This is a genomic window from Ramlibacter sp. 2FC (genome assembly GCF_005503345.1).
Classification (GTDB): Bacteria; Pseudomonadota; Gammaproteobacteria; order Burkholderiales; family Burkholderiaceae_C; genus SCMQ01.
Genome location: NZ_SCMM01000008.1, coordinates 55692 through 112259, shown reverse-complemented (window position 1 = coordinate 112259; position 56568 = coordinate 55692). Strand labels below are relative to the sequence as shown.

The following is a 56568-nucleotide window of genomic DNA, read 5'->3' as shown; positions in this document are numbered from 1 at the left end:
ACGCTGACGCAGTCGGCCGAGCTGGACCATGTGGGCGCGGGTAACGACCTGCAGATCGCGCTGGCGGCGGGCAAGGTGAGCCTGAGCGCGACGGCCACGACCACGGACGGCGACGGCGACACGGCGACGGCGACGGTGAGCGCGGACCTGGGCGGCAACATCCGCTTCGACGACGACGTGCCCAGCGTGACGGCAGGCGCGGTGGCCGACGGCGGCATCATTCTGAGCACGGAGGATCCGGCGACGGACGGCGTGCCCACGGATACAGACACGGCCAGCGCGAGCTTCGCGGCGGCCTTCCTGGCGGCGGCGGTACCGGTGTACGGCGCCGACGGCGCGGGCAGCACCGTGATCAGCGGCTACACGCTGTCGATCACGGGAGGCAACGGCACGGCCTCTGGGCTCACCAGCAACGGCCTGGCGATCACGCTGGCCAAGGTGGGCAACGACGTGGTGGGCAGCACCGCGGCGGGCGAAGTGTTCCGCATCAGCGTAGCCAGCAACGGCACCATGACGTTGTCGCAGTCGGCGGAAGTGGACCATTTGGGCGCGGGCAACGACCTGCAGATCGCGCTGGCGGCTGGGCTGGTGACGCTGAGCGCGACGGCGACCACCACGGACGGCGATGGCGACACTGCCACGGCGCAGGTGAGCGCAGACCTGGGCGGCAACATCAGCTTCGCAGACGATGTACCGGTGTTCTCCATCGTCAACGACGGCGCAGATGCGGGTACGGCGGTCAGTATTTCGGCGCCCAACCCGGCCACCAATACGACATATGCCGGACAGTTTGCGGACTGGACTTATGGTGCAGACGGCCCTCAATCGACGCCCACGCTGTCGGGTGTGACAGGCAATGTGAGTCTCAACTCCGGCACGAGTTCCAGCCTGGTCATCGACCTGAAGGATGCAAGCAACAATCTCGTCGGCCAGCTGACCTTGAATGCGGATGGAACCGATTCGCTTCAGGTTTTCCATCGTGCTCCCACGATGGTCACGGACACGCTGCTGACGAGCGACGTGACCGCATCCGGGCCGGGGCTGGTGAAGACGATCAATAGCAGCATTTCAGGCTTGGTGATCACCATCACTGGCAGCGATGGCAACGCCACGCCGAATCAATCATCCGACGAGGTGAATCCGAGCGCCCAGGGTTGGGCCATCAAGGACAACCAGGTTGATGTGGGAGAGTCAATCACCTTCTCCTTCAATCAGAGCGTGGATCGCTTCAGTTTCGTTGCGGACGGTTTTAGCGGAAACCCGAATGATTCCGCTCTTGACGCCGATGCTCTAGGTGATGTTGGCCTGACCATCCGCGTCTACTACGATGCCGCGAAGACCATCTATGAGGACTTCACGAACATCACTGTCAACTCTGGCGGTACGGTTCAGATCGCCGACTTGTCTGGTTTTGGCACCACCGTAGGCGGCGTCACCTACACCTCGTTCTACGGTGTCAACATACTGAGCGACAACTCCCAGGACAGCAACGACGGCTTCAGGCTGAACAGTGTCACGGTGTCGAAAGTCTCGTCCGAGCTTCCGCCCGACCTCGACTACAGCTTCACGCTGAATATTGTGGACGGGGATGGCGACGCTGTCGCGCAAAGCTTCAGCGTCCATCTCGACGGCGACTCGTCCGGTAGCTTGGCGGTCGAGGCAATTGCCGGCACGTCGGGCGCGAACACGCTTGTCGGCACGGGGGCTGCAGACGTTCTCATTGGCGGCGCCGGCAACGATACGCTGGAAGGCGGTGGGGGCGCTGACGTCTTCAAGTGGAGCCTGAGCGACGAGGGGACCGTGGCGTCGCCCGCCGCCGATGTCGTCAAGGACTTCAACCTGGCGCCCGTGGCCTCCGGCGGCGACGCGCTGGACCTGAAGGATCTGCTGACGGGCGAGCATGCGAATTCGGCAAGCCTGGATGCCTATTTGGACTTTGGCCAGAATGGCAGCGGCCAGACCGTGATTTCTGTCCATACCGGTGGCGCCGACAGCCCCGTGACGCAAACCATCACGCTGGAGAACGTGCAATACACTGCGCTGCAGACCTATGCGGGTGGAACCTCTGATGCCGCCATCATTACCAAGCTGCTGACCGATGGCAATCTGAAGACCGACGTCTGATCTGCGTGCAGAGTGGCCTGCTTCAGCAGGCCGGATCGGTGCCTTCGAGGCAGATCGCTCAAGCGGTCTGCCTCTTCTCTTTTGGGCGTGAGGTGCGTCGAGAGGCGCCTTACCGGCCCCGGACATTCAGCCAGGAGGAGGCCTCAGTGAGACTCTCATCGAAGCCGTGATGCAACTGGCCGTAAAGCCCGATCACCCGCCGCACATAAGCCCGCGTCTCGGGAAACGGCGGCACGCCCTTGTAGTGGTCCACCCGCCCCTCGCCCGCGTTGTAGGCCGCCAGGGCGTAGGCGATGTTGCCGCGGTAGTAGGACAGCAGCCAGCGCAGGTAGGCCATGCCGCCGCGCAGGTTCTGGGTGGCGTTGTAGGCGTTGCGCACGTTGAAGCGCTCGGCGGTGTCGGGGATCAGCTGCATCAGGCCCATGGCGGCCTTGGGCGACTGGGCGCCGGTCTCGAAATTCGACTCGACCGCGATCACCGACAAGACCAGGCGCGGGTCTAGCGCGTACCAGGCGCTCAGCGTGCGGGTCAGGGGGACGACCCAGCGCTTGTGCGCGGGCAGGGACTCGATGAAGCGGTCGATAGCCGGCTGGCCGTCCGATGCGAGCTCGAAGGACAGGCCATTGACGGCGGGCGGCGCAGCCTTCTCGGGCAGCTGCGCCAGGGTCACGCAAGCCGGCAGTTCAGCTGAACTCAGCTGGATGCTGTCGAGCATCTTGCCGGCCTCGGCATGGCCCTGGGCCGCGGCCTGCGAGAACAGGGCGGCGGCCAGCGGCCGGCTTTCAGGCACGCCGCGGCCAAAGGCATACAGCATGCCCAAGCGGTACTGGCCTTCTATGCTGCCCAGACGCGAGGCTTCGCAGTAGAGCGCGGCGGCCTGCCAGGCCTTGTCCTGCGTGTCGGTGCCGGCTTCCAGCTTGCTGGCTCTATGCATCAGGCCGCGCAGTGCCGGCGGTTCGTCCTCCAGCAGGGCGGCCGGCGCGGGTGCGGCCGCAGCGGTCTGTGCCAACGCGCCGCCGCCGTGGATGCAGGCTGCCCAGACCAGGCAACTGGCCCATGCGGCGGGCGCGCGCGCGATGCGGTACACGAAAGACTCCGATCTGCATGGGCCACTCGACCGAAGTCATGCGCCCGGCTTGCTTACTTCTTTATAGCCGGCCCTGTCGCGCCGTCAAACCCGAGTGCGGCCAGCAGCGGCAGGTCGCTGTCGGATTCGACGCCGAGCGCGATGACAGTGATGCCGAAATTGCGCGCCATGCTGCACAGGCCCTTGAGGAATTCCTGGTTGCCAGGGTTGTGCGCGATGTCGCGCACGTAGCTGGGGTGGACCTTGATGTAGTCCAGGCCCAGGTCGGCGAGCTTGTCGCCCTCGGCGAAGCGCTGGCCGAAGTACTCGATGCCGACGCGGCAGCCCAGCGGCTTGACGGCATGGACCAGGTCCCTGAAGGCGTCGAACTGCTTGAACACGCCGTGCTCGGGGACCTCGAACAGCAGGCGCTTGCACAGCTCGGGGTGGGCCTGCAGCAGCTGCATCAGCTCGCGGCGGAAGCCGAAATCGGCAATGGTCTCGGCCGACAGGTTGACCGCGATGTCGCCGGGCATGCTGCGCAGCTGGGCCAGGGCCAGGCGCACGACCTGCAGATCGATCGGCGCGCTGAGGTTCAGGCGCGCGGCCATGGGCATGAAGTCGCCGGCGGTCAGCAGCGTGCCGGTTTCATCGACCTGCAGGCGGATCACGCCCTCCTGGTGCATGGAAGCCTGGCCGCCGCGGTCGACCACGGGGTACAGGGCCAGCCGCAGCTTGCCGCCGCTCACGGCCTGGCTCAGCAGGCTGCGCCACTGTTCGGCGGGGCGGGCGGCGCGGCCGCTGTAGTCGGCGCTGGCGTGCCAGCGGTTGGGGCCCTGGGCCTCGGCGCGCGCCAGGGACTCGTCGACGCGGCTCAGCAGCTCGCCGAGGTTCTGGCCGCGCTGGTAGGGCACGGCGGCGAGCTGGAACAGGTCAGGTGCCTCGGCGGCCCAGTTCGGCAGCCAGTCGCGCAGCAGGCGCGCGTGCAGCTCGCCCGCGGCCTGCTCGGGCGCCGTCTGGCCCGGCCAGACCAGGGCGAACTCGCCGCCCTTGAGCCGGCCGACGGCCTGGCTGGCATGCTCGCGCGCCGCCTGCTTGAGCAGCTCGGCCAGCTGCAGCAGCAGCGCGTCCGTGCGCTGGTGGCCCAGCCGGGTGTTCAGCTGGTCCAGGTCCGTGAGGCGCAGCGCGATCAGCGTGCCCTCGGCGCTGGAAGTCTCGCCGACCAGCAGCTCGCGCAGCTGCGACAGGAAATGTTCGCGTCCGGCCAGCCCGGTCAGGCCGTCCAGGTTGACCTTCTGGCGCAGGGCTTCGAGCCGCGCGGCCTCCTCGCTGAACAGGGCCTTGAGGCGCTCGACCATGCTGTTCATCGCGTGCGCCACGCTGCGCAGCTCGGGCGTGCGGGGCTCGGCGATGCGCAGGAAGCGGCGCTCGGCGATGGCCTCGGCCTGTTCGACCACGTCGCCCAGCGGCCGGGTGATGTAGCGCAGGGCCAGCGTGCCCGCGACGCCGGTCAGCAAGCCGCCGACCACGAACCACAGCAGCAGCTCCAGCGTGCCCTCCCACAGGCTCTTGTAGGCGTACTGCTCGTGGCTGGACAGGATCACCGTGCCGTACTGCTTCCAGCCGTCCTGCACCTGCGCCTGCCCGGGCTTGGCCTGGATGGGGATCAGCCGGGCGAACCAGGCCGGCGCGCCCTGCAGCTGGCCGCTGAAGACGCGCTCCACCAGCGTCTGGCCGGTCGGCGCGACGATGCGGATGAAGCGGTAGTGGCCGGCGTCGAACTGGGCCGCGACCTGCAGTTCCACCGTGACCGGGTCCTTGGGCAATTGCGACAGCGACAAGGCCAGGGCCGTGGCGTTGTCGATGTTCTTCACCTGCAGCTGCTGCTCCAGGTAATGGCGCGCGGACAGCACGCTGACCACCATGCTGCCGCCGAAGGCGATGGTCATGGCCACGATGATGGCGAGCCAGAGCTGTTTGATAAGGGACATGGTGCAACTCGCTGGTTGAATCTCAGGGGGTAAGGCCTTCCTGGCGCATGCGCTCGAGCACATCGCGCCATCGCGACAGCCGGGTGGTCGGGTCGGCCAGGGAGGTGGTGGCGCCGCCGACCCACAGGCCGGCGCCGTTGAAGCTGTAGACCGGCATCAGGTCGCCGCGCATCGAGGCAGGGCGCACGCTGCTGATCAGGTTGTCGAGGATCAGCGGCTCATCGGTGGGCTGGGGGAAGAAGCCCAGCACCATGTGGGCGACGCTGGTGGTCGAGCCGGTCTTGGCGCGCACGTAGATCAGGCGCAGGCGCTCGTCGGCAATGCCCAGCAGCTGCAGCGTGAGGTACTTGGCGATCGAATAGTCCTCGCAGTCACCGGTGCCGCGGCCCATGAACTCGAGCGGCGAGGCCCAGTAGTCCTGTTGTTGCCACACAACGATGTCGTCCTCGAACAGCATGCGCCGGTTAAAAAAAGCGTTCACCTTGTCGAGCTTTTCCGTGTCGGGCAGGGCGCGCGACTCCTCGATCAGCCTGCGCCAGGCCTGCACGGTGTCGGCCGCGCGCGCGCCGTAGCGCTGCAGCGCCAGGGCCTGGGTCTTGTCGAGGTCGGGCGCCGCGAACGAGGCGCCCAGCGTCAGCAGCAAGGCGAGCAGCGCGGGCCGCCAGCCAGGGCCCGATCGCCGCCGCGCCAGGCGGCGGCTGCCGTGGCTCGCAGCGGTCATGCGGGCTTCCCCATGGGGGAAAGCCTAAGGCAAAGGCGTGAGAAGGACAAAACCGGCCCGTTGTTCTTGTGCGGCTCATACCCAGAAGTGGGGGTTTCAAAAATAACATATCGAAGCTATAAAGACCATTCGAAACAATCAACCAGGTTGAGGGACCTATGAAGAAGACACAAAAACTGTCCATGGTTGCGGCTGCCGTCCTGTTCGGCGTGGCAGCGCAGGCGCAGAACATTCCCGAGCCGCTGGCTCAGGCCGCACGCAAGGCCGTGGTGACCAACCCCGAGGTGCAGGCCCGCTGGCACGGTTTCCTGGCCGCCGGCAACGAGCGCGACGTGGCGCGCGGCGGCTATTTCCCCCAGCTCGACCTGCGCGCCGGGGTGGGCCGCGAAAGCCGCATCACGCCGCTGACCAACTACGGCACCTACAACTTCGACGGCGTGCAGCTGACGCTGAACCAGATGCTGTTCGACGGCCTGTTCACGCCCAATGAGGTCAAGCGCCTGGGCTATGCCAAGCTGACGCGCTACTACGAGCTGGCCGAGGCTTCCGAGACCGCGGCGCTGGAGGCCACGCGCGCCTATGCCGACGTGGTGCGCTACCGCGAGCTGGTGGAGGTCGCCAAGCAGAACTACGTGGAGCACAAGCAGACCACCTCCCAGGTGGAGGAGCGCGCGACCGCAGGCGTGGGGCGCCGCGTCGACGTCGAGCAGGCGACCGGCCGCCTGGCCCTGGCCGAGTCCAATCTGCTGACCGAGTTGACCAACCTGCACGACGTCAGCGCACGCTACCTGCGCATCGTGGGCGAGAAGCCGCCGGCCGCTCTGCCTGCGCTGCCGGAGAAGTTCCAGGTGGGCACGCTCCCGCCCTCGGTCGACGTGCTGATGCGCGACGGCCTGTCGAACAGCCCCACCCTGAACGCGGCGGTGGAGAACGTGCGGGCCAACCGCACCGCGATCGACACGCGCAAGTCGGCCTATTTCCCGCGCCTGGACCTGCGCGGCTACATGACGCGCGACCACAACTCGCTCGGCGTGCCCGGCAACACCCGCGTCAACGGTGTCGAGCTGGTGCTGAACTACAACCTGTTCCGCGGCGGTGCCGACATGGCGCGCGAGCGCCAGGCGGTGGATCTGCACGAGCAGGCGCGCGACCTGCAGGAGAAGGCCTGCCGCGACGTGCGCCAGGCCTTGTCGATCGCCTACAGCGACGTGAGGACCCTGAACGAGCAGCTGCGCTACCTGGACCAGCACCGCCTGTCGACCGAGAAGTCGCGCGAGGCCTATCGCCAGCAGTTCGAGCTGGGCCAGCGCACCCTGCTGGACCTGCTGGACAGCCAGAACGAGTACTTCGAGGCCACGCGCGCCTACGTCAACGCCCGCTACAACCAGATCGTGGCCCAGGCGCGCACGCTCTCGGGCATGGGCCAGCTCGTGCCCACGCTGAACGTCAAGCGCGAGGACATGCCCAGCGCCCAGGATGCGGGGCAGACGCGCCAGGGCATGGACCCGTCGGACCTCTGCCCGCTCGAGGAGTCGGTGTCCGACTCGCTGGACAAGATCCGGGCCGAGACCGTGATTCCGCCGCGCGTGCGCACGGCGCAGCCCGCGGCGGCGGCGGTGCCGGCCAAGATCAGCCTGTCGGCCGACCAGCTGTTCGACTTCGACAAGGCCACCATCAAGGCCGGTGGCACGGGCAAGCTCGACGCCCTGGTGGACCGCCTCAAGGGTGTCAACATCGAGGTCGTGATCGCCGTCGGCCACACCGACTCGGTGGGCACGGACGCCTACAACCAGCGCCTGTCGCTCGCGCGCGCCGAGTCGGTCAAGGCCTACCTGGTCGGCAAGGGCGTGGATGCCAAGCGCATCCGCACCGAAGGCCGCGGCGAGAGCCAGCCGGTGGCCAGCAACGCCACGGCGGAAGGCCGGGCCAAGAACCGCCGCGTGGACATCGAGGTGGTGGAGGCGCGCAAGTAAGAAGACTTCGGACTTGCACGTAAAAAAACCGCGTCGGTCGACGCGGTTTTTTGTTGGGCGGCTGCGCGCTGCGCGGTCGCGGCTCAGACCCCGGCGGCGTGCGCCTGCTGGTCGGCGTGGTAGCTGGAGCGCACCATGGCGCCGACGGCGGCGTGGCTGAAGCCCATCTCGTAGGCCTTCTGCTCGAACATCTTGAAGGTGTCGGGGTGCACGTAGCGGCGCACCGGCAGGTGGCTGGTCGAGGGCGCGAGGTACTGGCCTATGGTCAGCATCTCGATGTCGTGCGCGCGCATGTCGCGCATCACTTCCAGGATCTCCTCGTCGGTCTCGCCCAGGCCGACCATCAGTCCGCTCTTGGTCGGCACCTGCGGGAACAGGGCCTTGAACTTCTTCAGCAGGTTCAGGCTGAACTGGTAGTCCGAGCCCGGGCGCGCCTCCTTGTACAGGCGCGGCACGGTCTCCAGGTTGTGGTTCATCACGTCGGGCGGCGCGGCCTTCAGGATCTCCAGCGCACGGTCGTCGCGGCCGCGGAAGTCGGGCACCAGCACCTCGATCTGGGTCTCGGGCGAGAGTTCGCGCGTCTTGCGTATGCACTCCACGAAATGGCCGGCGCCGCCATCGCGCAAGTCGTCCCGGTCCACGCTGGTGATCACCACGTACTTGAGCTTGAGCGCGGCGATGGTGTTGGCCAGGTTCTGCGGCTCGTTCACGTCCAGCGGGTCGGGCCGGCCGTGGCCCACATCGCAGAACGGGCAGCGGCGCGTGCACTTGTCGCCCATGATCATGAAGGTGGCCGTGCCCTTGCCGAAGCATTCGCCGATGTTGGGGCAGGAAGCCTCCTCGCACACCGTCACCAGCTTGTTCTTGCGCAGGATGTCCTTGATCTCGTAGAAGCGCGTGGTCGGCGAGCCGGCCTTGACGCGGATCCACTCGGGCTTCTTGAGCACCTCGCCGGGCTCCACCTTGACCGGGATGCGCGAGAGCTTGGCCGCTGCCTTCTGCTTGGCCGAAGGGTCGTAGGTTTCGAGGGACTGGACTTCCCGGACGACCGGGCGCTGGCTTTCGGATTGGCTCATGTTGGGGCTTGGGTGGGATGTGAACAGGCCCTAAGGCGCGAGGGCGGCCTCGAGCTTGGCGCCCAGCAGCTGGGCGGCCTCGTCCCAGGTGACGGATACGCCGATTGTACGAAGGTCCACGGTTTTCAAGCCCGCATAACCACATGGGTTGATGCGGGAAAAGGGTTCCAGGTCCATGGCCACGTTCAGCGCCACGCCGTGGTAGCTGCAGTGGCGGCTGACCTTGATGCCCAGCGCGCTGATCTTGCCCAGGCCGCGGAACGGGTCGCCGGGATGGGCGGGACCGGTGAGCGCCGCATGCGAGAACGGGTCATCCAGCCGCACGTAGATGCCGGGGGCGCCGGCCACCCGGTGGCCGGTCACGCCGAGCTGGGCCAGGGTGCGCAGCACGGCCTCCTCGATGCGGTAGACGTACTCCTTCACGTAGTAGCCGGCGCGCTGCAGGTCGATCAGCGGGTAGGCCACCACCTGGCCCGGGCCGTGGTAGGTGACCTGGCCGCCGCGGTTGGTGGACACCACCGGGATCTCTCCGGGGTTCAGCACATGGTCGCTCTGCCCGGCCAGGCCCTGGGTGTAGGTGGGCGGATGCTCGCAGAGCCAGAGCTCGTCGGCGGTGTCGGGCTTGCGCGCCGCCGTGAAGGCCTGCATGGCCTCGTAGGTGGGAAGGTAGGCCACCTGCCCGAGCGCGCGCATGGCGATGCCCATCCCGGCTCAGAGCACGACCTTGACCATCGGGTGGCTGGACAGCGCACGGTACAGGTCGTCGAGCTGCTCGCGGCTGGTCGCGGTGATGGTGATGGTGATGCCGAGGTAGTTGCCGCCCTTGCTGTCGCGCAGCTCGATTGTGGTCTCGTCGAAACCCGGGTCGAACTGCCGGGCCACATGGGCGATCGCGGCCACGAAGCCCTCGGCCTTGGCGCCCATGACCTTGATCGGGAAGGCGCTGGGATATTCGATCAGCGAGTCCTTGCGCGGATCGGTGCCGGGCGGCGGTGCGGGAGGTTGGGCGGAAGCGCTCATGGCTTGAAGTCCGGGGCGTGAGGGTGAAAGGGGTGCTGCGTCAGCGCCACAGCAGGACGGCGGCCACGGCCAGCCAGCCCAGCGCGAAGTTGAGCACGACCAGCGGATGGATCTGGGCTACGCGGCGGCCCGCCTCGGGCCAGTTGGCGGCGGCCACCGCGGCCTTGAGACGCCGGAACGGCGCGAAATAGATGTGGCCGAAGATGCCGAACATCAGCAGGCCGATGCCCAGCATCGCGTGCCAGCCGCGCGGCGCGACCTTCATGTCGACGCCGGCCAGCATGAAGGCGCCGCTCAGCAGCAGCACGGCGATGCTGAGCCACACCAGGGCGAAGAAGCGCGCGAGAACGGCCGACAGCAGGGGCAGGCGCTGCGGCGGCTGCAGCTGCGCGATGGCGACCGGGCGCAGCGCGCACAGCACGAAGGCCATGCCGCCGAGCCAGACGATGCCTGCGGCCAGATGGAGGAGCTTTACAAATTCGTACATGTCAGACCCTGGGCAGGCCCCGATTGTGACGCGTAGCGCAAAACGCCGGGCCGCAGGGGCTTATCCGAGGCCTGCGACAGGGCATGGTCGGGCGTTGCGGGTTTCTACGTATAATGAAAGGCTTTGCGGAAGTTGCAGGACGTAACCTGGGTGTAATTCGCGATGACCACAATCACACCCCGGCCCGACGCTCCGGCTTGCGCAGGAATGACAGATGAGGCGCCTGAGCCCGATTTCAAGCCGCTGAGTGCCGAGGAGGCGCAGCAGTGGCGCGAGAAGAACCCGCCGCAGTCCCCGTGGCGGGTCTGGCGGATTCAGGCGGGGGTGGGTGTGCTTGTGGCGCTGCTGGCCTGGGCGTTCACCGGTCAGGCCCGGATGGGCTGGTCGGCTGCTTACGGTGTTCTGGCGGTGCTGCTTCCCTCTGCGCTGTTTGCTCGCGCACTGTCGCGCCAGAAGGCCGTTGCCAACGCGGGTGCCGCGCTGGTCGGTTTTTTTGTGTGGGAAATGGTCAAGATTGCCTTGACGGTGGCGATGCTGTTCGCCGCGCCAAGGCTGGTTTCGCAGTTGAGCTGGCTCGCCTTGTTGGCTGGCTTCGTGGCGACGATGAAGGTGTACTGGGTGGCACTGTGGCTGCATCCGGTGCGCAAGAAGAATTTGAATTGACGAACTGGTGATCTATGTCTGCTGCTGAAAACACGGGGGCGCACGCCCCGACGGCTGGGGAATACATCCAGCACCACCTGCATCACCTGCAGAAAAACTTTTCCTTCGAGAGCGTCGAGCAGAACAGCATCGTCGACTTCAGCCTGTTCAACTTCGACTCCGTGTTTTTCTCGGTGGTGTTGGGCGCGCTGGGTTGCTTCCTGCTGTGGCGCGCGGCGCGCCAGGCCACCTCGGGCGTGCCGGGCCGCTTCCAGGCGGCGGTCGAGCTGCTGTCCGAATATGTGGAGAACCAGGCCAAGGGCGTGATCCACAACGCCAAGAGCCGCAAAGTGATCTCGCCGCTGGCACTCACCGTGTTCGTCTGGATCTTCCTGATGAACGCCATGGACATGCTGCCCGTGGACCTGATCCCCGCCATCTGGCACAACACGGGCCCGGCCCTGGGCTTCAAGGACTACATACGCGTCGTGCCGACGGCCGACCTGTCCACCACCCTGGGCCTGTCGTGCTCGGTGCTGCTGGTCTGCGTGGTCTACAACATCAAGATCAAGGGCCTGGGCGGCTGGGCCCACGAGCTGATCGCCGCGCCCTTCGGCGATCACTGGGCCCTGTATCCGGTCAACTTCCTGATGCAGATGATCGAGTATGTCGCCAAGACCGTGTCGCACGGCATGCGGTTGTTCGGCAACATGTTTGCCGGTGAACTGGTGTTCATGCTGATCGCACTGATGGGCGGCGGCTGGGCGCTCTCGGCCACCGGCATCGGCCTGGCCATCGGTCACGTCGTCGCCGGCACGGTGTGGACGCTGTTCCACATCCTGGTGATCACCCTGCAGGCCTTCATCTTCATGATGCTGACGCTGATCTACACCGGTCAGTCGCACGAAGCGCACTGAAGCACGCATACCTTTCCCTTTTCTTTTTCCCTTCACTTTTCCACTAACCTTTAGGAGCATCTCATGGAAAACATTCTTGGCCTCGTCGCACTGGCTTGTGGTCTGATCGTTGGTCTGGGCGCCATCGGCGCTTCCATCGGCATCGCGCTGATGGGCGGCAAGTTCCTCGAGTCCTCGGCCCGTCAGCCCGAGCTGATGAACGAGCTGCAGACCAAGATGTTCATTCTGGCCGGTCTGATCGACGCCGCCTTCCTGATCGGCGTGGCCATTGCTCTGCTGTTTGCCTTCGCCAACCCCTTCGTTCTGAAGTAATCGACGGACCCCTTTCACGACCGAAAGGACTAAGCCGTGAACATTAACGCAACCCTGTTCCTGCAGGCGGTCGTTTTTGCGATCCTGGTGTGGTTCACGATGAAGTTCGTGTGGCCCCCGATCACGAAGGCGCTCGACGAGCGGGCCCAGAAGATCGCCGACGGCCTCGCCGCCGCCGACAAGGCCAAGTCCGAGCTCGCCGCAGCCAACAAGCGTGTCGAGGCCGAGCTGGCCACGTCGCGCAACGAGACCGCTACGCGCCTGGCGGATGCCGAGCGCCGGGCGCAGAACATCATCGAAGAAGCCAAGGCCCGCGCGGCCGAGGAAGGCAACAAGATCATCGCTGCTGCCAAGGCCGAGGCCGAGCAGCAGGCCGTCAAGGCCCGCGAGGCCCTGCGCGAGCAGGTCGCGGCCCTGGCGGTCAAGGGTGCCGAGCAGATTCTCCGCAAGGAAGTCAACGCCGGTGTCCACGCTGATCTGCTGAGCCGCCTCCAGACCGAGCTGTAAGCGCTCAAGGCAGAGAAGACCATGGCTGAACTTGCAACCATTGCCCGCCCTTACGCCGAAGCGCTGTTCAAGTCGCAGGCGTCCGACCTCGCCGGCGCGGCCGCCTGGCTCGACGAGCTGGCGGCCGTCGCGGCCGACCCGCAGCTGCTCCAGCTTGCCGACAGCCCCAAGGTGGCCGACGCGCAGGTGTTCGATGTGATCGCCGGGGTGGTGCGCGGCGCGCTGCCGGAAGCAGCGAAGAACTTCCTGCGCCTGGTGATCGAGAACCGCCGCCTGGCCGCGCTGCCCGAGATCGCCAGCCAGTTCCGCGCCCTCAAGAACGCCGCCGGCGGTTCGGCCGACGCCACCGTGTACAGCGCTTTCCCGATCGACGGGGCGGCGCTGGCCGACGTGTCGGCCACGCTGGAGAAGCGTTTCGGCCGCAAGCTCAACGTCAAGGTCGAACTCGATGCGTCGCTGATCGGCGGCATCCGCGTGGTGGTGGGCGACGAGGTGCTCGACACCTCGGTCAAGGCCCGACTTGAACAAATGAAAGCGGCCCTCACCGCCTGACGCGGCCTGAGACCGGACCTATTTAAAGAAAGAAGGAAAGAGTCATGCAACTCAATCCCGCAGAAATTTCTGAACTGATCAAGAGCCGCATTGAAGGGCTTGCCGCCAGCGCCGACATCCGCAACCAGGGCACCGTGGTGTCCGTGACCGACGGCATCGTCCGCGTCCACGGCCTGTCCGACGTGATGCAGGGCGAAATGCTGGAGTTCCCCGCCTCCAAGGACGGCCAGCCGAGCTTCGGCCTGGCGCTGAACCTCGAGCGCGACTCGGTGGGCGCGGTGATTCTGGGCGAATACGAACATATCTCCGAAGGCGACACCGTCAAGTGCACGGGCCGCATTCTGGAAGTGCCGGTCGGCCCCGAGCTGATCGGCCGCGTGGTCAACGCGCTGGGCCAGCCGATCGACGGCAAGGGCCCGATCAACGCCAAGCTGACCGACGTGATCGAGAAGGTCGCTCCGGGCGTGATCGCGCGCAAGTCGGTGGACCAGCCGGTGCAGACCGGCCTGAAGTCGATCGACTCCATGGTGCCCGTCGGCCGTGGCCAGCGCGAGCTGATCATCGGCGACCGCCAGACCGGCAAGACGGCGGTGGCGATCGACGCGATCATCAACCAGAAGGGTCAGAACATGACCTGCGTGTACGTGGCCATTGGTCAGAAGGCCTCGTCCATCAAGAACGTCGTGCGCTCGCTGGAGCAGGCCGGTGCGATGGAGTACACCATCGTGGTCGCTGCCTCGGCCTCCGAGTCCGCCGCCATGCAGTACGTGTCGGCCTACTCCGGCTGCACCATGGGCGAGTACTTCCGCGACCGTGGCCAGGACGCCCTGATCGTCTACGACGACCTGTCCAAGCAGGCCGTGGCCTACCGCCAGGTCTCGCTGCTGCTGCGCCGTCCCCCGGGCCGTGAAGCCTACCCCGGCGACGTGTTCTACCTGCACAGCCGTCTGCTCGAGCGCGCCGCGCGCGTGAACGCCGACTATGTCGAGGCCTTCACCAAGGGTGAAGTCAAGGGCAAGACCGGCTCGCTGACCGCGCTGCCCATCATCGAGACCCAGGCCGGCGACGTGTCCGCCTTCGTTCCGACCAACGTGATCTCGATCACCGACGGCCAGATCTTCCTGGAGACCAGCCTGTTCAACGCCGGCATCCGCCCCGCCATCAACGCGGGTATCTCGGTGTCCCGCGTCGGTGGCGCGGCCCAGACCAAGCTGATCAAGAGCCTGTCCGGCGGCATCCGTACCGACCTGGCCCAGTACCGCGAACTGGCGGCCTTCGCGCAGTTCGCCTCCGACCTGGACGAAGCCACCCGCAAGCAGCTGGACCGCGGCGCCCGCGTGACCGAGCTGCTCAAGCAGCCCCAGTACAGCCCGCTGTCCATCAGCCTGATGGCCGCCTCGCTGTTCGCGGTGAACAAGGGCTTCCTGGACGAAGTGGACGTCAAGAAGGTGCTGGCCTTCGAATCGGGCCTGCACGCCTGGCTCAAGGACAAGCACGCCGCCCTGCTGGCCAAGCTGGAAGCCGATAGGGCCATGGACAAGGATGCCGAAGCCGAACTGACCGCCGCCATCGGCGCGTTCAAGAAGTCGTTCGCCTGATTCCGACCCTGAACAGCTAAGGAGCCATTCATGGCAGCAGGCAAGGAAATACGCGGCAAGATCAAATCGGTGGAGAACACCAAGAAGATCACCAAGGCCATGGAGATGGTGGCCGCCTCCAAGATGCGCAAGGCGCAGGACAGGATGCGTGCCGCTCGTCCCTACAGCGACAAGATCCGCAACATCGCCGCCAACCTCGGCCAGGCCCATCCGGACTACGTGCACCCGTTCATGCTGGTCAACGAGTCCAAGACCGCGGGCTTCATCGTCGTCACGACCGACAAGGGCCTGTGCGGCGGCATGAACACCAACGTGCTGCGCTCGGTGACCAACAAGCTGCGCGACCTGCAGGCCGAGGGCGTGTCCTCGCAGGCCGTGGCCATAGGCAACAAGGGCCTGGGCTTCCTGAACCGCATCGGCGCCAAGGTGGTGGCGCATGTCACCCAGCTGGGCGACACGCCGCACCTGGAGAAGCTGATCGGGCCGGTCAAGGTGCTGCTGGACGCCTACGTCAAGGGCGAGATCAACGCGGTGTATCTCTGCTACACCAAGTTCATCAACACCATGAAGCAGGAAGCCGTGGTCGAGCAGCTGTTGCCGCTGTCGGCCAATAAGATCCAGGCTGAGGCGGCTGCAAGCGGCAAACAGCATGCCTGGGACTACATCTACGAACCTGACGCACAGTCTGTAATTGACGACCTGCTGGTGCGTTACGCCGAGGCCCTGGTGTACCAGGCCGTGGCGGAGAACATGGCGTCCGAGCAATCGGCCCGCATGGTGGCCATGAAGGCCGCGACCGACAACGCCGGCAACGTGATTGCCGAACTCAAGCTGGTCTACAACAAGACGCGGCAGGCCGCGATCACGAAGGAACTCTCCGAGATCGTCGCCGGCGCCGCCGCGGTGTGACCCCGGCCTTCACAAGATTCAAATCATTGGAGCAAAACATGGCTCAAATTCAAGGCAAGATTGTTCAATGCATCGGCGCCGTGGTGGACGTCGAGTTCCCGCGCGACCGGATGCCCAAGGTCTACGACGCGCTGAAGATGGAAGGCTCGCCGCTGACGCTGGAAGTGCAGCAGCAGCTGGGTGACGGCATCGTGCGTACCATCGCGCTGGGTTCCTCCGACGGCCTGCGCCGCGGCACCATGGTGTACAACACCGCCGCCCCGATCACGGTGCCGGTGGGCAAGGCCACGCTGGGCCGCATCATGGACGTGCTGGGCAACCCGATCGACGAACGCGGCCCCGTGGACCAGGCCCTGACGGCCTCGATCCACCGCAAGGCCCCGGCCTACGACGAGCTGTCCCCTTCGCAGGAGCTGCTGGAAACCGGCATCAAGGTGATCGACCTGGTCTGCCCGTTCGCCAAGGGCGGCAAGGTGGGCCTGTTCGGCGGCGCCGGCGTGGGCAAGACCGTGAACATGATGGAGCTCATCAACAACATCGCCAAGGCGCACTCGGGCCTGTCCGTGTTCGCCGGCGTGGGTGAGCGCACCCGCGAAGGCAACGACTTCTACCACGAGATGGCCGACTCCGGCGTGGTGAACCTGGAGAACCTGGCCGAATCGAAGGTGGCCATGGTCTACGGCCAGATGAACGAGCCCCCGGGCAACCGTCTGCGCGTGGCCCTGACCGGCCTGACCATCGCCGAGTCCTTCCGCGACGAAGGCCGCGACGTGCTGTTCTTCGTGGACAACATCTACCGCTACACCCTGGCAGGTACCGAAGTGTCGGCCCTGCTGGGCCGCATGCCCTCCGCCGTGGGCTACCAGCCGACGCTGGCCGAGGAAATGGGCCGCCTGCAGGAGCGCATCACCTCGACCAAGGTCGGCTCGATCACCTCGATCCAGGCCGTGTACGTGCCGGCCGACGACCTGACCGACCCGTCCCCCGCGACGACCTTCGCCCACCTGGACTCCACCGTGGTGCTGTCGCGCGACATCGCGGCCCTGGGCATCTACCCCGCCGTGGACCCGCTGGACTCCACCAGCCGCCAGCTCGACCCGCTGGTCGTCGGCGAGGAGCACTACGGCGTGGCCCGTGCCGTGCAGGGCACGCTGCAGCGCTACAAGGAGCTGCGCGACATCATCGCGATTCTGGGCATGGACGAACTGGCTCCGGAAGACAAGCTGGCCGTGGCCCGCGCGCGCAAGATCCAGCGCTTCCTGTCCCAGCCCTTCCACGTGGCCGAGGTGTTCACCGGCTCGCCCGGCAAGTACGTGCCGCTGTCCGAGACCATCCGTGGCTTCAAGATGATCGTCAACGGCGAGTGCGACCACCTGCCCGAGCAGGCCTTCTACATGGTCGGCACGATCGACGAAGCCTTCGAAAAGGCCAAGAAGGTGGCGTAAGGCCGGCACAGGGCGCGTCGTCAGCGGCGCACCCGCCTGGCTTTTCACTCACCTTTTAAGGAGCAACTATGAACACCATCCACGTCGATGTGGTCAGCGCCGAAGAGTCCATCTTCTCGGGCGAGGCCCGGTTCGTGGCCCTGCCGGGCGAGGCGGGCGAGCTCGGTGTCTACCCGCAGCACACCCCGCTGATCACGCGCATCAAGCCGGGCTCGGTGCGCATCGAGAAGGCCGACGGCGGCGAGGAGTTCGTCTTCGTGGCCAGCGGCATCCTGGAGATCCAGCCCGACTGCGTCACCGTGCTGTCCGACACCGCCATCCGCGGCAAGGACCTGGACGACGAGAAGGCCAATGCCGCCCGTCTGGCCGCGCAAGAGGCGCTCAAGAACGCCAACAGCGAGATCGACCTGGCGCGTGCCCAGTCCGAGCTGGCCGTGCTGGCGGCCCAGATCGCCGCGCTGCGCAAGTACCGCCAGAAGCGCTGATCGCGAGGCTCCGGTCTCTACACAAAGCCCCTGCCGTCCGGCCGGGGCTTTTTTACGTCCGGACCGGCCGGGTCGCCGGCATGCCCGCACAGGCATTCAGCGCAGCACCGGTTCGTCGGGCAGCTCGTTGCGGTCGCCGGACGGCGCCGCCGCGTCATCGGGGAAATGCCGCACCAGCACGGCCGACACCTCTTCCAGCGCCTGGGTCAGGCCGTCCTCGAAGCGCCCGGCGCGGAAGGCCTCGCCCATCTGGCCCACCATGGCCTGCCAGTGCTGGGTGCTCACATGCGGGTTCAGGCCGCGGTCGGCCACGATCTCGATCGCGTGCTCGCCTAGCAGCAGGTAAATCAGCACGCCGTTGTTGTGCTCGGTGTCCCAGACGCGCAGCTGGGCAAACAGGTCCAGGGCGCGCGCGCGGACCAGCGCGCGCAGCGCCTGCGGATCGCGCCCCTGGCGCCACAGCGCGGCCAGCGGCAGGCTGGCCTCGACGCAGATGCGGATCTCGCCGCCATGGCGCCGCTCGCTGGCCGCCACGCGCCGCATCAGCCGATCCAGCAGCTCGGGCGGGATGGCGCGCCGCGTATCGTCCTCGTCGAGCCAGGCGTGGCGCAGCAGGCGCCACAGGGGTTGGAACATGTTCTTCATCTTGTTCACCAGTCGCCGCTGGCCCCGCCGCCGCCGAAGTCGCCACCGCCGCCCGAGCTGAATCCGCCGCCGCCACGGCTGGGGCGGGCAGCACGGCTGACAGCAGTGACAACAGCAGGGCCAGCAGGGCCGCGGCCCCCGCGATCAGCAGGCTGGCCGTGATCCCCCAGGCCAGCAGGCCCACGCCGCCGCCGGTCAGCAGCGCGCCGAGCTTGCGGCCGAGCAGGCGGCGCGCCACGCCCGCCATCACCGGCACGGCGACGAACAGGAAGATGGCCAGGTCCGTGAGCTCGAAGCCCGCCGTGCTGCCGCGCGGCGCGGGCGCCTCCATGGGCGGCAGCGGTTCGCCCTGGATGCGCGCGGCCAGCTGGTCCACGCCCGCGTTCAGGCCGCCCGCGTAGTCGCCCTGGCGCAAGCGCGGCGTGATCGCGCGCTCGATGATCTGCTTGGCCGCCAGGTCGGGGATCGCGCCCTCCAGCGTCTTGGCCACCTCGATGCGCAGCTTGCGGTCGTTCCGCGCGACGATCAGCAGCACCCCGTCGCCCACCTCCCTGCGGCCTATCTTCCAAGTGTTGCCCACGCGGTTGGCGTAGCTCGCGATGTCCTCGGGCGCCGTGGTCGGCACCATCAGGATCACCAGCTGCGAGCCCTTGGCCTGCTCGAGCGCGGCCAGGCGCTGCTCCAGGGCCTGCTTCTGCGCGGCGTCCAGCGTGCCGGTGGTGTCGAGCACGCGCGCCGTCAGCGCCGGCACCGGCAGCAGGTCCTGGGCCCAAGGCCGGCCGGCGGCGCCGAGCAGGGCCAGCAGGAGCAGCGCCGCCTGGACCCAGCGCAGCAGGGCAGGGCGCATTAGGGCCTGCTCACACTGTTTTAACCACGTTCCCTTCGGGTTGCGGCCAAAAAGGCCATGCGCCGCGTTGCGAAGCCTTGCCGGGGGCCGCCCGCAGCCGTCGGTCTGCGCAGCGAACCAGGCGAAGGGCGGCATTGGCGTTGCTGCGCTGTACAGCTGCGCGCACGGACGCTCCGCAACGCCACCCCGGCTGCGTTTCGCGCCTTGCGCATGACCTTTTTGATCCGCAACGCATCTGGCAAAAACAGTGTGAACAGGCCCTACTTCTTGCCGAAGTCCACGGTCGGCGGCTTGCTGATCTCGGCTTCGTTGGGAACGCCGAAGCTCTCCTTGGCCTTGTAGCCAAAGACCATGGCCGTCAGGTTGCTCGGGAAGCTGCGCGCCAGCACGTTGTACTGCTGCACCGCCTGGATGTAGCGGTTGCGCGCCACGGTGATGCGGTTCTCCGTGCCCTCGAGCTGCACGCGCAGGTCGCTGAAGCCCTGGTTGGCCTTCAGGGTGGGGTACCGCTCGGCGACCACCATGAGCCGGCTCAGGGCGCTGCCGAGCTCGCCCTGCGCGGCCTGGAATTTCTTGAACGCCTCGGGGTTGTTCAGCGTCTCGGGCGTGACCTGGATGGCCGTGGCCTTGGCGCGCGCCTCGATCACCCGGGTCAGCGTCTCCTGCTCGAACGCGGCCTCGCCCTTGACGGTGGCGACGATGTTGGGCACCAGGTCGGCGCGCCGCTGGTACTGGTTCAGCACCTCGCTCCAGGCGGCCTTGGTCTGCTCGTCCAGGCGCTGGAAGTCGTTGTAGCCGCAGCCGCTGAGCGCCAGGGCGGTCGCGATGATGAGAAGCCAGCGTTTCATGAAACCTCCTTGTGGGCCCTTACTATAGGGCGAGCGATGCCGATGCTTAAAAGCGTTCCACGCGCCGCATGATCCGCGGCAAAATGAAGTTGGAATTTTGACTACGGCGGTGAGGGACCGCATCTCCAAAAATGCCCAAAGCCAAGCTTCAGGCCGCCACCCTGGGAGGCACGGCCGACGAGATCGAGGCGGCCTTCTACGAAGCGCTGCAGAACGCCGACATCGCCCAGCTGATGGGCTGCTGGGCCGACGAGGACGAAATCGTCTGCGTGCATCCCGGCGGCCCCTGTCTGGTCGGGGGCGCGGCGATCCGCGCTGCCTTCGAGACCCTGTTCGCCAATGGCCGCATCCAGGTGCGCGCCGAGCGGGTGCGCCGCGTCGTCGCCCTGGCCAGCGCCGTGCACAGCGTGCTCGAGCGCGTGGAGCTGCTCACCACCGAGGGGCCGCGTCACGCCTGGGTGGTCGCCACCAATGTCTACCACAAGACCCCGCAGGGCTGGCGCCTGGTGGCCCACCATGCCAGCCCAGGGACCGCCAGCGACGTGGCCGAGCTGGGCGCCGCGCCGCAGGTGCTGCACTGAAGGCCCGCCGCGCGAGACCCCCCATGAACTCCGCCCTGCACTACACCGCGCCGCGCTGGCTGCCCGGCGGTCACCTGCAGACCATCTGGCCGGCGCTGTGCTCGCGCCGCGTCCACGGCCCGCGCCCGGTCTACCGGCGCGAACGCTGGACCGCGCCGGACGGGGATTTTGTCGACGTGGACTTCCTGGCTGACGGCCCGGCCAGCGCGGGCGCGCCTCCTCTGCTCATCCTGTTCCACGGCTTGGAAGGCTCGTCGCGCAGCCATTACGCCGAGGCCTTTGCCGACTGGGCGCGCGAGCATGGCTTCGCCTATGCGGTGCCGCATTTCCGCGGCTGCAGCGGCGAGCTCAACCAGGCGCCGCGCGCCTACCACTCGGGTGACTTCGAGGAGATCGACTGGGTCCTGCGCCGCTTCCAGGCGCTGCAGGCGCAGCGCGGCGGCGGGCCGCTGGTCGCGGTCGGCATCTCGCTGGGCGGCAATGCCTTGCTGCGCTGGGCCGGCGAGATGGGCGAGGCGGCGGCCCAGGTGGTCGAGGCCGTGGCCGCCGTGTGCTCGCCGCTGGACCTGGTGGCCGGCGGCCACGCGATCGGGCGCGGCTTCAACCGCCAGGTCTACACGCGCATGTTCCTGCACAGCATGAAGCCCAAGGCCCTGGCCAAGTGGGACCAGCACCCCGGCCTGTTCGACCGCAACCGGCTGCGCGCGGCCCGCGACCTGCATGCCTTCGACGACGCCTTCACCGCGCCGGTGCATGGCTTTCGCAATGCCGAGGACTACTGGACGCGCGCCTCGGCCAAGCCCCACCTGGCGCGCATCCGCGTCCCGGCCCTGGCGCTCAACGCGCGCAACGACCCCTTCGTGCCGGCCTGGAGCCTGCCCACGGCGGCCGAGGTCGGGCCGCAGGTCAGGCTGTGGCAGCCCGCGCATGGCGGCCATGTGGGCTTCACGGGCGGCCCGCTGCCGGGCCATGTGCGCAGCCTGCCCGATGCGGTGGGGGCCTGGCTGCTGGCGGCACTGGGCGGGCGCGCCAGTTTCGAGGCAGGCCCTTCCGAGCTGCCGCCGCCGAGGGCTGGTTTGCGCTGGGACGTCGCCCGTCCATAATCCCGCCATGGACGAGATCGTCAAGCAGGCCCTGGCCAAGTGGCCCAACGTGCCCCATTGCCACGGTTGGCTGGGCCTGGACGCGCGCGGCAACTGGTACCTGCGCGACGTCGGCGCCCAGTCGCTGGGCGGCTTCGCCAGCGGCCGGCCCGGCGCGCGCGGCGCCTTGCTCAGGCACGACAAGCTGATCGAGTTCATCCACCGCAACTACGCGGCCGACGAGGCCGGCCAATGGTTCTTCCAGAACGGGCCGCAGCGCGTCTATGTTGAGCTCGAGCTCACGCCCTGGGTCTGGCGCCTGGCGGCGGACGGCAGCGTGCGCGCGCACAGTGGCGCCGCGGCCCGGGTGCAGCGCTGCGTGCTCGACGAACAAGGCCGCGTCTACCTGGAGACCGATCTGGGCTTCGGCCTGGTCCACACGCAGGACGTGGGCCTGGCCGCCGAGGCGGTGGAGCAGGGGCTGTGGGTGCCGCAGGAGATGCCCGCCGCCAGCCTGCCCGAGCGCTTCGGCTATGTCTGCAGCCCGCAGGCGCGGCGCGCAGAGGCCGTCGCCACCTCCTGAACTGCGCCGCCGGCTGGTGCGCGCATGAAAAAAGCCACCTCGCGGTGGCTTTTCCTTGAGCGGCTGACGCTTACTTGGCTGCGGCGGTCTCGGCGCCCGCGGCGGCCGGGGCCTTGGGTTCCTCGAACTTGGCGCCGCCGGCGTTGGCCATGAAGGCCACGGCACGGCCGATCTCCACGTCGCTGAAGTCGCCGCCGCCCTGGGCACCCATGGCGCCCTTGCCCTTGAGGGCCGAGTTCACCAGGGCCTCGAAACCGGTCTTGATGCGCGCGCCCCAGGCGCCGGCGTCGCCGACCTTGGGTGCGCCGGCCGCGCCCGTGGCGTGGCAGGCGGCGCACTGGGCCTTGTAGACCTCTTCGCCGGCCTTGAGCGGACGGTTGGCGTCGCGGATCTCGACCATGCCGACCTTCTGGATGCGCTCGGCGATGGCTCGCTCGGGGTCGGCCGCACCGGCGGCCGGCTTGTTGGCCGAGGTCACGTAGTAGACCAGGCCGATGATGATGAAGATCGGCAGCACGAAGGCAAAGAAGCTCGCCACCAGCAGCTGCCTGGGGTTCTTGATCGGGCCGGTATGGGCTTCGGCGTGCGCTGATTCTTGGCGGTTGTCGCTCATGGCGTCCTCAAAAAGTCGGGAATGCGGAGGGTCCGGCCTACCGGACTCAACCTTTGATTATAGGGCGGGCCCGGCGCCGGCCCGTCAGGGCTGCGCCGCCGCCTCGCTCCAGCCGCCGCCCAGCGCCTTGTACAGCGCCACCTGGCTTTGCCGCTGCGCCAGCCGGGTCTGCGCCAGCGCCTGCCGCGCCGCAAACAGCGAGCGCTGGGCGTCCAGCAGTTCCAGCGAGCTCGCCACCCCGTTGCGCCAGCGCAGCTCGGCCAGCCTGAGGCGCTCGGCCTCGGCCTGGGCCTGGGCCTGCTGGGCGGCCAGCTGCTCGCCCAGCGTGGCGCGGCCGGCCAGCGCATCCGCCACCTCGCGGAAAGCGGTCTGCACGGCCTTCTCGTACTGCGCCACGGCAATCTCGCGCCCGGCCTGCGCCGAGTCCAGGCCGGCCTGGTTGCGGCCCGCGTCGAAGATGGGCAGCAAGGCCTGAGGCGCCAGCGTGAGGCCCCAGGAGCCGCCGGCGAACAGCCCCGACAGCTGGCTGCTGGCCGTGCCCAGGCCCGCGGTCAGCGTGATGCGCGGGAAGAAGGCCGCGCGCGCCGCGCCGATGTTGGCGTTGGCGGCGATCAATTGCTGCTCGGCCTGGCGGATGTCGGGCCGGCGCGTCAGCAGCTCGGAGGGCAGGCCGGCCGGCACGTCGCGCAGCGCGGTTTGCGTGCCTGCGCCCGACGCGGGCAGCGGCTGCGCCGGCAGGGGCTGGCCGACCAGCAGCGCGAGCGCGTTGAGGTCCAGCGCGCGCAGGCGCTGCTGCTGGGCCAGGGCCGCGCGCGTCGCCTCGGTGACCGACTCGGCCTGGCGCAGGTCCAGGGCCGAGGCCGTGCCGTGCTCCAGGCGCAGCCGCGTCAGGCGCAGCGTGTCCTCGCGCGTGGCCAGGGTCTGCCGGGCCAGCGCCAGCAATTCGTCGTTGGCCTGCAGGCTCAGCCAGGCATTGCAGACGGCGGCCACCAGGCTGATCTGCGCGGCCTTGCGCGCCTCCTCGGTGGCCAGGTACTGCGCCAGGGCGGCCTCCTTGAGGCTGGCCAGCCGGCCGAAGAAGTCCAGCTCCCAGGCATTGACCAGCAGGCCGGCGGTGTAGCTGCTCTTGCTGTCGCCGCTGCCGTCGCCGGACGGCTGGCGGTTGCCGGTGGCACCCAGGTTCAGCGTGGGGAACTGGTCGGCGCGGCGTATGCCGTACTGCGCGCGGGCCTGCGCCATGTTGAGCACGGCGACGCGCAGGTCGCGGTTGTTGGCCAGCGCGAGCGCGATCAGCTCGCGCAGCGCGGCGTCGCCGACGAAATCCTGCCAGGCCAGCTCGGCCGCGGGCGGGCCGGGCGGCTCGGGCGCCGCGAACGGCCATTGCGCGGCCACGGGCGCCGCCGGCCGTTCGTAGGTCGGGATCATGGAGCAGCCCGCCGCCAGCGCGGCCGACAGCAGGATGGGGAACAGGGGTTTAGTCATCGCTGTGCACTCCCAGCTGGGCCGCGGCCTGGGCGTGCAGGCGCCGCTGGCGCTCGCTGCCCTTGAAGATGCCGCGCACCACGACGAAGAAGACGGGGACGAAGAACACGGCCAGCACCGTGCCGGTGAGCATGCCGCCGATCACGCCGGTGCCGATGGCGCGCTGGCTGGCCGAGCCGGCGCCCGAGGCGATCGCCAGCGGCAGCACGCCCAGCATGAAGGCCAGCGAGGTCATCAGGATGGGGCGAAAGCGCAGGTGGGCCGCCGCCAGCGCCGCCTCGACCACGCTCTTGCCCTGGGCCTGCAGGTCCTTGGCAAACTCGATGATCAGGATGGCGTTCTTGGCCGACAGGCCGATGATGGTGACCAGGCCGACCTGGAAGTAGACGTCGTTGGCGTAGCTGCGCAGCCAGGTGGCCATCAGCACGCCCAGCACGCCCAGCGGCACGACCAGCACCACGGCCAGCGGAATGCTCCAGCTCTCGTACAGCGCGGCCAGGCACAGGAACACCGCCAGGATGGCGAAGCCATACAGCAGCGTGGCCTGGGCGCCGGCCAGCTGCTCCTCGCGCGACAGGCCGGTCCATTCGAAGCCGAAGCCGGCCGGCAGCTGGGCGGCCAGGCGCTCCATCTCGGCCATGGCCTCGCCGGTGCTGTGGCCGGGCGCGGCCATGCCGCCTATGCGCATGGCCGGGTAGCCGTTGTAGCGCACGGTCTGCATGGCGCCCTGGATCCAGCGAGTGCTGGCGAAGGCCGACATCGGCACCAGCCGGCCCTGGCTGTTGGGTACCTGCAGCCGGAGCAGGTCCTCGGGCTGCATGCGCGCCGGCGCGTCGGCCTGCACCACCACGCGCTGCAGGCGGCCCTGGTTCGGGAAGTCGTTGATGTAGCTCGAGCCCAGCGCGGTCGAGATCGTGGCGTTGATCGCGTCGAAGGGCACGCCCAGGGCCAGGGCCTTGTCGCGGTCGATGTCGATCTGCAGCTGCGGCGCGTCCTCCAGGCCGTCGGGGCGCACCTGGGTGATCAGCTTGCTTTGCGAGGCCATGCCCATCAGCTGGTTGCGCGCGGCGACCAGGGCCTCGTGGCCCAGGCCGGCGCGGTCCTGCAGCCGGAAGCTGAAGCCGGTGGCCGTGCCCAGCTCGGGAATCGGCGGCGGGCTCAGCGGGAACACGAAGGCGTCGCGTATGCCCATGAAAGCGCCGAAGGCGCGCCCGGCCAGGGCCTCGGCCGACTGGCCGGCACCGGCGCGCTCGGTCCAGTCCTTGAGGGTCACGAAGGCCAGGCCCGCGTTCTGGCCCTGGCCCGAGAAGCTGAAGCCCAGCACGCCGACGATGCTCTGCACCTCGGGCTGCTGCAGCATGAAGTCCTCCACCTGCTTCATCGCGGACTGGGTGCGCTCCAGCGTCGCGCCGGGCGGCAGCTGCACGTTGACGATCACGTAGCCCTGGTCCTCGCCCGGCAGGAAGGAGCTGGGCAGGCGCTGGTAGATCAGCGCCACCGCGCCGCCTATGGCGAGGTAGATCACCAGGTAGCGCGCCGCGCGCGGCAGCATGCGCGCGACCCAGCTTTCGTAGCCCTTGGCGGTGCGCGCGAAGCCGCGGTTGAACCAGCCGAAGAAACCGGTCTTGGCATGGTGGTGGCCGGCCGCTACCGGCTTGAGCAGGGTGGCGCACAGGGCCGGCGTGAGCGAGAGCGCGAAGAAGGCCGAAAAGCCAATCGACGAGACCATCACGGCCGAGAACTGGCGGTAGATGTTGCCCACCGAGCCGCCGAAGAAGGCCAGCGGCACGAACACCGAGACCAGCACCACCGTGATGCCGACGATGGCACCCGAGATCTGGCCCATGGCCTTGCGCGTGGCCTCGCGCGGCGGCAGGCCCTCCTCGCTCATGATGCGCTCGACGTTCTCCACCACCACGATGGCGTCGTCGACCACGATGCCGATCACCAGCACCATGCCGAACATGGTCAGCACGTTGATCGAGAAGCCCAGGGCCAGCAGGGTGGCGAAGCTGCCCAGCAGCGCCACCGGCACCACGATGGTCGGGATCAGCGTGTAGCGTATGTTCTGCAGGAACAGGAACATCACCAGGAACACCAGGGCCACGGCCTCGAGCAGGGTCTGGGCCACCTGGCGGATCGAGATGCTCACGAAGCGCGAGCTGTCGTAGGGGATGTCCCATTTCATCCCCTGCGGGAAGTAGCGCGCCAGCTCGCCCATCTTCTGGTGCACGGCCTTGGCCGAGGCCAGGGCGTTGCCGCTGGGCGAGAGCTGCACGCCGATGCCGGTGGCCGGCTTGCCGTTCAGGCGTGCCGAGCTGCCGTAGTTCTGGCCGCCGAGCTCGATGCGCGCCACGTCCTTCAGGCGCACCGTGGAACCGTCGGCGCTGGCGCGCAGCACGATGCGGCCGAACTGCTCGACGCTGGCCAACTGGCCCTGCACCACCACGGTGGCGGCGATGCCCTGGCCCGCCACGTTGGGCAGGTCGCCTATGCTGCCCGAGGCGACCTGGGCGTTCTGGGCGCGGATCGCCGCGTTGACCTCGGCGGTCGAGAGGTTGTAGCCGGTGAGCCTGGCCGGGTCCAGCCAGACGCGCATGGCGCGCTCGGTGCCGAACAGCTGCACCTGGCCGATGCCGGGCAGGCGCTGGATCTCGGGCACCACGTTGCGCGCCGCGTAGTCGCCCAGGGCCACCGGGCCGTAGGCCGGGTTGTCCGAGGACAGCATGATGAACAGCAGGAAGTTGCTGCGCGACTTGTCCACGCGCACGCCCTGTTGGGTGACCACCGAGGGCAGGCGCGGCGTGGCGCGCGACAGGCGGTTCTGCACGTCGACCTGGGCCAGCTCGGGGTCGGTGCCGGGCTCGAAGCTCAGCGTGATCGAGCCCGTGCCGTCGGCCTGGCTCACGGACTCCATGTACATCAGGCCGGGCGAGCCGTTCATCTCGCGCTCGATCACGCTGATCACGCTGTCCTCCAGCGTCTGGGCCGAGGCACCGGGATAGGCGGTGTTGATCACGATGGCGGGCGGCGCCACCGGCGGGTATTGCGAGATCGGCAGCTGCGTGATCGCCACGCTGCCCAGCACCAGCACGAACAGCGCGATCACCCAGGCGAAGATGGGCCGGTCGATGAAGAATTTGGCCATGGGCGGGCTCCTTAGCGGGCCTGGGCCGAGGAGGCCGCAGACGCGGGCGCCGATGCCGCCGGTGCCGCGGGTGCCGACGCCGCGGGGGCGGGCGCGCCGGGCGCCTGCCAGGGCACGGGCTTGACCGGCGTGCCGGGCGGCAGCATCTGCAGCTTCTGAAAGCCGTCGACCATGACCTGCTCGCCCGCTTTCAGGCCCTCCAGGATCACCCACTGGTTGCCCTTGCCGGTCGCCACCTTGACCGGGCGCGGGCTGACCTTGCCGTCGGCGCCGACCACCATCACCTGGTCGCCCTGCGCCGAACGCGTCACCGCCTGCTGCGGCAGCGTGACGGCGTTGCCGGCCTGGGCCTGCTCCAGGCGCACGCGCACGTACAGGCCCGGCAGCAGCTGGCCGCCGGGGTTGGGCAATTCGGCGCGCAGCGTGACCTGGCCGGTGCCGGCGTCTACCGTGAGGTCGGAGAACAGCAGCCGGCCGGCGCGCGGGTACTCGCTGCCATCGTCCAGCAGCACACGCACGCTGGCCGCCGCGCTGCCGCTGGCGCGCTTGAGCCGGCCGTCCTCCAGCGCGCGCTTGAGCCGCATCACCTCGGTGGCCGACTGGGTGAAGTTCACGTACAAGGGGTCGATCTGCTGCACCACCGCCAGCGGCGTGGCCTCGCCCTGGCCGACCAGGGCGCCCTCGGTCACCAGGGCGCGGCCTATGCGACCGGCGATCGGCGCCGTCACGCTGGCGTAGTTGAGGTTGATGCGCGCGGTCTGCACCGCGGCCTGGCCGGCCGCGACCTCGGCTTCGGCCTGCTGCTGCGCGGCCACGGCATTGGCGTAGTCCTGCTGGCTCACCGCCTTCTCGGCCACCAGGGGCTGGTAGCGCTCGGCCAGGGCGCGGGCCTGGGACAGGTTGGCGCGGGCCTTGGCCAGCGCGGCCTCCGCGCTCTGCAGCGCGGCGGCATAGGGCGCGGGGTCGATGCGGAACAGGGGCTGGCCGGCCCGCACCTCGCTGCCCTCGCGGAACAGCTGCTGCTGCAGGATGCCGGCCGCGCGGGCGCGCACCTGGGCCACGCGCGAGGCTTCCAGCCGCCCAGGCAGCTCGGTCACCAGGCCGACGTCGCCGGGCGCCACGCTGACCACGCCGACCTCGATGGGCGGCATGCCGCCGCCGGCCGGGCCGCCCGGTGCGGCGCCGTCCTTGCCGCATGCGCCCAGCAGCAGGGCCAGGGTCAGGGCGGCTGGCGCCAGGTCCCGGCGTCGCAGGTGGGGAATGGTCGAGGCGGGCGGGAGCTGGCGCGGGACAGGCATGGCGGAGGTCCTTGTTCTTCGGGGTTTGAGCATCGACTGGCCCAGCCGAGCAGCATGACAGCGCTGGCGGAGCAGGTGCGAAACAGGATGTAGGCGCAGTATACATACATCCTTGAATGTATGTATGATGTGAACTTTCGTAGAAGCCACAACCGGAGACACGCCCACCATGGTGCGCCGTACCAAGGCCGACGCGCAGGCCACGCGCCACCGCCTGCTCGATGCCGCCGAACAGCTGTTCCAGGCGCGCGGCGTGTCGCGCACCTCGCTCAATGACATCGCTGTCGCCGCCGGCACCACGCGCGGCGCGATCTACTGGCATTTCAAGGACAAGGCCGACCTGTTCAACGCCATGATGGAGCGCGTGACCCTGCCGATGGAGGAGTCGCTCCAATGCGTGGCGGCGCAGCAGAGCCTGGACCCGATCGAGGGCCTGCGTGCGGCCCTGCTCGAGGCCCTGCGCAAGACCGCCGGCGACGCCCAGACGCGCCGCGTGTTCGAGGTGGCGACGCACAAGGTGGAATACGTGGATGAGCTGATGGCGGTGCAGCAGCGCCACCTGCAGGTGCGCAACGCCTGCCTGGCGCGCACCGAGCAGGCCATGGAGCGCGCCGTGGCCCAGCGCGGGCGGCCGCTGACCATTCCGGTCGCCACGGCCGCGCTCGGCCTGCATGTGATGGTCGACGGCCTGATCCAGAACTGGCTGCTCGACCCCGCCGCCTTCGACCTCGTGGACAGCGGCCGGTGCCTGGCCGACCTGTACTTGGCGGGGCTGGGCCTGGGCGGCGGCTTCGGCGCATCTGATCCGGTCTTCTGCGGTGCCTCTGAGCCTGTGACGCCGGACGCATAAGCACTATAGTCATCCCGTCCCGCCGCGGTGGCCGGGATCGTCGCCCGGCCGCCTGCCGGGGTGAGGATGCCGACCGTGGGGGATCTCGATGCCTTGCTGCTGGCCCGGATCCAGTTCGCTTTCACGGTGTCCTTCCACATCGTGTTTCCTGCCATCACCATTGGCCTGGCCAGCTACCTGGCCGTGCTCGAGGCCTGCTGGCTGCGAACGGACCAGGCCGTCTACCGCGACCTCTACCATTTCTGGTCGCGCATCTTCGCGGTCAACTTCGGCATGGGCGTGGTCTCGGGCCTGGTCATGGCCTACCAGTTCGGCACCAACTGGAGCCATTTCTCGGACTTCGCCGGCAGCGTGACCGGGCCGCTGCTGACCTACGAGGTGCTGACGGCCTTCTTCCTCGAGGCCGGCTTCCTCGGCGTCATGCTGTTCGGCTGGAGCCGCGTGGGGCCGGCCCTGCATTTCGTCTCCACGCTGATGGTCGCGGTCGGCACGCTGATCTCGGCGACCTGGATCCTGGCCTCCAACAGCTGGATGCACACCCCGGCCGGCTACGCGATCGTCGATGGCCGTGTGGTGCCGACCGACTGGCTGGCCGTGATCTTCAACCCCTCGTTTCCCTACCGCCTGGCCCACATGGGCGTCGCGGCCTTCCTGTCCACCGCGCTGATGGTCGGCGCCTCGGCGGCCTGGCACCTGCTGCGCGGGCGCGACCAGCCCGCGGTGCGCAAGATGCTGTCCATGGCGATGTGGATGCTGCTGATCGTGGCGCCGCTGCAGGCCGTGATCGGCGACCTGCACGGCCTGAACACGCTGCGCCACCAGCCGGCCAAGATCGCCGCGATCGAGGGGCATTGGGAAAACAAGCCCGGCGAAGGCGTTCCGCTGACCCTGTTCGGCTGGCCCGACATGGCGCGTGAGCAGACGCGCTGGGCGGTCGAAGTGCCGCGCCTGGGCAGCCTGATCCTGACCCACTCCTGGGACGGCCAGTTCCCCGGCCTCAAGGAATACCCGCGCGCGGACCGGCCCAACGCGACCGTGGTGTTCTGGTCCTTCCGCATCATGGTCGGCCTGGGCTTTTTGATGATAGCCCTCGGCCTCTGGGCCCTGTGGGCGCGCTGGCGCGGCCGGCTCTACGAGGCGCGTGCGCTGCTGCGCTTCGCGCTGTGGATGGGGCCGGCCGGCCTGGTCGCGCTGCTGGCCGGCTGGTTCACCACCGAAGTCGGACGCCAGCCCTGGGTGGTCTACGGCCTGCTGCGCACGGCCGACGCCGTGTCACCGCACGGCGCGGCCCAGCTGGGCCTGAGCCTGGCGCTGTTCGTGGCGGTCTACCTCGTCGTGTTCGGTGCCGGCCTGGTCTACCTGCTGCACCTGATCGCCCAGGGCCCGCAGCCGCACGAGGGTGAGCATCCCCTGCCCGGCGGCCCCGGCCAGCCGCGCACGCCGGCGCGCCCGTTGTCGGCTGCATCGGCCGAGAACCCGCAGGAGAGCTGACATGAAACGCCCCCACGCTCATCACTTCGTGTATTCGCTGCCCCCCGAGGGGGCCCAGGCCTCCTTTGGGGCGGCCCGGCAGGAGGCCTGACATGGGCATAGACCTTTCTCTGATCTGGGCCGTGATCATCCTGTTCGGCATCATGATGTACGTGGTGATGGACGGCTTCGACCTGGGCATAGGCCTGCTCTATCCCTTCCTGCCCGGCAAGAGCGACCGCGACGTGATGATGAACACTGTGGCGCCGGTCTGGGACGGCAACGAGACCTGGTTGGTGCTCGGCGGCGCCGGTCTGATGGCGGCCTTTCCGCTCGCCTACTCGGTGGTGCTGAGCGCCTTCTACCTGCCGCTGGTGTTCATGCTGCTGGGCCTGATCTTCCGCGGCGTGGCCTTCGAGTTCCGCTTCAAGGCCAGCGAGGCGCGCCGCCATTGGTGGGACAAGGCCTTCATCGGCGGCTCGCTGGCCGCGACCTACTTCCAGGGCGTGATCCTGGGTGCCTACCTGCAGGGCGTGCGCGTGGAGGGCCGCGCCTACGCGGGCGGCGCCTTAGACTGGCTCACGCCGTTCTCGCTGTTCACCGGCGCCGGCCTGGTGGCGGCCTATGCGCTGCTCGGCTGCACCTGGCTGATCCTCAAGACCCAGGGCGCGCTGCAGGCGCGCATGATCGCGCTGGCGCGCCCGCTGACCTGGACTCTGCTGGCCGTGATCGCCGTCATCAGCCTGTGGACGCCGCTGGCCAGCGCGGACATCGCGCGGCGCTGGTTCAGCTGGCCCAACCTGCTGTGGTTCGCCCCCGTGCCGCTGCTGGTGCTGGCCACCGTCTGGCTGCTGCTGCGCAGGCTGCGCGCCCAGCCCGACGCCTCGCCCTTCGTGCTGACCCTGTGCCTGGTCTTCCTCGGCTACAGCGGCCTGGGCATCAGCCTGTGGCCCCACATCGTGCCGCCCGGCATCACGATCTGGCAGGCCGCCGCGCCGCCGCAGAGCCAGGGCTTCGCCCTGGTCGGCGCGCTGCTGATCATTCCCTTCATCCTGATGTACACGGCCTGGGGCTACTACGTGTTCCGCGGCAAGGTCGACGCGGGCCAGGGCTACCACTGATGGGCGACTCTCCCGCGCCGCCAAGGCCGGGCACGGGCCTGTGGCGCAGGCGCCTGGCCTGGCTGCTCGGCCTCTGGCTGGCAGGCGTGCTGGCGCTGGGGGCGGTGGCCTATGGCCTGCGCTGGCTGATGCGCTTGCTCGGCCTGACGCCCTAGCGGCCGCTGCCGGCCTGTCATCGCGGCGGTGTAGGCAGGACTGTTCGTCGGGCGCCAACGAGCGCGCAGCCAAGCGGTACAGACTGGCTTGACTTATCTCGGCGCCTTGTTATGATTTTCCAGGAATGCGAAGTTTATTTCGAATATTGGAAATTTTAGTGACAAGTGGAAGACCTGCCCAGGAGCAAGGGCGGCACGCAAGAACAGGGTTCGAGGTCAGTTAGCCATCGGGACGGCGCCTCGCGGGCCGTCTGAACAGAAAGAGTCTTCATGATGAAACTTTGCAAGTCACTGCTGGTCTTCGCAGTGTTCATGGTCCTGGCGGTTTCGGCCCAGGCCTTTCCCGACCGTCCGGTCCGCTTGATTGTGGGCTTCGCGCCTGGCGGCTCGGACATCTCCGCCCGCCTGGTCGGACAGAAGCTCTCCGAGTTGTGGGGGCAACCGGTAGTGGTCGACAACCGCCCCGGGGCGGCAGGCAACATCGGCGCCGACGCGGTCGCCAAGGCGCCGCCGGACGGCTATACCCTGCTGTTGCTGGTGAACTCCTACACCATCAACACCACGGTCTACCGCAACCTCAGCTGGGACCTGCTGCGCGATTTCGCGCCCATCGGCCGGTACGCGGCCTCGCCCATGGTGGTGGTGGTCAACGACAAGATGCCGGTCAAGAACTTCGCCGAGTTCGTCGCCTATGCGAAGGCGAATCGCGGCAAGATCAACTATGGATCGGCCGGCACCGGAACGGCGCCGCACCTGGCCGGCGAACTGTTTGCCATGCGCTCGGGCATAGAGATGACCCACGTGCCCTACAAGGGTTCGGCGCCCTCGGTCACGGCCCTGGTAGCGGACGAGGTCCAGGTGTCGTTCGGCGCCATGTCGGCCTTCGATGGCCTGGTCAAGCAGGGGCGTCTGCGCCCGCTGGCCGTCACCACGGCGACGCGTTTCCCCCGGCTGCCCGATGTGCCCACGGTGTCCGAGGCCGGTGTGCCCGGCTTCGACGTCGACATCTGGTACGGCCTGGTCGCGCCGGCCAAGACCCCTGCCGCGATCGTGAAGAAGCTCAGCGAGGACCTGGCGCAGGTGATGGCCGATCCCGACCTGCAGGCCAAGCTGCGCGAGCGCGGCCTGGAGCCAGCCTACCTGGACAGCCAGAAAACCGGCGAGCTGATGCGCCGGGACGTGGCGCGCTGGCGCGAGATCGCCAACAACCTCAAGCTGTCGCTGGAATGAGCATGCAGCAAGCCGATTCGCGGGACCTGTGGGACCGCCTGGCCGACGAGCTGCGCGAAGACGCGCCGGGCGGCCCTGCGCAGGGGCTGCGCCCCTTCTCGTCGGGGCTGCAGCGTCCGGAATGCGTGCTGACCCATGCTTCGGGCAGCCTGTTCGTGTCGGACCGGCGCGGTGGCGTGCTGAAGATCGATCCCGACGGACGCCAGCGACTGATCGGCAACGCCCCCGGCCTGCTGCCCAACGGTATCGCCATGCAGCCCGATGGCGGCTTTCTGGTCGCCAATCTGGGCGAGCAGGGCGGTGTCTGGCGCATCGCACCCGACGGGGCCCCGTCGCCCTGGCTGACCGAGGTCGAGGGGCGGCCGGTGCAGCGGGTCAATTTCGTCGCCAACGACGCGGCCGGCCGCGTCTGGGCCTGCATCAGCGCCACCGATGGCAGCGACCGCTATCCGTTGGACAGCGCCACCGGCTACATCGTGCTGCGCGATGCCTCGGGCACGCGCATCGTCGCCGACGGCCTGCACTACACCAACGAGTGCCGCGTCAGCGCCGACGGCCAGTTCATGTACGTCAATGAGACCTTCGGGCGTCGCCTCTCGCGCTTTCGCATCGACGCGGGGGGCGAACTCCGCGGCCGGGAGACCGTGGCCCGCTTCGGCGACGGCGACTTCCCCGACGGCCTGGCCCTGGATTCGGAAGGCGGCGCCTGGGTGGTGTGTGTCGGCAGCAACCGGGTCTACCGCGTTGCCGCCGACGGGCATTGCCAGACCCTCATCGACGACGCGGTCGCGGCGACCGCACAGCGCCTGGAGGCCGCCTTCGTTGCCGGAACGCTGGATCGGCCGCTGCTGTCTGCGGCGCGCGGGCGTCGGCTGGGCAACGTGACCAGCCTGGCCTTCGGCGGCGCGGACCTGCGCACGGTCTACATGGGATGCCTCGCCGGCGACGCGCTGGCCACCTTCCGCTCGCCAGTCGCCGGCATGCAGCCCGCGCACTGGCGCTGGGGCTGATGGACTTGCGGGTCGACGCGCCGCTGCGCGGCCATGGCACAGCGAGTAACAAGTTGGAGACAAAGCTAATGAAAGAGCCGATGTGGGCGCCGGTCCGCCCTGGACGGGGCCAGGGAGTGCCTGGCCTATGAGCAGCGGAATGATCCTGCTGGAGAACGTGCTGCAGGCCCTGGTGACCAGCCTGCTGGTCGGTGGGGTCTACGGCCTGTTGTGCGTGGGCCTGGGCCTGATCTTCAGCGTGATGCGCGTGATCAATTTCGCGCAGGGCGAGTTCATGATGATTGGCATGTACGCCTCGCTGCTGGGCTTCCAGACCCTGGGCCTGGGTCCCCTGCTGGGCGACTGGGGCGGGCTGGTGGTGAGCGCCCTGGTGGCGGGCGGCGTGCTCTACCTGCTGGCCTCGCTGCTGCACCCGGCCCTGCTGGCACGGGTGTCGGGCTCGCGCGTCACCGGCACCGAGGGCGATGGCCACTACCCGCAGCTGACGCTCACGCTGGGCCTGTCCCTGGTGCTGGCCAACGGCGGCCTGATCCTGTTCGGCTCTTCGCCGCACACCATCCGGACGGCCTTGTCGTCCTCGGCCTGGGTCGTCGGGCCACTGGTGGGCGAGGACGTGATGATCTTCCTCAACAAGGCCCGCACCCTGGCCTTCCTCGTCACCCTGGTGGTGGTCGCAGCGGTGGCGCTGTTCATCACCCGGACCCGCGCCGGCAAACGCCTGCGCGCCGCCGCGGACAACGCGGAAGCGGCCACCTATATGGGCATCGACGTCACGCGGGCGCATCGCTTCGCGTTTGCGCTCGGTGCGGCCGTGACCGGCATTGCCGGCGGTCTGGTCGCGGCCTATTACCCGTTCCAGCCCTACGCGGGCGTGGAATTCGTCGTGATCATGTATGCCGGTGTCGTGCTGGGTGGCATGGGCAGCATCAAGGGGGCGTTCTGGGGCGGCCTGGTCATCGGCCTGGTGCAGCAGATGTCGACCCTGGTGCTGCCGGTGCAGCTGCAGAACACGGCCATCTTCGTGGTGTTCCTGCTGGTGATGCTGTTGCGTCCGCAAGGTCTGTTTGGAAGGAACACCGATCGTGCATAAGGCAAGTTCCACGCGAAACCAGATCGGCCGCCCTCTGCTGGTGACCTTCGGCCTGGCGACGCTGTACCTGTTCGCTGCCGCGCTGACCGCCAATCCCTATGTGCTGCTGATCATGACCCTGGTGCCGATCTGGGCCACGGTGGGCGTGTCCTGGAACGTGTTCAGCGGGTACTCGGGCCTGCTGTCGTTCGGCCATGCGGCCTTCTTCGGCCTGGGCGCCTACACGCTGGCCGTGGGCTTTGCCCATTTCGGGCTCTCGCCCTGGATCGGCCTGCTGGCCGCGGCAGCGGTCGGTGCGCTGGCGGGGGCGGTGGTGGGTGTTCCCACCTTCCGGCTGCGCGGCGTCTATTTCAGCCTGGCCATGCTCGCCTATCCCCTGGCCCTGCTGTACGTGTTCGAATGGCTGGGCCTGCAGGAGGTGGCGCTGCCGCTCAAGCGCGAGGGGGCGGTGGCCTACATGCAGTTCTCCGATCCGCGTGCCTACGTGCTGCTGGCCGTGGCCATGCTGGTTGGCGCGCTGCTGATCAACCTGTGGATCGGGCGTTCGCGCTTCGGCCTGTCGCTGCTCGCGGTCAAGCAGAACGAGCTGGCCGCCGAGGCCTCTGGCATCAACCCCTTCCGCTGGAAGCTGCTGGCCCTGGTGCTGTCGGGCGCCATCGCGGGCGTGGCCGGCGGCCTGTACGCGGTGGTGCTGGTGATCGTGACGCCGCACTCGGTGTTCGGCATGCTGGTGTCGGCGCAGGCCCTGATCTTCACCATGTTCGGTGGCGTCGGCAGGATCGCCGGCCCGGTGCTGGGTGCCCTGATCCTGTTGCCCCTGGGCGAGTTGCTGAACGCCACGCTGGGCGCGCGCCTGCCGGGCATACAGGGCGTGATCTACGGGGCCGCCATCATCCTGATCGTGCTGATGGCGCCCGAAGGGGTCCTGCCGCGCCTGACCGATGCGTGGCAGGCCCGCCGTGGCCGGCGCGGCGCGGGCGCCACCGCGGCGCCGGCGGCCGCGGCGTCCCTCGCCACGAACGGCCCGGTGGCCCCGGCGGTGCCCGCCGCCGCGCCCCCCGCCCCCGGCGGCGAGCTCATCCTGCGCGTGCAGGGCCTGTCCAAGCGCTTCGGCGGCCTGCAGGCCGTGCAGGACGTGGCTTTCGACGTCCGGCGGGGCGAGATCCTCGGCATCATCGGCCCCAACGGGGCCGGCAAGACCACCATGTTCAACCTGCTCAACGGCATGGTTGCGCCCACCAGCGGCAGCATCGTGTTCGAAGGGCAGGAGCTGCGCGGTCTGCGCTCCTACCAGGTGTGCCGCCTCGGCGTCGGGCGCACCTTCCAGGTGGTGCGCCCCTTTGCGCGCCTGAGCGTGCTCGAGAACGTGGTCATCGGCGCGTTCGCCGCGGAGCCGGACGACGCGCTGGCCTACGGCCGCGCCATGGAGGCGCTGCGGCAGGTCGGCCTGGAGCCCTACGCCCAGGTGCTGGCCGGCGGCCTGCCCGCGGTCCAGCTGCGCCTGATGGAGATCGCCAGGGCCCTGGCCTCGCGGCCCAAGCTGCTGCTGCTCGACGAAGTACTGGCGGGGCTGGGCGGCGGCGAGGTCGAACAGGTGATGCGGGCGCTGACGGCGATCCGCGACGCCGGCGTCACCATCGTGATCATCGAGCACACCATGCATGCCATGGTGAGGCTTGCCAACCGGCTCCTGGTGCTGGACCACGGCAAGGTGCTGTACGTCGGGGAACCGGCCGCTGTCACCAGCGAGCCGGCGGTGATCGAAGCCTACCTGGGCAAGAAATGGGTCGGCCATGCTGCGCATTGAGCAACTCTGTGTCTCCTACGGCGACCTGCGCGCGCTCGAGAATGTCAGCCTCGAGGTCAAGGCGGGTGCCTTCGTGGCCATCGTCGGCGCCAATGGCGCGGGCAAGTCCACCCTGTTCAAGGCGATCTCGGGGACGGTGCCCACGCTGTCGGGGCGACTCGAGTTCGACGGCCACGACTTGTCCACCATCGCCGCGCCGCAGCGCGCCCTGCTGGGCATCGCCCATGTGCCCGAGGGCCGGCAGGTCTTTCGCAGCCTGACGGTGCTCGAGAACCTGGAGATGGGGGCCCAGACGCCCGCCGCGCGCCAGTCCTTCGACGCGACGCTGGCGCAGATCTACACCCTGTTTCCGAGGCTGGCCGAGCGCTCGGGCCAGCTGGCGGGAACCCTGTCGGGCGGCGAGCAGCAGATGGTCGCCATCGGTCGCGGACTGGCTTCGCGTCCCAAGTTGCTGATGCTCGACGAGCCCTCCATGGGGCTGGCGCCGGCGGTGGCCGACGCCATCTTCGAGCGCATCGAGCAGGTGCACCGCGAAAGCGGCATGGCCGTGCTGCTGGTCGAACAGCGGGTCGCCGAGGCCCTGCATGCCTGCAGCTACGGCTACGTGCTGGAGTCCGGCCGCATGGCCCTGGAGGGCACGCACGACGTCCTGATCAGCAACCCGCGCATCAAGCAGGCCTATCTGGGCATGTGAACAGGGATTCCACCATCCGGCCTTTGCAGGCCGTTCCGTCGCACGCGGGCCATGCGCCCGTGTTTTGAGCACTTGAAAAGGAGACAGCCATGAAAGTATGTCCGAGAATCCCTCAGCTGGCGCGCCGCGGCATTGCCGGCGCAGCCCTGGCCACCCTGGCGGCGAGCCTGCTGCCGGGTGCCGTCTGGGCGCAGGCCCCCAAGGAGGTCAAGCTGGCCGTGGTCGTGCCGCTGTCCGGCCCCTGGGCGCGCAACGGCGAGCTGCACGTCAAGGGCGCGCAGATGGCGGTGGACGACATCAACGCCGCGGGCGGCATCAAGGCCCTGGGCGGCGCCAGGATCAAGCTGATCACGGCCGACGCCGGTGACAGCGTGGAGAAGGCGAAGAACGCGGCCCAGCGCCTGCTGGCTTCCGAGCCCGATCTGGTGGGCGCGACCGGCAGCTTCGTGAGCTCCTTCACCCTGGCCATCACGGAAGTGACCGAGCGCGCCGAGCTGCCGTTCCTGACGCTGTCGTATTCCGACCAGATCAACGAGCGGGGCTTCAAGTATGTGTTCCAGACTTCGCCGACCGCCAACACCCAGGCCGGCGCCGCCCTGCCCATCCTGATGAACCTGGCCACGCAGGCGACCGGCAAAGCGCCCCAGACGGTGGGCATCGTGATGGACAACACGGCCTCTCCCGTGAGCTTCTCCAAGGCCATGCGCGAAGGCGGCTTCGAGAAGGCCAGGGTCAAGCTGATGATGGACGAGGTGTTCACGCCGCCGCTGTCCGACGCCACCTCGAGCGTGCAGAAGCTGCGCAACATCCGGCCCGACTTCGCCTTCCTGCTGTCGACCAACGTGCCCGACACCAAGCTGCTGCTGGAGAAGATGAGCGAGATGCGCATCGGCAATGGCGCGATTCCCGTGGTGACCAACGGTGGCCACATGGGCGCGCCCGAACTTTTGAAGGTGATGAACAAGGAAACCCTGGAAGGCGTGATGGTGGTGATCGCCAACTGGGGTGGCAAGGGTCATGAGGCCCTTACCAGCGCGTTCAGCAAGCGCATGAACGAGCCTTGGATGACGCAGGACAGCATCTCGACCTATGGCGACATGTGGATATTCAAGCAGGCCATGGAAGCCGCGGGCTCGGCCGACCGGCGCAAGGTGGCCGAGGCCATCCGCAAGATGGACACGAACGAAGGTGCCGCCAAGTACTACCCGGGTGGGCACCTGCGGTTCGACGAGAAGGGCCGCCGGGTCGGTGCGGAGACCGTGATCCTGCAATGGCGCAACGGCGTGCCGGTTCCGGTCTACCCGCCCTCCCTGGCGGTGATGGCGCCGCTGTGGCCCAAGCGCTGATCGGCCGCAGCGGGAGGATCTGACCAGGCAGGCGTCGCCGGCGCTGGGCGCCGGCCTTCGCGGTGTGGCAACGCCGCTCAGGCGCCCTGCTTCGAGGCAAGCTCGCCCAGCACCTCGGCGGTGTGCTCGCCCAGTGCGGGCGTCGGCCGCGTGAGCGAACCGGTCGTGCCGTCGAACATCAGCGGCTGGCGGATGTAGCGCAAAGTCCCGCCCGGCCCCGCAAGGGGGACCACCATGCCGCGCGCGGCGACCTGCGGGTCTTGCGCGACCTCGCCCAGCTTGCGCACCGGACCGAAGGCGATGCGCTCGGCTTCCAGGCGCTCGCACAGCCAGTCGTGAGGATGTTGCGCCAAGGCCGCACGCAGGCGCGGCACGATGTCCTCGGCCCGCGCGCTGCGCTGCCGCTCATTCAGCGCAGCGAACTCGTCCAATCCCAGCAAACCGCACAGGGCCGACCACATGTGGTCCTCGCCGGCGATGCTCAGCGTGATCTGACGGCCGTCGGCGGTGGCGAACAGGCCGTAGCCCGGGTCTTCGGGCGGCAGGCGCCGGGCGGGCAGGCCGTTCATCGCCGGCACCAGGAACGGGGTCATCCAGCTGAGCAGCGAGTCGAGCATCGACACGTCGATCTGCGAGCCCTGGCCGGAGCGCGTGCGCGCGAGCAGGGCGCTGACCACGCCCAGTGCAGCGAACATCGCCGACGCGATATCGGCCAGGGGCAGCACCGGCATCGCGGCGCCGGCCTCCTGGCCGGCCGGCACATCGAGCATGCCGGCAACTCCCTGGATGCTCAGGTCGTGGCCGGCCACGCTGGCCAGCGGCCCGTTCTGGCCGAACGACGAGATCGACACGAACACCAGCCCGGGCTTGTGGGTGCGCAGCACCTCGGCGTCGAGCTTCAGGCGCGCCATCACGCCGGGACGAAAGCCTTCCAGGACCGCGTCGGCGGTGTCGACCAGGGCCAGGAAGGCGGCGCGGCCCTGCTCGCTCTTGAGGTCCAGCGCCACCGAGCGCTTGTTGCGGTTGAAAGCGGTGAACAGCCCGGGAAAACGCCGCGAGGGGTCGCCGCCATCGGGGCGCTCGACCAGGATCACGTCCGCGCCCAGGTCGGCGAGCAACAGGGTGGCGTAGGGGCCTGGGAACTGCTCGGCCAGGCTGAGGATGCGCACGCCGGTCAGGGGGAGCGATGTCATGCGAAGTTTCCTTACAGATGAGGAGGACGCGGGGTCGGCCAAAGGCACGCTCGGGCGGCGTTCCGGGCGGACGGCGCATTCCATGCATTTTGCGTCGCCGCAAGGGTTTTGATCGAGTTTCGAATACAAGAAAACTAATTCCTTATCAGGAAAATTTAACACTTCGAAGTCCTGGGGGCAAGGGGTGGAAGGTCTGCCTCGGCGTGATCCGCGAAGACGGCGAGCCTGTTGCCGGCCGGTCACAAAAAAAGCCCCCCTTTTTTCGGCTGCGTGATATGATTTTCGAAAACAGAGATTTGTATTCGAGATTTAGAAATATACCAAGGCGGGTCCGCCAACCGGCGCAGGCCCTTCCATCTACTCAGTGAAAGGTGATCCATGGGAAAACAGATTCAGGTCGGGGTGGTTGGCAGCGCGGTATTCGCGCCGCGCAACCCCGAACGCACCTCGTTCGAGGAGGCGCTGCACGCGGTCACGCATGCGGCCCTGCGCGACGCGGGCATCAAGATCGAGGACATCGACGGCATCGTCGTGGCCGGCAATGACCAGCTCGATGGTCGCGCCATCACCATCATGATGGCCTCTGGCTCGGTGGGCGGCGTCAGCCGCGACATCCTGGCCACGCCGTCGGGCTCCGAGCATGCGTTCGTGCTGGGCGCGCTGCGCGTGCGCTCGGGTCTGTACCGCACGCAGCTGGTCGTCTCGTGGAGCCCCCTCGAGACCGACGGCATCGAAGACGTCCAGCGCCTGTCCGCGGACCCCTACTACCACCGCAGCCTCCCGCTGGACGACCTTTCCACGCATGCGCTGCACGCCGTGGCGCTGGAAGCCAAGGTGCCCGGCTTGCGCGAGGCCGCCGTCACCGTGACCGAGACCAACCGCCGCCACGGCTCGCAGGCGCACGCCGAGTACGCCCCGGCGCCGCGCGAAAAGGTCAACATCGAGCAAGGCAAGATGCTGCGCTACCCGATCACCGAAGGCATGGTGTCGGCGCCGGCGTTCGCCGCCGTCGCGATGGTGCTCGCCAGCGACGACTGGATCGCCGAGCGACAGGGCCTGGCCACCGCCTGGATCCAGGGCATGGGCTGGGCCACCGAGCTGCCCTGGCTGGGCGACCGCGACCTGTCCACCCTGCCTTCGCTGGCCGCCGCCGTGGAGCAGGCCTACCGCGAATCCGGCACCGACCTGAACAAGCCTGATTTCGACCTGGCCGAAGTGGCCGACGCCACGCCCTACCAGCAGTTGGTGGCCATCGAAGGCCTGGGCCTGTGCCAGCGCGAGCAGCTCACGCAGGCCGTGGCCAGCGGCACCTTCGCCAAGGAAGGCGCCATGCCGGTCAACCTGTCGGGTGGCGCGATCTGCTTCAACCCGCTGTTCTGCACCGGCCTCATGAGCATCAACGAGGTCGCCAACCAGATCCGTGGCAAGGCCGGCGCCCACCAGCGGGCCGGTGTGAAGAAGGCCGTGGCTCACGGGGCCAGCGGCGGCGCCATGCAATACAACACCGTGGTCGTGCTCGGCCGCGAAGCCAGGGAGAACGTGAAATGAGAAAGATTCCCCGCGTCGGAATCATCGGCATCGGGCAGTCGGCGCACCAGGCGCGCCGCGACGATGCCAACTACACCGAGCTGGTGCGTGAAGCCGTCTCGCTTGCCATGGCCGATGCCAAGCGCGAGTTCGACGAGATCGAGGCCGTGGTCTACTCGCTGGCACCCGACGCTCTGCTGGGCATCGTGAACGCAGAGCGCCAGGGCGTCGCCGCCGTGGGCGCGCGCAACAAGCGCTTCATGCGCATCAACACCGGCGGCTCCACCGGCGTGTCGGCCCTGGCGGCCGCGCACTCGCACATCCTGGCGGGCGCCTGCGAGACCGTTCTCGTGGCCGGCGCCGACAAGGTGGGCGAGTGCGGCGACTCGCAGACCATACTGAACAAGATCTGGGACCCGACCTACGAGCGCTCGCTGCCCCTGGGCACGATCACCATGCTGGCCATGTCGGCCGTGCGCTACATGCACAAGTACGGCATGACCGAGGAAGACATGGCCCGCATCGTGGTGAAGAACCGCGAGCATGCCTCGCTCAATCCCAACGCGCACCTGCGCCAGCGCACCACCATCGAGGAGGTGATGGCCTCGCGCATGATCTCCTGGCCGATCAAGCTGTTCGACGCCTGCCCCCAATCGAGCGGGGGTTGCGCCATGGTGCTGGCCTCCGAGGACTACATCAAGCGCAACCAGCTCGACGCCGTGTGGATCACCGGCGTGGGCCACAGCTCCGAGAGCTACTTCATCGGCGACCGCATGGGCAACCACTACGCGGCCGACCATGGTGACGCCCAGGCCCTGGGCGAAGCCTGCCACCGCGCCTACCAGATGGCCGGCATCACCGACCCGGTCAAGCAGATCGATGCAGCCGAGCTGTACGCGCCCTTCAGCAACACCGAGTACCACGCCATCGAGGCGGCCGGCCTCGCCCCGCTGGGCAAGTCTCCGGCCATGCTGCGCGAAGGCTTCTTCAAGATCGGCGGGCAGAACCCGGTCAATCCCTCGGGCGGCACGCTGTGCGCCAACCCGATCGCTGCCACCGCCATGATCCGCGTCGCCGAAGCAGCCCTGCAGGTATGGGGCCGCGCCGGTGGCCACCAGGTCCAGGGCGCCAAGCGTGCGATCGGCACCGGCAACGGCGGCGATCACCAGTTCTTCGGCGCGATGGTCGTCGAAGCCTGATCTACAGAATCTCACTCGAAAGGAAAACGAACATGGAACTGATGACCCGTACCGAGCAGTGGAACATCACCTACAAGCATGCGCTGGGCGAGACCGCCAGCTACTTCTTCCAGCAGCTGCGTGACCACCAGAAGATCCACGGCCGCCGCGACGCCAAGTCCGGCCGCGTGCTGGTGCCCCCCCGCGCCTTCTCCGACGAGACGCTCGAACCCACCAAGGACTGGGTGGAAGTCGGCCCCGAGGGCCAGATCGAGTGTTTCACCATCGTCTACGCCGCCTTCAAAAACCTGCCGGACCCGCCCTACGCCTTCGGCTACGTGCTGCTCAAGGGCGCCGATACCGCGATCGGCGGCTTCTTCAAGGGCTTGGACTTGAGCGACAGCGCCGCCGCCGCCAAGAAGCTCGCCGTGGGCACCAAGGTGATCACCAGGTTCGCCGAAAAGCGCACCGGTGACGTGCTCGACTTCTGGTTCGAGCTCGCCGAGTAATTACCCCTGCGCCGGTGTCGGAGTATCCGATGCCGGCCGTCGGTTCTATATTTCATCCACAACATCCGAGGTAGACGAGACATGGCAGACGGCACAACGATCTCGGCGCTCAACCGCCGGCACATCCTCCAAGGCGCCGCCGCGGCGCTGTCGAGCGTCGCGCTGGGCATCGGTCCGGCGGCCGCCCAGTCCTCCGATACCCCGATCAAGATCGCGGTCGGCTTCCCGCCCGGCGGCTCGGGCGACCTGTTCGCGCGCATCCTGGCCGATGCCTTGCGCGAGGAATTGGCGCGCCCGGTGCTGATCGAGAACAAACCCGGGGCCGGCGGCCTCACCGTGGCCATGGGCTTTCTGCGTGCGCCCAAGGATGGCAGCCAGCTCATGCTGGCCACCGGTTCTACGGCCGTGTCGGCGCCGATCTCGCGCGCCAAGCCGCCGTACAACCCGGTCGAAGACTTCCAGTGGATCGCCCTGCTGTCCAACGCGCCCTTCGTCATCGCGGTAAACCCGGCCTTGCCGGTGACCGACCTCAAGGGCCTGGTCGCCTACGCCAAGGCCCGGCCGAACAAGCTCTCCTACGGCCATGCCGGGCTCGGCACCACGGTGCACCTGGCCGCCGAGCTGTTCAAGGAGCGCGCCGGCGTCGACATCGTCGACATCGCCTATGCGGGCAGCGCGGGTGCGATCACCGACACCATCGCCGGCAACGTGCAATTCATCGTCGAGACCACGGGCGCGCTGCTGCAGCACCACAAGGCCGGCAAGCTGCGCATCATCGCCACCATGGCCGAGGCGCGCGAAAAGATCGCGCCGGACATCCCGACCGCACGCGAGGCCGGCTATGACCTGCTGGCCGGCACCTGCAACCTGCTGGCCGCGCCCCTGGGCACGCCGCGCGAGGTGGTCGAGCCGATCGCCAAGGCGGTGGCCCGCGTGATGGAGCGTCCCGCCATCCAGCAGCGGCTGGCGCAGCTGGGCATCCAGCCGATCACCCAGTCCAGCCCCGCGCAGGCGCGCGACTACGTGGCCGCCGAGGTCGCGCGCTGGACCCCGATCGTGAAGAAACTCGGCATCGCGCTCTGATGCGGCCGGCAGGCAAAGCCATGAGCGCGAACCTGCAGGAACGGGACACTGGCACGGAGGCCGCCCGGGCGCTGCTGGATCCCGCCTCGGTGGCCATCATCGGCGCCTCGGACAAGTCCCGCTGGTCGGCGACGGCCTTCGAGAATCTGACCCAGGGCGGCTTCCGCGGGGCCGTCCACTTGGTCAACCCGAGAGGCGCCATGGCACATGGCCGGTCAGTCGCCAGGACCTGCGCCGAGCTCGGGGATCGCGTCGACCTGGGCCTGGTGATGGCGCCTGCGGCGGCCGTGGCCGACGCGGTGGCTGACCTGGCCGCGGCCGGCGCGCGCTCGGCCGTGGTCCTGTCGGCCGGGTTTTCCGAGACCGGCGCGGCGGGCGATCGCCTGCAGCAGCGCCTGCGCGACGTGGCGTCGGCGACGGGCATCCGCCTGCTCGGACCGAATTGCCTGGGCTTCATCAATTTCAGCAACCGGGCCTATGTCTGGACCACGCCGGTCATGGCGCCGTCCAGCAACCACGGCGTGGCCATCGTTTCCCAAAGCGGTGCCACGGCCTATTTCCTGTCCACCCTGGCCTACCAGCAGGACGTGGGCCTGAGTCATGTGGTCTCCACCGGCAACGAGGCCGACCTGGACGGCGCTTGCTTCGTCGACTACCTGATCGACGACCCGAATGCGCGGGCCATCGCGGTGTTCGCCGAAACCTTCCGCAATCCGGCGCGTTTTCGGCGCGCCGCCGAGCGCGCCCTGAGCATGGGCAAGCCGCTGGTGGTGCTGAAGATGGGTGCCAGCGAGGTGACGGCCAAATCGGCGATGGCGCACACCGGCGCGCTGGTCGGCGACGACCGGGTGTTCGACGGCATCTGCCAGCAGCTGGGCATCATCCGCGTGCGCTCGATGGAAGAGCTGCTGGCCACGGCCGATGTGGTCGGCCGCACCGGCCTGCTGCGCCCCGGCGGGCTGTGCGTCGTGACCAACTCGGGCGGCGTGGGCGAGATCGCCGCCGACACCGCCCAGCTGCGTGGCCTCGCGCTGCCGGCGCTGAGCGAAGCGACGGCCGCGGCCCTGCGCGAGACCATTCCCGACATGGCCGCGACGCACAATCCGCTCGACCTGACCGGCGCGGTCACGCCCGAGCAATGCGAGGGGGCCCTGCGGGTCCTGGGCGGCCAGGCCGACTACGCGGCCATCCTCTGCCCCTGGTACGAGATTCCCACGACGCCGCAGCAGGTCAACGAGCGTCTGACCCAGTTGCACCAGCACCTCACGCGTGGCCTGGCCGCGGCCCCGGTGCCGGGCCTGCTGGTGAGCTACACCAACACCACCGTCAACGCCATGGCGCGCGAGATCATCGCGCAGACCGGGGCGAACTACCTGGCCTGCGGCCTGGACCGCGCCATCAGCGGCCTGGCCAGCGCCTTCTGGTGGTCTCAGCGCCAGCGCGAGCATGCGGGCCGGCAACGGGCCCAGGCCGTGGCGCGCACGCTCACGCCCGAGCGCCCGCGCTCCGAGCGCGAGGCCCTGGACTTCCTGGCCCGGCAGGGTGTTCCCGTGGTGCCCGCCACGCTCGCGGCCGACGTGGACCAGGCCGTGCGCGCGGCGCGCGAGCTCGGCACGGCGGTGGTGGTCAAGGTCGCTTCGCCCGACATCGCCCACAAGAGCGACATCGGCGGCGTGGCGCTGAACCTGCGGGGCGACGAGGCGGTGCGCACCGCCTTCAACCAGGTGCTCGCGGCCGCGCGCCAGCATTGTCCCGAAGCCCGGATCGAAGGCGCCCTCGTTGCGCCGATGCGCGCGCGCGGCGTCGAGCTGTTCGTCGGCTTCTCGCGCGACCCCCAATGGGGGCCCATCCTGGCCGTCGGGCTCGGCGGTGTGTGGGTGGAAGTGCTGCAGGACGTGGCCTTGCGGCCCCTGCCGGTCGACGCCGACGAGGTCCAGCGCATGCTGGCCGGTCTGCGCGGCGCCAAGCTGCTGGCGGGCCAGCGCGGCATCCCGGCGGCGGACCTCGACGCCGTGGCCGCGGCCATCGCAGCGATCGGCGAAGCCATCCTGCGCCTGGGGCCGGAGCTCGAGGCGCTCGACGTCAACCCGCTGTGGGTGCGCGGCGACCAGGTCGAGGCGCTCGACGCGCTGTTCGTCTGGCGTGCTCCCGAAACTGCTGCCACGCCGACCTGAATTCGCACCCAGCAAGGACCCTGCCATGCGTACCCCCATCTGCGAGAAGCTCGGCTGCGAACTGCCGATCTTCGCCTTTTCCCACTGCCGCGACGTGGTCGTCGAAGTCACCAAGGCGGGCGGCTTCGGCGTGCTCGGCGCCTCGACCTTCTCGCCCGAACAACTGGAGGCCGAGCTGCGCTGGATCGACCAGCATGTGGACGGCCGTCCCTATGGCGTCGATGTCATCATCCCCACCAAGTACGACAAGGAAGCCGAAACCACCACGGAGGATCTGGAGAAGCTGATCCCGGACGAGCACCGGGCCTTCATGGACCGGCTGCTGGCCGAGGAGGGCGTGCCCGAGCTGCCGCCAGACGAGCGGGAGCGCATCCACAAGGAGATCGTCGAAGGGCGCGGCAACATGACGCCCGACGGCGCGCGCCGCCTGCTGCGCGTGGCGCTCGCTCATCCCCAGGTCAAGCTGGTGGTGAGCGCCCTGGGCTCGCCACCGCCCGACGTGGTGGAGGAGTTGCGCGAGCGCAAGGTGATGATAGGCGCCATGTGCGGCAAGGGCGAGCATGCGGCCCGCCACAAGGCGGCCGGCGTTCAGGTGATCGTGGCCCAGGGCACCGAGGCGGGCGGGCACACCGGCGACATCGCCACCATGGTGCTGGTGCCGCAGGTGGTCGAAGCCTGTGGCGACGAGGTCGCCGTGCTGGCGGCCGGCGGCATCGCCAAGGGCAGCCAGATCGCCGCGGCGCTGGCGCTCGGCGCGCAGGGCGTGTGGTGCGGCACGGTGTGGCTGGGCACGCGAGAGAGCGAGCTCGATCCCTTCGAGAAGCAGGTGATGTTCGAGACGCGCTCGGAGGACGCGGTGCGGCGCAAGGCCCGCACCGGCAAGACGGTGCGCATGACCCGCAGCAAGCTGTCGGAGGCCTGGGAGCAGCCGGGCGCGCCCAAGTACCTGCCCACGCCGCTGCAGGGCATCCTCTACAACGAGGCCCACGCGCGCGTGGTGCGCGCCAAGCGCAAGGACCTCTACTCCTTCCCGGCGGGGCAGGTGGTGGGCATGATCAACGAGGAAACCTCGGTGCGCGATGTGATGTACCGCATGCAGCTCGAGTACCTCGAGACCATGGAGCGGCTGCGCAAGCTCGATCCCAGCGAATCCTGAAGCAAAGGAAAACCTATGTCGGACGAAGTCCTGGTCGAACACATCGACGGCATGGTGGTCGTCACCATCAACCGGCCCGAACAGCGCAACGCGGTGAACCGCGCCGTCTCGTATGGCGTCTGCGCGGCGCTCGACGAAATGGACCACCGGCCCGACCTGCGCATCGGCATCCTGACCGGCGCGGGCGGCAACTTCTGCGCCGGCATGGACCTCAAGGCCTTCTTGCGCGGCGAGGTGACGCGGGTCAAGGGACGGGGCATCCTGGGCATCGCCATGACCCCGCCGCGCAAGCCCCTGATTGCCGCTGTCGAGGGCTATGCCCTGGCCGGCGGATTCGAGTCGGTGCTGGCCTGCGACCTGGTGGTGGCGGCGCGCAACGCACAGTTCGGTCTGCCGGAGGTCAAGCGCGGGCTCGCGGCGGCCGCGGGCGGGCTGATGCGCCTGCCGCGGCTGATTCCGCAGCGCATCGCCATGGAGGTGGCGCTCACCGGCGACATGATCCCGGCCGAGCGCCTATACCAGTACGGCCTGATCAATGTCTTGGTCGAACCAGGGCAGGCGCTGGACGAAGCCAAGAAGCTGGCGCGCCGCATCATGGCCAATGCGCCGCTGGCGGTGGCCGCGAGCAAGCAGGTGATCATCGAGCAGCGCGACTGGCCGATCGCCGAGATGTTCGCTCGGCAGGAGGCGATCACCGGGCATCTGCTGGGCTCGGCCGACGCACGCGAGGGCGCGTCCGCCTTCGCCGAGCGCCGAGCGCCGGTGTGGAAGGGCGAATGACGCGTTTGCCGCCGTGACGGGCCCGGCCCGGTTGCGCGTTCAGGCCGCCAGCGCCGCTTCGACGGGGAACTGCAGCACGATCAACTCGAGCCCGGTGTCGCCCGCCTCGATGTCGAGCGGCTCGCCCTGCGGGACGAACACGGTAGCCAAGCCGTGCAGCGTCTCTTCATCGACGCGCAAGGCCCCCTGGGTCACCACATAGAAGCGTCCGCCGCCGCGCTCCTGCCCGGCCGGTGCCGGCCGCCTCGCATGGGGCGGCAGCCAGAGCAGCCAGGCCGCCAGTCCGCCCGCGTCGGGTGCGATCAGCGTCTCCTCGGCTGGTGCGTCCAGCGTCTGCAGCGCCTGCGCCGTGACCTGCGCACGTGGCGCTCCATGCGCCTGCTGCTTCCTGATCCGAAGCTGCAGCCGCTCGCGCGAGTCGGGCAGGTACCAGGCGCCCACGTCGCTCATCACCCGCAAGGTCAGGTAGGCCAGCCCCTCGCCGCCTGACACGATGGGCCCATAGCCCGAGTGGGGCGACGCATAGTGCACGGACAGGGGCCCAAGCGGGTTCCTGCCGATGCTGCCGCTGCCGCCGACGACCAACTGGAACTGGTGCTGCAAGTGGAAATGGGTGGGTAGCGTCCAGTGGGCCGACTGCTCGACGAGAAAGGCCTGGGGCCGCGGGCGCGCCTGGGCTTCCGAAACGATCAGGTCGGTCACAAAGCCGATGAACTGGGGCTTGTCGAGTGCGCGCCGCGCCGGCTGGGCGCGCTCCAGGGTCTGCATGCGGATCAAAATTCTGGCCCCATCCGGTGTGAATCTGGCTATACTGAAATTTCGAGAAAACGAAATGATTTTCGAAAATGAAAGATAAGCCTTCCTGTGCGCAACGTCAAGCGCGGCGCGCCGGCAGCCTGTCTTCTCTTCCGCTTCCCCTTGCCTTGATGGAGACGCCGCCATGCCGTTGTTGGATCCCGAAGTCGAGAAACTGCTCGAGCTGGCCCGCCAGGCGGGCCGCCCGCCCTACGAGGCGCTGACACCAGAGCAAGCGCGCGCGGCCTACGCGGCCAGTTGGGACCTGCTGCAGCCGCCGCCACAGGCCGTGGCCGCAGTGCGCGACGTCAGCGTGCCCGGCCAGGGGGGCGATCTGCGCCTGCGGATTTACCGCGGCCTGGGCACGCAGGACGACCAGCTCCTGCCTTGCATGGTCTTCCTGCACGGCGGCGGCTGGGTGATCGGCAACCTCGAGAGCCACGACCGGCTGTGTCGTCGCCTGGCCAACGTGGCCCGCATCTGCGTGGTCGCCGTGGACTACCGGCTGGCGCCCGAGCATCGCTTTCCCGCCGCGCTCGAAGATGCCGCGACGGCCCTGCAATGGGTGACTGAGCATCAAGCGGCACTGTCCATTGCGCCGGGCCGCATCGGCATCGGCGGGGACAGCGCCGGCGGCAACCTGGCGGCGGTGCTGGCCCTGATGGGCCGCGACGGCAGCGCGCCGCCCGCGATGTACCAGGCGTTGATCTACCCGGTGCTGGACCTGACGGCCGACAGCGCCTCGTATCGGAAAGTGACTGCGGGCGTGCCGCTGACGGCGGCCACCATGCATTACTTCATCGACCACTACACGCCGCTGTCGAGTCAGCGTCTCGACTGGCGGGTCTCGCCGCTGAGGGCGCAGAGCCTGGCCGGCACGCCGCCCGCTCTGGTGGTGACCGTCGCCAACGACCCGCTGTGCGATGAGGGGCGTGCCTATGCCCAGAGGCTGGAAGAAGAGGGCGTGCGCGTCACCTCGCTGCACATGAGCGACCAGCTGCACGGCATGTTGCTGCTGGGCAAGCTCGTGCGCGCCAGCAACATCGTGATCGACTTCGTCGCCACCGCCATGGGCGAGGCACTGCATCACGGCACGCCGGTTCGCAGCCATTCACAAAGTTGAGCGGTTTCGATCAAAACATGTGTCTTTTCGCGCCCTGTCCTCGTCGCTAGAGTTCGAGACTTTCTCGCACGACGAACGCCTCTTGTCTTGAATATTCCCGGCGCACGTCGGACCACCCAGAAGGAGACATCGATGAACCGCGCAGACCCCTCCAGTTCAACCTATACCACCTTCGATGCCGTGGTCGTCGGGGCCGGCTTTGCGGGGCTCTACATGCTTTATCGCCTGCGTCAGCTCGGCCTGAGGGTTCGGGCTTACGAGGCCGGCGACGGCGTGGGAGGAACCTGGTACTGGAACCGATACCCCGGCGCACGCTGCGATGTGGAGAGCATGCAGTATTCCTATTCCTTTTCGGAGGATCTCCAGCGTGAGTGGCACTGGACCGAGCGTTACCCGCAACAAGAGGAGATCCTTCGCTACATCAACCATGTGGCCGACCGCTTCGACCTGCGTCGCGACATCCAGCTCGAAACCCGGGTCATCAAGGCGGTCCATGACGAGAAAAACAGCCAGTGGACCGTGTTGACCGATCGCGGCGACAAGGTCGTCACGCGCTTTCTCATTTCCGCGGCGGGCTGCCTCTCAGCCGGCAGGGTGCCCGACATTACCGGTCTCGACAGCTTCAAGGGAAAGTGGTTCCACACCGGCAACTGGCCGCACGAGAAGGTGGACTTCACCGGGCGGAGGGTCGGCGTGATCGGCACCGGATCTTCGGGCATTCAGGCCATTCCGGTCATCGCGCGCGAGGCCGCCCAGGTGGTGGTGTTCCAGCGCACGCCCAATTTCAGCATCCCGGCCTGGAATCGGCCCTTGACCGAGGAAGAGCAACTGGCGTGGAAGGCCAAGTACCCGGAACACCGTGAAAAGGCGCGGCGCACGCGCTCCGGCATCCTCTACGAGTACAGCCAACGGGCCACCAACGACGTCAACGAAGAAGAGCGGCAACAGGAATACGAGCGCCGCTGGAAACGCGGCGGTGCGAACTTCACGCATGCCTTCAATGACATCTTCATCAACCGGGAGTCGAACGACAAGGCGGCCGAGTTCGTGCGCAACAAAATCCGCTGCACGGTCAAGGACCCGAAGGTCGCTGAACTTCTGTCGCCCAACGACCATGCCATCGGGACCAAGCGGATCTGCGTCGATACCGATTACTACGAAACCTTCAATCTGGAGCACGTCAGCCTGGTCGATCTGCGGGCGACGCCCATCCAGGAAATCGTGCCGGCCGGCATCCGTACGGATGCCGCCACCTACGAACTGGACGCCATCGTTTTCGCCACCGGTTACGACGCGGTCACCGGCTCGCTGGACCGCATCGAGATTCGCGGCAGGGGCGGCAAGGCCCTGAAGGACAAGTGGTCCGAGGGGCCGCGCACCTACCTGGGCCTGATGACCGCGGGCTTCCCCAACCTTTTCTTCATCACAGGCCCTGGAAGCCCCTCCGTCCTGACCAATGTGGTGGTTGCGATCGAGCAGCATGTGGACTGGATTTCGAGGTGCCTGCAGCACATGCAGGCCGAAGACCTCGATGTCGCCGAACCGATGGCCGCTGCCGAAAACGAATGGGTGGCGCATGTCAACGAGGTGGCCGACAAGACACTCTTTCCCAGCACCAAGTCCTGGTACATGGGCGCCAACGTGCCGGGCAAGCCCCGTGTCTTCCTGCCCTACGTCGGTGGGTTCGGAAACTACACCAGCATTTGCGAGGAGGTCGTCGCCGAGGGTTACCGGGGGGTGCGGTTCGGATCGGCGAATGCCGCGAAGGACCGAGCCGCCGTTGACGAGGCATTCTCCATGCCCCATCGCTAAAGCGCCAGCCCGTTCGAGGACATCGCCATGAACAGATTTACCGACAGGGTGTTCCTGATTTCCGGCGGCGCCCGCGGCCTGGGCGCGGCGCAGGCGCGTCGACTCGTCGCCGAGGGCGGCAAGGTGCTGATCGGCGATGTGCTGGTCGAGGACGGCGAGAAACTGGCGGCCGAACTGGGCCAGGCCTGCCGCTTTCAGCACCTGGACGTGACCAGCGAGGCGCAGTGGCGCGAGGCGGTGGCCGTGGCCGAGGGCATGGGGCCCTTGCACGGCCTGGTCAACAACGCCGGTGTCTATGCCCCGGTGCCGCTGCTGGACACCGACACCGCGCAGTTCGAGCGTCACACCCGGATCAACCAGCTCGGCACCTTCCTCGGCATGCGGGCCGTCGTGCCCGCCTTCGAGCGCACCGGCGGCGGCGCCATTGTCAACATCTCGTCCACGGTGGCCCTGCGCAGCGCGCCCAACGCCATTGCCTACACGGCCACCAAATGGGCGGTGCGCGGCATGACCAAGGCCGCGGCGCTGGAGCTGGCCGACAAGAACATCCGCGTGAACTCCGTGCACCCCGGCCCCATCGACACCGAGATGCTGAGCGTGCGAAGCCGCGAGGACAACCTGCGGCGGATCCAGCAGGTGCCCATGAAGCGCCTGGGCACGGCGGACGAGATCGCCGGCCTGGCGCTGTTTCTGCTGTCCGACGAAAGCCGCTACATGACGGGCGCCGAAGTCGCTATGGATGGCGGCTGCGCGCTTTGACGCGGCACGGACCGGTCGCATCGGTAGAAACCCAGGTCTGATCGACTTCGCCTCATGCTAGTATTTCGAGAATAGAAAGTTAATTTCGAAATGTCGAACAAAGGTCGCAACACCCGATGCGGCCCGGAGCAGGAAGAGCCCTTAGGAAAGACCCGCCGCCGAGTCCGGCGTGCATCACCAGGAGACGACATGAAAGCATCGATATCCCCCACGGCAGCTCGCGCCCCCCAGCAGGGCGCGCCGCGCCGCCGCCTGTGCGCCAGTCTCGCCCAGCTCACGGCCGGCGCCATGCTCGGCGGCTTCGCGCTGGCCGCCAGCGCGTTCGAGAGCCCCGCCGACGGTGTCTACAAGGACCGCATCGACTGGGGCCTGATGATGGACATGAGCGGCACCGCCTCTGCCTCGCAGATCCCCTGGGTCAACGGCGTCAAGGCCTACATCAACAAGGTCAACGAAGCCGGCGGCATCAATGGCCGCAAGATCAACCTGCTGGTCGAGGACGATCGCTATGACGCGTCGATCTCGCGCACGAACTACGAGAAGCTGAACAACCAGACGCCCGCCCTGGGCGTGTCGGGCCTGGGCAACTCCAGCGCGCAGGCGGCGCTGATGACCGGCATCCGCCGCGGCAAGCTGCCGATCGTGGGCGCCTATGCCATCACCAAGGCCGGCCTCGAGCCCGCCACGCCCACCTACTACGCCGGCTTCTGCGGCAACAAGGAGATGGCGCAGGTCGGCGTGAACGCCTTCACCGACAAGATGAACCTGAAGGCGCCCAAGGTCGTCACCGCGCACATGGACGTGGCCGGCGGCAAGGACTTTGCCGACTACGTCGCGGCCGAGGTGGCCAAGCGGGGCGGCACGCACAAGGCGCTGCCGATCAAGGTCGGCGCCGCCGACGTGACGGCGCAGGTGCTGGAGATCAACGCCATGAAGCCCGACTTCATCGCGGTGTACGGCGTGCCCAGCCCCACCATCCTGCTGATGAAGACCATGCACCAGTATGCGCTGAAGATCCCGACCTTCTCGATCACGCACCTGGGCACGCCGGAGATCTACGGCTCCATCGGCGCCGAGGCCGGCGCGAGCTACAGCTTCGTCAGCTGCTTCTCGCCCGCCGACGTGGCCGACTCGGCCGGTGTGCGCGAAATGTCCGCCGCTGCCGACAAGGGCGGCTTCGGCGCGATGAAGAACAACGTCAACTTCGTGGGCGGCTGGGTCGTCGGCCAGCTCATTGTCGAGGTGGTGAGCAAGGCCGGCAAGGAGCCGACGCGCGACAAGCTGATGGACGTGCTGTCCAAGACCGTCGAAATCGACACCAAGGGCGTCACGGGTCCGATCCGCTACACGCCCGAGGACCATCGCGGCCCCGTCGTGATGCGCCCCTACAACTACGACTACAAGACCGGCAAGTTCGTGGCCCAGGGCAACTTCGCCGACTACGCCAAGTACGTCAAGTGACCGCGGCGGCGCATCTCCTGCGTCTAACCGCCGAGATCCCGCCGCTGAGACCCGTTCCCGGGCAGGCCCGTCGCCTGTCCGCGCCGGTCTCCAGGTCACCCTTTCTTCTCGAAGCCGGCAGCGACCGGGGCGAATCCCAGAGGTTCCACATGCTCGCACAAGTCTTATTCAGTGGCCTGGCCCTCGGCAGCATCTATGGCCTGGTGGCCCTGGGCTTTGCCCTGGTGTTCAAGGCCACCGAGGTCTTCAACTTCGCCCAGGGCATGTTCGTGGTCTGCGGCGCCTACCTCGCCGTCACCGCCATTTCCATTCTGCACCTGCCTTTCGGCCTGACCGTGCTGTTCATCATCGGCGGCGCCGCCCTGCTCGGCGTGGTCGTGCACGCGCTGCTGATCCAGCCGCTGTCGGGCCGGCCCATGCTGTCCGTGATCATGGTCACTCTGGCGCTGTCGATCATCCTGCGCGCGCTGATCGAAATGATCTTCGGCGCGCAAGGCCGAACGCTCGAGACACCCCTGCCCAGCGGCGGATTTCTCTTTGCCGGCATCCGGGTCTCGCAACTGCACCTGACGGCCGCCATCACCAGCTGGCTGTGCATGGCCGGCTTCGGGGCCTTCTTCCGCTACACCTCGATCGGCCTGCTGATGCGCGCCACGGCCAACAGCCACGAGGCGGCCATGGTCTCGGGCGTCAACGTCAACCGCGTCAACCGCATGGCCTGGGCGATCGGCACGGCGCTTGCGGCCGTCGGCGGCCTGTTCCTCGGCCAGTTGCAGATCGCCTCGGTCGAACTCGAATCCATCGGCCTGCTCGCGGTGCCGGCGGTGGTGCTGGGCGGCCTGCAAAGCATCCCGGGCGCCATCATCGGCGGCCTGCTGGTGGGCGTGATCGAGCAACTGGCGGCCGCCTACATCTCGCCCAAGGCGGCCGACATTCTCATCTTCGCGCCCCTGCTGCTGGTGCTGATGGTGCGGCCCTGGGGCCTGTTCGGCCAGCGCGAACTGGGGCGCGTGTGAGCGCCGCTCCCCGAAAGCCGTCTATGTCCACCCTCGAACTCGCCGCTCCCGTCGCTGCCCCCGTGCGCCCACCCGCCTGGCGCTGGATCCGGCTGGCCCTGGCCGTCGCCGTGCTGTGCTACCTGCCGGTGGTGCTCACCGACCGTGCCGTCTTCGGCGTGCGGCTGTCGAACATGCAGTTGCTCAACATCGGCCTGAGCCAGGTCAACCTGATGCTGATCGCCATGCTCGGATCGGTCTCGCTGACCTACCTGACCGGCTGCGCCGGCCTGATCTC

The 56568-nt window shown here is 68.3% G+C and carries 52 protein-coding genes and 1 pseudogene (1 of these 53 cut by a window edge); 37 read left to right on the top strand and 16 right to left on the bottom strand.

Translation table 11 applies throughout. The features are described 5' to 3' along the window. A partial coding sequence (locus FFS10_RS05850; protein WP_137892505.1) for a DUF5801 repeats-in-toxin domain-containing protein occupies positions 1-2124 on the top strand: 2124 nt, incomplete at its 5' end. Positions 2125-2233: 109 nt separating this feature from the next. On the opposite strand, the gene FFS10_RS05845 is transcribed toward FFS10_RS05850, so the two are convergent. From FFS10_RS05845 to FFS10_RS05835, 3 genes are read right to left on the bottom strand one after another with little or no spacing between them, the layout of a single operon-like run. Further along, the gene (locus FFS10_RS05845; RefSeq protein WP_137892503.1) at positions 2234-3211 is read right to left on the bottom strand and encodes a lytic transglycosylase domain-containing protein; all 978 of its coding nucleotides are present in this window, start codon (positions 3209-3211) and stop codon (positions 2234-2236) included. Positions 3212-3264: 53 nt separating this feature from the next. Continuing rightward, positions 3265-5181 carry an EAL domain-containing protein gene (locus tag FFS10_RS05840; RefSeq protein WP_137892501.1) on the bottom strand — a complete coding sequence of 639 codons (1917 nt, stop codon included), beginning with the start codon at positions 5179-5181 and terminating at the stop codon, positions 3265-3267. Positions 5182-5203: 22 nt separating this feature from the next. After that, positions 5204-5902 (bottom strand): transglutaminase-like cysteine peptidase, encoded by a 699-nt coding sequence (locus FFS10_RS05835; protein WP_137892499.1) that lies wholly within the window; start codon positions 5900-5902, stop codon positions 5204-5206. Between the two features lie 158 nt (positions 5903-6060). On the opposite strand from FFS10_RS05835, the gene FFS10_RS05830 reads away from it, so the two are divergent. Next, on the top strand, positions 6061-7875 hold the full coding sequence (locus tag FFS10_RS05830) for a TolC family outer membrane protein (RefSeq protein WP_137892497.1): 1815 nt from the start codon (positions 6061-6063) through the stop codon (positions 7873-7875). Positions 7876-7958: 83 nt separating this feature from the next. On the opposite strand, the gene lipA is transcribed toward FFS10_RS05830, so the two are convergent. Genes lipA through FFS10_RS05810 form a run of 4 tightly spaced genes read right to left on the bottom strand, consistent with a single transcriptional unit; the run spans position 7959 to position 10458 of the window. Continuing rightward, the gene (gene lipA, locus FFS10_RS05825) at positions 7959-8951 is read right to left on the bottom strand and encodes a lipoyl synthase (protein WP_137892495.1); all 993 of its coding nucleotides are present in this window, start codon (positions 8949-8951) and stop codon (positions 7959-7961) included. A 30-nt stretch (positions 8952-8981) separates the two neighbouring features. Then, the gene (lipB, locus tag FFS10_RS05820; protein WP_137892493.1) at positions 8982-9656 is read right to left on the bottom strand and encodes a lipoyl(octanoyl) transferase LipB; all 675 of its coding nucleotides are present in this window, start codon (positions 9654-9656) and stop codon (positions 8982-8984) included. A gap of 6 nt (positions 9657-9662) precedes the next feature. Beyond that, entirely contained in the window at positions 9663-9971 is a 309-nt protein-coding gene (locus FFS10_RS05815) for a YbeD family protein (protein WP_137892491.1), read from the bottom strand. A 40-nt stretch (positions 9972-10011) separates the two neighbouring features. Beyond that, positions 10012-10458: a CopD family protein gene (locus FFS10_RS05810; protein ID WP_137892489.1), complete on the bottom strand. Its 447-nt coding sequence runs from the start codon at positions 10456-10458 to the stop codon at positions 10012-10014. 207 nt (positions 10459-10665) lie between these two features. Between FFS10_RS05810 and FFS10_RS05805 the strand changes: the two genes are divergently transcribed. The 9 genes from FFS10_RS05805 (at position 10666) to FFS10_RS05765 (ending at position 17825) form a co-directional block, all read left to right on the top strand. Continuing rightward, complete coding sequence (locus FFS10_RS05805) at positions 10666-11121, top strand: ATP synthase subunit I (protein ID WP_137892519.1); 456 nt, start codon at positions 10666-10668, stop codon at positions 11119-11121. A gap of 14 nt (positions 11122-11135) precedes the next feature. Then, entirely contained in the window at positions 11136-12017 is an 882-nt protein-coding gene (gene atpB / locus FFS10_RS05800; RefSeq protein WP_137892487.1) for a F0F1 ATP synthase subunit A, read from the top strand. Between the two features lie 63 nt (positions 12018-12080). Beyond that, positions 12081-12329, top strand: a complete 249-nt coding sequence (gene atpE / locus FFS10_RS05795) for a F0F1 ATP synthase subunit C (protein WP_019429175.1) — start codon at positions 12081-12083, stop codon at positions 12327-12329. A 36-nt stretch (positions 12330-12365) separates the two neighbouring features. Further along, entirely contained in the window at positions 12366-12836 is a 471-nt protein-coding gene (locus tag FFS10_RS05790; protein WP_137892485.1) for a F0F1 ATP synthase subunit B, read from the top strand. Between the two features lie 21 nt (positions 12837-12857). After that, positions 12858-13388 (top strand): F0F1 ATP synthase subunit delta, encoded by a 531-nt coding sequence (locus FFS10_RS05785; protein WP_137892483.1) that lies wholly within the window; start codon positions 12858-12860, stop codon positions 13386-13388. A gap of 44 nt (positions 13389-13432) precedes the next feature. Beyond that, a complete protein-coding gene (atpA, locus tag FFS10_RS05780) occupies positions 13433-14986 on the top strand; it encodes a F0F1 ATP synthase subunit alpha (protein WP_137892481.1) in 1554 nt (517 codons plus the stop codon). Between the two features lie 30 nt (positions 14987-15016). Further along, positions 15017-15895, top strand: coding sequence for a F0F1 ATP synthase subunit gamma (gene atpG / locus FFS10_RS05775; protein WP_137892479.1), 879 nt, complete (start codon positions 15017-15019; stop codon positions 15893-15895). Positions 15896-15933: 38 nt separating this feature from the next. Continuing rightward, positions 15934-17340 carry a F0F1 ATP synthase subunit beta gene (atpD, locus tag FFS10_RS05770; protein WP_137892477.1) on the top strand — a complete coding sequence of 469 codons (1407 nt, stop codon included), beginning with the start codon at positions 15934-15936 and terminating at the stop codon, positions 17338-17340. Between the two features lie 68 nt (positions 17341-17408). Beyond that, positions 17409-17825, top strand: coding sequence for a F0F1 ATP synthase subunit epsilon (locus FFS10_RS05765; RefSeq protein WP_137892475.1), 417 nt, complete (start codon positions 17409-17411; stop codon positions 17823-17825). Positions 17826-17921: 96 nt separating this feature from the next. Here FFS10_RS05765 and FFS10_RS05760 read toward each other — a convergent pair whose 3' ends face one another. From FFS10_RS05760 to FFS10_RS05750, 3 genes and pseudogenes are all read right to left on the bottom strand, one after another. Next, positions 17922-18461: a TPM domain-containing protein gene (locus FFS10_RS05760; protein ID WP_137892473.1), complete on the bottom strand. Its 540-nt coding sequence runs from the start codon at positions 18459-18461 to the stop codon at positions 17922-17924. A 427-nt stretch (positions 18462-18888) separates the two neighbouring features. Continuing rightward, a pseudogene (locus FFS10_RS23745) lies at positions 18889-19317 on the bottom strand (TPM domain-containing protein); the annotation flags it as partial. Between the two features lie 260 nt (positions 19318-19577). Beyond that, the gene (locus FFS10_RS05750) at positions 19578-20165 is read right to left on the bottom strand and encodes a LemA family protein (protein ID WP_137892471.1); all 588 of its coding nucleotides are present in this window, start codon (positions 20163-20165) and stop codon (positions 19578-19580) included. Positions 20166-20296: 131 nt separating this feature from the next. Here FFS10_RS05750 and FFS10_RS05745 point away from each other — a divergent pair, with 131 nt between their 5' ends. Genes FFS10_RS05745 through FFS10_RS05735 form a run of 3 tightly spaced genes read left to right on the top strand, consistent with a single transcriptional unit; the run spans position 20297 to position 22411 of the window. Next, positions 20297-20746 (top strand): YybH family protein, encoded by a 450-nt coding sequence (locus FFS10_RS05745; RefSeq protein WP_137892469.1) that lies wholly within the window; start codon positions 20297-20299, stop codon positions 20744-20746. A gap of 35 nt (positions 20747-20781) precedes the next feature. Further along, entirely contained in the window at positions 20782-21849 is a 1068-nt protein-coding gene (locus tag FFS10_RS05740) for an alpha/beta fold hydrolase (RefSeq protein WP_137892517.1), read from the top strand. A gap of 7 nt (positions 21850-21856) precedes the next feature. Continuing rightward, entirely contained in the window at positions 21857-22411 is a 555-nt protein-coding gene (locus tag FFS10_RS05735; RefSeq protein ID WP_137892467.1) for a DUF2946 family protein, read from the top strand. Between the two features lie 70 nt (positions 22412-22481). Here FFS10_RS05735 and FFS10_RS05730 read toward each other — a convergent pair whose 3' ends face one another. The 4 genes from FFS10_RS05730 to FFS10_RS05715 all read right to left on the bottom strand — a co-directional run bounded on the left by FFS10_RS05730 (position 22482) and on the right by FFS10_RS05715 (position 28952). Continuing rightward, entirely contained in the window at positions 22482-23024 is a 543-nt protein-coding gene (locus FFS10_RS05730; protein ID WP_137892465.1) for a c-type cytochrome, read from the bottom strand. 84 nt (positions 23025-23108) lie between these two features. Beyond that, entirely contained in the window at positions 23109-24506 is a 1398-nt protein-coding gene (locus FFS10_RS05725; RefSeq protein ID WP_137892463.1) for an efflux transporter outer membrane subunit, read from the bottom strand. Continuing rightward, positions 24499-27654 carry an efflux RND transporter permease subunit gene (locus FFS10_RS05720; protein WP_137892461.1) on the bottom strand — a complete coding sequence of 1052 codons (3156 nt, stop codon included), beginning with the start codon at positions 27652-27654 and terminating at the stop codon, positions 24499-24501. The genes FFS10_RS05725 and FFS10_RS05720 overlap by 8 nt, the downstream gene beginning before the upstream one ends. Positions 27655-27665: 11 nt before the next feature. Further along, on the bottom strand, positions 27666-28952 hold the full coding sequence (locus tag FFS10_RS05715; RefSeq protein ID WP_137892459.1) for an efflux RND transporter periplasmic adaptor subunit: 1287 nt from the start codon (positions 28950-28952) through the stop codon (positions 27666-27668). Positions 28953-29121: 169 nt separating this feature from the next. Here FFS10_RS05715 and FFS10_RS05710 point away from each other — a divergent pair, with 169 nt between their 5' ends. From FFS10_RS05710 to FFS10_RS05665, 10 genes are all read left to right on the top strand, one after another. Continuing rightward, positions 29122-29802: a TetR family transcriptional regulator gene (locus tag FFS10_RS05710; RefSeq protein WP_137892457.1), complete on the top strand. Its 681-nt coding sequence runs from the start codon at positions 29122-29124 to the stop codon at positions 29800-29802. Between the two features lie 75 nt (positions 29803-29877). Next, positions 29878-31293 (top strand): cytochrome ubiquinol oxidase subunit I, encoded by a 1416-nt coding sequence (locus FFS10_RS05705; protein WP_212744091.1) that lies wholly within the window; start codon positions 29878-29880, stop codon positions 31291-31293. A 92-nt stretch (positions 31294-31385) separates the two neighbouring features. After that, complete coding sequence (gene cydB, locus FFS10_RS05700; protein WP_137892455.1) at positions 31386-32393, top strand: cytochrome d ubiquinol oxidase subunit II; 1008 nt, start codon at positions 31386-31388, stop codon at positions 32391-32393. Further along, a complete protein-coding gene (locus FFS10_RS05695) occupies positions 32393-32548 on the top strand; it encodes a DUF2474 family protein (protein ID WP_137892453.1) in 156 nt (51 codons plus the stop codon). Before cydB ends, FFS10_RS05695 begins: the two co-directional genes overlap by 1 nt. Before the next feature lie 270 nt (positions 32549-32818). Continuing rightward, on the top strand, positions 32819-33778 hold the full coding sequence (locus tag FFS10_RS05690; RefSeq protein ID WP_137892450.1) for a Bug family tripartite tricarboxylate transporter substrate binding protein: 960 nt from the start codon (positions 32819-32821) through the stop codon (positions 33776-33778). Positions 33779-33780: 2 nt separating this feature from the next. Further along, on the top strand, positions 33781-34788 hold the full coding sequence (locus tag FFS10_RS05685; protein WP_171016051.1) for an SMP-30/gluconolactonase/LRE family protein: 1008 nt from the start codon (positions 33781-33783) through the stop codon (positions 34786-34788). A gap of 127 nt (positions 34789-34915) precedes the next feature. Then, positions 34916-35878, top strand: a complete 963-nt coding sequence (locus FFS10_RS05680) for a branched-chain amino acid ABC transporter permease (RefSeq protein ID WP_212744090.1) — start codon at positions 34916-34918, stop codon at positions 35876-35878. Further along, complete coding sequence (locus FFS10_RS05675; RefSeq protein ID WP_249931180.1) at positions 35871-37685, top strand: branched-chain amino acid ABC transporter ATP-binding protein/permease; 1815 nt, start codon at positions 35871-35873, stop codon at positions 37683-37685. Before FFS10_RS05680 ends, FFS10_RS05675 begins: the two co-directional genes overlap by 8 nt. Then, positions 37672-38379, top strand: a complete 708-nt coding sequence (locus FFS10_RS05670) for an ABC transporter ATP-binding protein (RefSeq protein WP_137892446.1) — start codon at positions 37672-37674, stop codon at positions 38377-38379. The genes FFS10_RS05675 and FFS10_RS05670 overlap by 14 nt, the downstream gene beginning before the upstream one ends. An 89-nt stretch (positions 38380-38468) precedes the next feature. Next, positions 38469-39725: an ABC transporter substrate-binding protein gene (locus tag FFS10_RS05665; protein ID WP_137892444.1), complete on the top strand. Its 1257-nt coding sequence runs from the start codon at positions 38469-38471 to the stop codon at positions 39723-39725. 77 nt (positions 39726-39802) lie between these two features. On the opposite strand, the gene FFS10_RS05660 is transcribed toward FFS10_RS05665, so the two are convergent. Then, on the bottom strand, positions 39803-40918 hold the full coding sequence (locus FFS10_RS05660; RefSeq protein WP_171016052.1) for a CaiB/BaiF CoA transferase family protein: 1116 nt from the start codon (positions 40916-40918) through the stop codon (positions 39803-39805). 378 nt (positions 40919-41296) lie between these two features. Here FFS10_RS05660 and FFS10_RS05655 point away from each other — a divergent pair, with 378 nt between their 5' ends. The 7 genes from FFS10_RS05655 (at position 41297) to FFS10_RS05625 (ending at position 49325) form a co-directional block, all read left to right on the top strand. Further along, positions 41297-42466 carry a thiolase family protein gene (locus FFS10_RS05655; RefSeq protein ID WP_137892440.1) on the top strand — a complete coding sequence of 390 codons (1170 nt, stop codon included), beginning with the start codon at positions 41297-41299 and terminating at the stop codon, positions 42464-42466. Continuing rightward, on the top strand, positions 42463-43644 hold the full coding sequence (locus FFS10_RS05650; protein ID WP_137892438.1) for a thiolase family protein: 1182 nt from the start codon (positions 42463-42465) through the stop codon (positions 43642-43644). The genes FFS10_RS05655 and FFS10_RS05650 overlap by 4 nt, the downstream gene beginning before the upstream one ends. Positions 43645-43676: 32 nt before the next feature. Then, the gene (locus FFS10_RS05645) at positions 43677-44132 is read left to right on the top strand and encodes a Zn-ribbon domain-containing OB-fold protein (RefSeq protein ID WP_171016053.1); all 456 of its coding nucleotides are present in this window, start codon (positions 43677-43679) and stop codon (positions 44130-44132) included. 81 nt (positions 44133-44213) lie between these two features. Continuing rightward, positions 44214-45215 carry a Bug family tripartite tricarboxylate transporter substrate binding protein gene (locus FFS10_RS05640; RefSeq protein WP_137892434.1) on the top strand — a complete coding sequence of 334 codons (1002 nt, stop codon included), beginning with the start codon at positions 44214-44216 and terminating at the stop codon, positions 45213-45215. A gap of 20 nt (positions 45216-45235) precedes the next feature. After that, positions 45236-47389 (top strand): acetate--CoA ligase family protein, encoded by a 2154-nt coding sequence (locus FFS10_RS05635; RefSeq protein ID WP_249931179.1) that lies wholly within the window; start codon positions 45236-45238, stop codon positions 47387-47389. Between the two features lie 25 nt (positions 47390-47414). Then, positions 47415-48545: a nitronate monooxygenase gene (locus tag FFS10_RS05630; protein WP_137892432.1), complete on the top strand. Its 1131-nt coding sequence runs from the start codon at positions 47415-47417 to the stop codon at positions 48543-48545. 15 nt (positions 48546-48560) lie between these two features. After that, positions 48561-49325 (top strand): crotonase/enoyl-CoA hydratase family protein, encoded by a 765-nt coding sequence (locus tag FFS10_RS05625; protein ID WP_137892429.1) that lies wholly within the window; start codon positions 48561-48563, stop codon positions 49323-49325. Between the two features lie 39 nt (positions 49326-49364). Here FFS10_RS05625 and FFS10_RS05620 read toward each other — a convergent pair whose 3' ends face one another. Continuing rightward, on the bottom strand, positions 49365-50093 hold the full coding sequence (locus tag FFS10_RS05620) for a hypothetical protein (RefSeq protein ID WP_137892427.1): 729 nt from the start codon (positions 50091-50093) through the stop codon (positions 49365-49367). A 172-nt stretch (positions 50094-50265) separates the two neighbouring features. Here FFS10_RS05620 and FFS10_RS05615 point away from each other — a divergent pair, with 172 nt between their 5' ends. From FFS10_RS05615 to FFS10_RS05590, 6 genes are all read left to right on the top strand, one after another. Next, positions 50266-51243, top strand: coding sequence for an alpha/beta hydrolase (locus tag FFS10_RS05615; protein ID WP_137892425.1), 978 nt, complete (start codon positions 50266-50268; stop codon positions 51241-51243). Positions 51244-51375: 132 nt separating this feature from the next. Beyond that, a complete protein-coding gene (locus tag FFS10_RS05610) occupies positions 51376-53055 on the top strand; it encodes a flavin-containing monooxygenase (RefSeq protein WP_137892423.1) in 1680 nt (559 codons plus the stop codon). 27 nt (positions 53056-53082) lie between these two features. Continuing rightward, positions 53083-53814 carry an SDR family NAD(P)-dependent oxidoreductase gene (locus FFS10_RS05605; protein ID WP_137892421.1) on the top strand — a complete coding sequence of 244 codons (732 nt, stop codon included), beginning with the start codon at positions 53083-53085 and terminating at the stop codon, positions 53812-53814. Positions 53815-54003: 189 nt separating this feature from the next. Continuing rightward, positions 54004-55275, top strand: coding sequence for an ABC transporter substrate-binding protein (locus tag FFS10_RS05600; RefSeq protein ID WP_171016054.1), 1272 nt, complete (start codon positions 54004-54006; stop codon positions 55273-55275). Between the two features lie 149 nt (positions 55276-55424). Continuing rightward, positions 55425-56291: a branched-chain amino acid ABC transporter permease gene (locus FFS10_RS05595; RefSeq protein WP_137892417.1), complete on the top strand. Its 867-nt coding sequence runs from the start codon at positions 55425-55427 to the stop codon at positions 56289-56291. Positions 56292-56314: 23 nt separating this feature from the next. Next, positions 56315-56568 carry the start of a branched-chain amino acid ABC transporter permease gene (locus FFS10_RS05590; RefSeq protein ID WP_137892415.1) on the top strand. 841 nt of this gene lie beyond the right edge of the window, so the window shows 254 of its 1095 coding nt (coding positions 1-254); it begins with the start codon at positions 56315-56317; the stop codon falls past the right edge of the window.

Excerpts from the sequence above, each read along its gene's own strand:
- FFS10_RS05840 (WP_137892501.1), bottom strand. The coding sequence starts at position 5,181 with ATGTCCCTTATCAAACAGCTCTGGCTCGCCATCATCGTGGCCATGACC.
- FFS10_RS05835 (WP_137892499.1), bottom strand. The coding sequence starts at position 5,902 with ATGACCGCTGCGAGCCACGGCAGCCGCCGCCTGGCGCGGCGGCGATCG.
- FFS10_RS05830 (WP_137892497.1), top strand. The coding sequence starts at position 6,061 with ATGAAGAAGACACAAAAACTGTCCATGGTTGCGGCTGCCGTCCTGTTC.
- lipA (WP_137892495.1), bottom strand. The coding sequence starts at position 8,951 with ATGAGCCAATCCGAAAGCCAGCGCCCGGTCGTCCGGGAAGTCCAGTCC.
- lipB (WP_137892493.1), bottom strand. The coding sequence starts at position 9,656 with ATGGGCATCGCCATGCGCGCGCTCGGGCAGGTGGCCTACCTTCCCACC.
- FFS10_RS05815 (WP_137892491.1), bottom strand. The coding sequence starts at position 9,971 with ATGAGCGCTTCCGCCCAACCTCCCGCACCGCCGCCCGGCACCGATCCG.
- FFS10_RS05810 (WP_137892489.1), bottom strand. The coding sequence starts at position 10,458 with ATGTACGAATTTGTAAAGCTCCTCCATCTGGCCGCAGGCATCGTCTGG.
- FFS10_RS05805 (WP_137892519.1), top strand. The coding sequence starts at position 10,666 with ATGACAGATGAGGCGCCTGAGCCCGATTTCAAGCCGCTGAGTGCCGAG.
- atpB (WP_137892487.1), top strand. The coding sequence starts at position 11,136 with ATGTCTGCTGCTGAAAACACGGGGGCGCACGCCCCGACGGCTGGGGAA.
- atpE (WP_019429175.1), top strand. The coding sequence starts at position 12,081 with ATGGAAAACATTCTTGGCCTCGTCGCACTGGCTTGTGGTCTGATCGTT.
- FFS10_RS05785 (WP_137892483.1), top strand. The coding sequence starts at position 12,858 with ATGGCTGAACTTGCAACCATTGCCCGCCCTTACGCCGAAGCGCTGTTC.
- atpA (WP_137892481.1), top strand. The coding sequence starts at position 13,433 with ATGCAACTCAATCCCGCAGAAATTTCTGAACTGATCAAGAGCCGCATT.
- atpG (WP_137892479.1), top strand. The coding sequence starts at position 15,017 with ATGGCAGCAGGCAAGGAAATACGCGGCAAGATCAAATCGGTGGAGAAC.
- atpD (WP_137892477.1), top strand. The coding sequence starts at position 15,934 with ATGGCTCAAATTCAAGGCAAGATTGTTCAATGCATCGGCGCCGTGGTG.
- FFS10_RS05765 (WP_137892475.1), top strand. The coding sequence starts at position 17,409 with ATGAACACCATCCACGTCGATGTGGTCAGCGCCGAAGAGTCCATCTTC.
- FFS10_RS05760 (WP_137892473.1), bottom strand. The coding sequence starts at position 18,461 with ATGTTCCAACCCCTGTGGCGCCTGCTGCGCCACGCCTGGCTCGACGAG.
- FFS10_RS05750 (WP_137892471.1), bottom strand. The coding sequence starts at position 20,165 with ATGAAACGCTGGCTTCTCATCATCGCGACCGCCCTGGCGCTCAGCGGC.
- FFS10_RS05745 (WP_137892469.1), top strand. The coding sequence starts at position 20,297 with ATGCCCAAAGCCAAGCTTCAGGCCGCCACCCTGGGAGGCACGGCCGAC.
- FFS10_RS05735 (WP_137892467.1), top strand. The coding sequence starts at position 21,857 with ATGGACGAGATCGTCAAGCAGGCCCTGGCCAAGTGGCCCAACGTGCCC.
- FFS10_RS05730 (WP_137892465.1), bottom strand. The coding sequence starts at position 23,024 with ATGAGCGACAACCGCCAAGAATCAGCGCACGCCGAAGCCCATACCGGC.
- FFS10_RS05725 (WP_137892463.1), bottom strand. The coding sequence starts at position 24,506 with ATGACTAAACCCCTGTTCCCCATCCTGCTGTCGGCCGCGCTGGCGGCG.
- FFS10_RS05720 (WP_137892461.1), bottom strand. The coding sequence starts at position 27,654 with ATGGCCAAATTCTTCATCGACCGGCCCATCTTCGCCTGGGTGATCGCG.
- FFS10_RS05715 (WP_137892459.1), bottom strand. The coding sequence starts at position 28,952 with ATGCCTGTCCCGCGCCAGCTCCCGCCCGCCTCGACCATTCCCCACCTG.
- FFS10_RS05710 (WP_137892457.1), top strand. The coding sequence starts at position 29,122 with ATGGTGCGCCGTACCAAGGCCGACGCGCAGGCCACGCGCCACCGCCTG.
- cydB (WP_137892455.1), top strand. The coding sequence starts at position 31,386 with ATGGGCATAGACCTTTCTCTGATCTGGGCCGTGATCATCCTGTTCGGC.
- FFS10_RS05695 (WP_137892453.1), top strand. The coding sequence starts at position 32,393 with ATGGGCGACTCTCCCGCGCCGCCAAGGCCGGGCACGGGCCTGTGGCGC.
- FFS10_RS05690 (WP_137892450.1), top strand. The coding sequence starts at position 32,819 with ATGATGAAACTTTGCAAGTCACTGCTGGTCTTCGCAGTGTTCATGGTC.
- FFS10_RS05685 (WP_171016051.1), top strand. The coding sequence starts at position 33,781 with ATGCAGCAAGCCGATTCGCGGGACCTGTGGGACCGCCTGGCCGACGAG.
- FFS10_RS05680 (WP_212744090.1), top strand. The coding sequence starts at position 34,916 with ATGAGCAGCGGAATGATCCTGCTGGAGAACGTGCTGCAGGCCCTGGTG.
- FFS10_RS05670 (WP_137892446.1), top strand. The coding sequence starts at position 37,672 with ATGCTGCGCATTGAGCAACTCTGTGTCTCCTACGGCGACCTGCGCGCG.
- FFS10_RS05665 (WP_137892444.1), top strand. The coding sequence starts at position 38,469 with ATGAAAGTATGTCCGAGAATCCCTCAGCTGGCGCGCCGCGGCATTGCC.
- FFS10_RS05660 (WP_171016052.1), bottom strand. The coding sequence starts at position 40,918 with ATGACATCGCTCCCCCTGACCGGCGTGCGCATCCTCAGCCTGGCCGAG.
- FFS10_RS05655 (WP_137892440.1), top strand. The coding sequence starts at position 41,297 with ATGGGAAAACAGATTCAGGTCGGGGTGGTTGGCAGCGCGGTATTCGCG.
- FFS10_RS05650 (WP_137892438.1), top strand. The coding sequence starts at position 42,463 with ATGAGAAAGATTCCCCGCGTCGGAATCATCGGCATCGGGCAGTCGGCG.
- FFS10_RS05645 (WP_171016053.1), top strand. The coding sequence starts at position 43,677 with ATGGAACTGATGACCCGTACCGAGCAGTGGAACATCACCTACAAGCAT.
- FFS10_RS05640 (WP_137892434.1), top strand. The coding sequence starts at position 44,214 with ATGGCAGACGGCACAACGATCTCGGCGCTCAACCGCCGGCACATCCTC.
- FFS10_RS05635 (WP_249931179.1), top strand. The coding sequence starts at position 45,236 with ATGAGCGCGAACCTGCAGGAACGGGACACTGGCACGGAGGCCGCCCGG.
- FFS10_RS05630 (WP_137892432.1), top strand. The coding sequence starts at position 47,415 with ATGCGTACCCCCATCTGCGAGAAGCTCGGCTGCGAACTGCCGATCTTC.
- FFS10_RS05625 (WP_137892429.1), top strand. The coding sequence starts at position 48,561 with ATGTCGGACGAAGTCCTGGTCGAACACATCGACGGCATGGTGGTCGTC.
- FFS10_RS05620 (WP_137892427.1), bottom strand. The coding sequence starts at position 50,093 with ATGCAGACCCTGGAGCGCGCCCAGCCGGCGCGGCGCGCACTCGACAAG.
- FFS10_RS05615 (WP_137892425.1), top strand. The coding sequence starts at position 50,266 with ATGCCGTTGTTGGATCCCGAAGTCGAGAAACTGCTCGAGCTGGCCCGC.
- FFS10_RS05610 (WP_137892423.1), top strand. The coding sequence starts at position 51,376 with ATGAACCGCGCAGACCCCTCCAGTTCAACCTATACCACCTTCGATGCC.
- FFS10_RS05605 (WP_137892421.1), top strand. The coding sequence starts at position 53,083 with ATGAACAGATTTACCGACAGGGTGTTCCTGATTTCCGGCGGCGCCCGC.
- FFS10_RS05600 (WP_171016054.1), top strand. The coding sequence starts at position 54,004 with ATGAAAGCATCGATATCCCCCACGGCAGCTCGCGCCCCCCAGCAGGGC.
- FFS10_RS05595 (WP_137892417.1), top strand. The coding sequence starts at position 55,425 with ATGCTCGCACAAGTCTTATTCAGTGGCCTGGCCCTCGGCAGCATCTAT.